We start from the raw sequence: 57671 nt of genomic DNA, 5'->3' as shown, positions 1-57671 counted from the left end.
GGGCTACGGATTCTTCGTTAAAGGGCCAGAGATCCTCCAGTGAACCACCACCACGGCCGGCGATAATGGCATCAACGCCGGGCAGTTGTTCTGCCAGTTCTAAAGCGTGGACAATCTGGGGCGCAGCTTCAGCACCCTGTACCAAGGCGGGGATAACTGTGATTTTCAGTGCTGGATAACGACGGCGGAACACAGTCAGAATATCCCGCACAGCCGCTCCGGTAGGAGAGGTGACCACCGCTACATGGCTGGGGATTCTGGGAAGAGGCTTTTTGTGCCCGGCATCGAACAGACCTTCCCGTGAGAGTCGGTTTTTCAGCTCCTCGAACGCACGCTGGAGTGCGCCGGTACCGGCTTCTTCCATGTGCTCTGCAATCAGCTGATAGTCGCCACGGCCTTCATAAAGGCTCACTTTGGCACGAATCAGCACTTGCTGGCCTTCGGCGGGCTGGAAGCGTACCCGCATATTGGAGCCACGGAACATGGCGCAGCGTACCTGAGCGCCAGCATCCTTGAGGGTAAAGTACCAATGGCCGGAGCGCGGGCGCGCTACGTTGGAGAGTTCGCCTTCCACCCAGATAGACGGAAAGGAGACCTCAAGCAGTCGCTTGGCCTGACGGTTGAGGTCGCTGACCGAGAGGACTTTACGCTCTCCCGGTGCTTGTGGTGTGTACCCAAATGGGTCGAAATGACTGGACATGAAATACCCGAATCTGCCTGGTTTCCACTCTGAAGAGGTCCCCGGAACACAAACAGACGAAGTCGTATTAAAAGCATTTTTACTGGCAAACCGGGCTATTATCCCTGAAAAAAATGAAAAATATAAGAATGGTGGGACACATTTAGGGGCGGTATAATTGAACGAATTTACCTCGCTCAGCTGTTCTTTTGGTGTTTCCCCGACGCGATCTGAACAGTTCTGGTGTATGTTCTACAGCTATTAAGTAAAACAACACTGGTTTTAATACCCAGCTTTTCCCTAACCGGACGGCAAACACAATGTTACGTATCGCTCAAGAAGCTCTCACATTCGATGATGTCCTTCTCGTACCCGGCTACTCAGAAGTTTTGCCCAAGTCGGTATCGTTGAAAACCCGCCTCACCCGCGAAATTGAATTAAACATCCCTCTGTTGTCTGCAGCCATGGATACTGTCACAGAAGCCCGACTGGCTATTGCTATGGCTCAGGAAGGCGGTATCGGAATCATTCACAAGAATATGACCCCCGAAGAACAGGCGGCTGAAGTTCGTAAAGTGAAAAAGCATGAAAGCGGAATTGTCCGTGATCCAATCACCATTGATTCCAGTGCTACTGTGCGTGAACTCATGGGCTTGCGTCAGCAATATAATATTTCCGGTGTGCCGGTTTTAGAAAATGGCAATCTGGTTGGCATTATTACCAGCCGTGATGTGCGCTTTGAAGCCGACCTTAATAAAACCGTTGCCGAATTGATGACCCCGTTTGATCGTCTGGTCACCGTTCTGGAAGGTACCAGTCAGAAAGATGTTCAAAGCCTGTTACAAAAACACCGCATTGAAAAGGTGCTGGTGGTTGATAACAACGGCAACCTGAAAGGCATGATGACGGTTAAGGATATCCAGAAATCACAGGATTATCCGAACGCCTGTAAAGATGAACGTGGCAGCCTGCGTGTAGGTGCCGCTGTGGGTACTGGCCCTGAAACCCCTGAACGTGTTGCGGCACTGGTTGATGCCGGTGTAGACGTGATTATCGTTGATACCGCACATGGCCATTCCCGTGGAGTGATTGAACGTGTGGCATGGGTGAAGAAGACCTATCCGAATGTTCAGGTGATTGGCGGTAATATCGCTACAGCTGCTGCAGCTAAAGCTCTGGCGGAAGCAGGCGTTGATGGCGTGAAGGTGGGTATTGGCCCTGGCTCTATCTGCACCACCCGTATCGTAACCGGTATTGGTGTTCCCCAGATTTCCGCAGTTTCCAATGTTGCAGAAGCCCTGAAAGGCACAGGCATTCCTGTGATTGCCGATGGCGGTATCCGCTACTCCGGTGATCTGGCCAAGGCTATTGTGGCCGGTGCCAACACTGTGATGATCGGTAGCATGCTGGCGGGTACCGACGAAGCACCCGGTGAAATCATTCTGTACCAGGGCCGCAGCTATAAGAGCTACCGTGGTATGGGTTCTCTCGGTGCCATGGCGCAAAGCTCCGGTTCCAGTGACCGTTACTTTCAGGATGCAAACGCCGGCGCTGATAAACTGGTTCCAGAAGGCATTGAAGGCCGCGTACCTTACAAAGGCCCTATTAAGGCCATCGTTCACCAGATGATGGGTGGCCTTCGCGCCTCTATGGGTTATACCGGCTCCGAGAGCATTGACATCATGCGCACCCGTCCGGAGTTTGTGCGTGTAACAAATGCCGGTATGCGTGAATCCCATGTTCATGATGTCACTATTACCAAAGAAGCACCTAACTACAGAGCCGGTTAAGAAGAGCACCCAATGAGCCAGGATATTCATTCTCAGCGTATTCTTATTCTTGATTTCGGTTCCCAGTACACGCAGTTGATTGCGCGTCGTGTGCGGGAGATCGGGATTTATTGTGAAATCCGTGCCTTTGACATGGATGAAAGTGACATCCGTGAGTTTGCACCGAAAGCCATTATTCTTTCCGGTGGCCCTGAATCTGTCACCGGTGATGACACCCCTCGCGCGCCCGGTATTGTATTTGAAATGGGCATTCCCGTGCTGGGTATTTGCTACGGCATGCAAACCATGGCCGAACAGTTGGGCGGCTCTGTGTCTACTTCAGATCTGCGCGAGTTCGGCTACGCAAGCGTAAATGTAGGCAAAGCGTCCGGCCTGCTTCACGATATTCAGGATCATGTCTGCGAAGGTGGTCAAGCCAGCCTCGATGTGTGGATGAGCCACGGCGACAAGGTGACTACTCTCCCAGAAGGTTTCATGCGCATGGCCTGGACCGACAGCTGCCCGTTCGCAGGTATGGCTGATGAATCCCGCCACTTCTACGGTGTACAGTTCCACCCGGAAGTGACCCACACCAAGCAGGGCGGCCGTATTCTGGAGCATTTCATCTGCGAAATTGCAGGCTGTGAAAAGCTGTGGACACCAGCAGGCATTATCGACGATGCCATTGCCCGTGTGCGTGAGCAGGTTGGTGATCAGACTGTGCTGCTGGGCCTGTCTGGCGGTGTGGATTCCAGCGTTGTGGCGGCACTTTTGCACAAAGCCATTGGCGATCAGCTGGTGTGTGTCTTTGTGGATAACGGCTTGCTGCGTAAGAACGAAGGCGATCAGGTGATGGCTATGTTTGCTGAGAACATGGGCGTCAAGGTGATTCGTGCTGATGCTCAGGAGAAGTTTCTGTCCCGCCTCGAAGGTGAGAATGATCCGGAACAGAAGCGCAAGATTATCGGCAATACCTTTATCGAAGTGTTTGATGAAGAATCAGGCCGTCTGGACGGTGTGAGCTTCCTCGCTCAGGGGACTATTTACCCGGATGTGATTGAGTCTGCCGCCAGCAAAACCGGAAAGGCACACGTCATCAAGTCTCATCATAATGTGGGTGGCTTGCCAGACGATATGGCTATGGAGTTGGTTGAGCCTCTCCGTGAGCTGTTTAAGGATGAAGTGCGCAAGATTGGCCTGGAGCTGGGCCTGCCCTACGACATGGTGTACCGCCATCCGTTCCCAGGCCCAGGTTTAGGTGTACGAATTCTGGGCGAAGTGCGTATGGAGTACGCAGACATCCTCCGCGAAGCTGATGCCATTTTCATTGAAGAACTGCATAAGGCTGATCTGTACCACAAAACCAGTCAGGCATTTGCTGTGTTCCTGCCCGTAAAATCTGTAGGTGTTGTGGGTGATGGTCGCCGTTACGAGTATGTGATTGCACTGCGTGCCGTAGAGACTATCGACTTTATGACCGCGCGCTGGGCCCACTTGCCTTATGAGTTTCTGGAAAAGGTGTCTGGCCGGATTATCAATGAGCTCAGTCAGGTATCCCGGGTGACTTACGATATTTCCAGCAAGCCCCCTGCTACGATTGAGTGGGAATAATTCAATGATCCATCGCCAGTGCAGCTGCATTGGCGTTTGGCATACCGGGTGGGCAGTTATAACTAAATATCCCCCCGTATCCGAAGATAAACCTTCTCGTGCCAGGATTCTCTGGGGTAGTGACGTTGGAGATGAGGCAAGAACCGCAACCGGTCTTGTATCCTCTCCCCAAGTGCCGCTGCCATGAGGAATTTGAACTCGTCACTTATTACTCCATTAATATATTTTGCCCACGTTTCTTTCAGGGCCGTAAGAATATCCAGGGAGAACAGCTCATCAATCTGACAATACAGCATATCCTCCAGCCTTACAGGTATGAAGACCAGTGTTCTGTCCATCCCCCCCTGCCATGCTCTGGCCATCTCAGCCTCTTGCTCATCAGTGATTTGGTCATCAACCAGATAACGGTGTACACCAGCCCGTCTGGCGTCCAGCAGACGACGCCAGTAGGGTGAGTCCGTACAAGTGGCTGTCTGTGGTTCAGACTTTCCATTAAGAGAGCGGAATACCGGGTGTTCTAGCAACATCTGACAGAACTTTTCATCAACCGGTATAGACAGAAAATAAAGAGTCTGAAGCAAGGCTCGCTCAGCCCGGGTCATGGGCTGAGCAATCCATTCCATAAAGACTTGTAAGTGGGGGACAAATGGCGGTGGTTCTCCCAGAGCCCGCAGCTTCTGTGTCAGCTCCTCCAGCGCCTGCCTGCGCTCCCGAACGCCAGGCAGGCGCTGCAAACGGGGCAGTAGTAAACGCCAGATAGATATATCCAGTTTACAAGGCAGAGATAACAGATTGCGCATCAGTTCAGCCGTGCTGAGGACTGGAAGAAAGCCCAAATCCAGCAGTGATGCCGGCAGAGTTGTCAATCGAAAGTCCATATTTTCTCTGCTTATGGCTTCCTTGCTAATGTGTGGGCTCACATGTTTTGATCTGTCGAGTTCCTCGATATACCACTGTGCCTTTTCCAGCCATGGGTGAAAATTATGTACCTCTTCAAGACCGACAGGTTTTGCTGGCACGAAGTTCTGCACATACACAACCGTCTGTTCACCCCCACCTTCAGGTTTCGGGAGTAACTGAAGCTGCTTATTTATCAGTTTGTGAATGTCTTCATCTCCGCTAGTCCCTGTGATCGGTAGCCACACGCTACAGGTGACAGAGGGGTCCGCATCACACAGAAACTGGAGAGCGCTGGTTCGCGTAGGTAGCGTTCTGGTGGACAGCACTCGGTCCGTACGACCAGGAACCTGAAGTGCCAGTTTGTCGATAACAGCCCTATAGGAACAGCTCAACAGATCCTGTTTCGTGCACAACCCCCGCTGCACTATCTGCAAGGGACCACCAATACAGCGATAAATTCTACTGCCTCTACTGGCATAGTTTTTTGCTAATAACTCGTGCTGAAGATCCAGCTTATATACCTTCTGCGCTTTATGGAAAGCCTCTTGCAGATCCACTTGAGGGCGGCTCAACAGTTGATGGTAAAGTACTTTAAACAGCTCGGCCGCATCTACTGCGCTATTCAGAGCTGCGATCACAGCTGTTGCCCCATGGCGCAAAAGATGTTCACAGGCATGTTGTGGATGACAGGAAAAAACACCCGTGCTACAAATGTTCAGCAACACCAGATCGGCACCTATATGCTGGATCAGGTCAAGGGGAACCCAGTCAAGCCCCAGTCCATCCCCACCAGCTCGCTTTTGATGCTTTGTGGGCAGTATATCGCACCACAAAGTCTGTTCATCAACCCCCCCTTTGCCGGCCATATGGAAGGTGCCCGGTAAGCTAAGGGACTGCAACAGCGTCTGGCGAATAGCTGGTGGAGCCTCTTGGCGTTCCGACAGCCGGTGCGGAACCAGCAGTTCTTCCTGCATCCAGTCGTACTCAAACCGCATCTCATTGGCAACGCCGGAATATTCCTCCTTGACTGTAGCGAATGGAAAGAACAGACGGGGCAGGGCATCCTGTGAACTGATCACGCGGGGTGGTGCTGCGATTTGCTCAGGGACGGGAGCGATACGTACAGAGCAGATATCCATCAGCCTGGGGCCTGTGACCAGCTGTTCTCCTACACCGATCAGCGGCAGTGCCTCCCAGGGAATCAGGGTGCTGCTGCAGTCACCACTCACCACGACTTCACTGCATTTGCCCTCTGCAATAGCAAGTTGATCTTGCACGAAAGATATAACAGGCTCAAGCACTGTGCCCAAGGGTTGTATAAGCCATGGCTCTACCAGAAAACTCTGTTGCCAGGGTGTCTTACTCCCATCAAATCTCTGGTGCCAGCGGGCAAAAGCCTCCTGTTGGCACCATGTTTGAAAACTGCCTTCCAAAGCATCCAGAACAGCTTGTTGCTGGGAGTGATTGTGAAAATACCAGACAGAAGAGAACTCCTTACTTCTGCAGTCTTTGAAAGAAAAAGGAGGTGTTCTGGAGCCTTCCTGGTTTCCCTGCAGAAAGTACAGATACTCGGTAAAAAGGAGGCCCGGTATATTTTCTGTAGTTGCGGCCAGCCAGTGTTCTGGCAGAGGCCGCATAAACACATGACACACACCACCTCGGGGCTGTTTATGCCATAGCCAGAACAGGGCCTCTTTATCACTGGAACTCATATGGATGCGCACGGCATTGTGGGGGGTATCGGGCAGTGCCAGTGCGACTTCTGGGTCACTGATGGCCAGAGATTTCATGAACCGGTTGCGATCATCGGAAGGGTCAAGAGCCAGATACCAGAGGCTCAGTTTGTGACGCAGCCAGCGGCTGGTCATGGCCCAGCTGGTTTTGAATATGGCCCTTCCACAGACTTCTTTATCCAGCAGGTCCAGGTTTTGTACAACATCTAATAACAGTGTGCACAATGCATCGCTGCCAAACCCCCGGACAATACGCTTCGGTGGGGTAGCAGGCTTGGATGTCCCTTGATCTTCTCCATCCGGGTCACCACGTGTACAGGTAAAAAGCTCAAGCAGAGACTCAGCCTGTTTTGCCAGTGACACGGGTAAAAACTTCTGTTGGGAGAAACGCAAATATTCATCACTGTTGATGGCACACGTAACATCTGTCACCAGTTCAGTCCATCCCACTTTATCATCACTGACACGTTTATCAGACTCTGTGGGTTCACAGGTTTCGGAGCTGGCAAAACGTTTTGCAGCCATTGACAGGTGGCCAGGTATATGTAGCCGATCTACACAGCGCTGACTGACGGCATCAGCGCTGGAAAAAAGCATCTGATACAGCAAACAATTCCACGTGGTAGGGTGGCAAGGCTGCTCCGGATTGGCTGATGCGCACACCTTCAGCGCGTTGGTTATATCTCTCAACCGCTTGTGGGCCACCATGAACTGCTCAATGTCAGGGTCAGGATCAGCCATAAAGCGAAACAGGGTACAGGACTCGGCAACACCCGCACTCACCAGCTGCGGCAACGACAAAACAGAGGATTCAGGTGGGGCAGGCTGGGGGCAAACAGCTTGTAGTCTGGGGTGAGTGAAGCGCAGTACCCCCATTGGTGAGAGAGGAAAACTGATGACGTACTCATCCAGCCGCTTCTGTTGGTAGCCCGCAGGAGCATGGAGGGCTGCAGCCCTCAGGGCAGCCGGTGCAGCAGTACTTTGTCCCTTTTCGGGAGAGGGCTCGCCAGGGCGGACAGTGGCAAAAGTACTAACAGGGTACTTAAAACCTAAAGCAGAATTCATCAGCTGTTCTCAGGCTCGGGCACATCTGGGGGAGTAAACTCAGGTACCTGACACCATACATTCGTGCGCTTGCAGTTATCACTCCCTATCAAAAAACGCCCATCGGGGCTGAAAAACAGGCTCAAGGTGTTATACGAAGATGGATTAACCTCGCACTCCTCCCGTTTCGTTGTAATCTGTACCTGCTTTTTGTAAGGATTTCTGGAGGCATTCCATACGACAATACCCGTGTGCCAGGAGGTTTTACTATTCTCGAGTTCAGAAGGAGGTTTCAGGGTCCACGCCACAGCCACCTGGCCGTGAATATTGAATGCAACTGATTCGGTGTGTTTACTCACAGTGTACGGGCTACTCTCTGCCCAGTTCATCGACAACACACTTTCTGGCTCCCACACGTTTTTTTTAGAGCGGCACCATACTTGCACATGGTACTCAAACCTTAGTGCCAATTTAGTGCTGTTTTTGCTAAAAACGGAGCCTACCAAAAGACGCTCATTCTGCTCTTCCGGTAATTTCCATGGTAAGTCCTGGATCCAGAGACCGTTTTTCCGACACCAGCTGAAAGCTGACCAGTTACTATCCCCACGCTTCATCCTTTGATGCTCCATCAGGCAAACGACAGTGCATGAATCGGGACTGAATCTAGCTTCAAGCAGGCGTGAAGAAATAGCTGTGTGAATTTCCTCTTCCCAGACATCAGCACTTTTCATGGACCACAGGCTTGCTTTTTTCTTTGTTAAGGTCAAAAGGAGCTGACCGCAAGAGCTCCACTGGGCAAACATGACAGGCAACTGTGCATCACACTGAGCAACTTTATGAAATAAACTATCTTGCCCCAACTCGTGAATTAACACCTTCTCCTGACACAGCCTGGCAAAGCGCTTCTGATCCAAGGTCGTGCAGAAATCTGTAGTATCGTTCTCCTCTGAACCTTGACAACAATTTGTCTTATGCCACTCAGATGTCGACAACAGTGCAGGAGGGTATTCAATCAATTCGTAGCGACCTGGTGCCACGCAAGTCAGTAGCTTTCCATGCTGTACAAAGTTTTCGCACCCCTTCAACTGCACAGAAGCCGCTTCGCGTAGTTGTATACCTACAGCACCGCATAGCAGTAAGGGAAAGTCCTCACAATTGGTACAGTAGTTCAGTGCTTTTTTTAAAGACGCATCGCATCTGTCCAGCCAGGGGGTGATGACCGAGGTAAACCTGCTCAAGGAAAATTCGTTATCAACATTTACCCCAGGGCTATTAACGTGCGGAAGCAGATAGCGTCTGATTGGGGGGGGACTTAATATATAGGAGAGGGTTATCTGATTCATTCTCCGGTTGACCAGGCTACAGCTCTTCCAGTCCTCAGGAGGTAGCCGGGGTAAAATATGGTAGTGAAACACCGAATCCGGCAAGGCGGTGAGTCCCCTCCCTGCGGAGTTAGATTGATTACCTCCTGCCCGTAAAAGCGAGGATTGACTTAACGACTTATTCCCTCCGGGCTGGGAGAGACGTTCTGAGATGCCAGTTTCCTGCATGAACAATAGCCTCCTTCTGGTTGTAACCTGCTCACTGGAGCCTGTTTGATGTTTGACCACCAGTATCTCCAGATTCTTCACTACAGTTAACTATGCAGTCACATTTGCTTGCTATTTTGCGTGTACCAGGGGCTATTGATTCAAGAGGCTCGAGGTTTGCCTTCTCGTGTTCAGTTCTCTTTGCTACTTTTATCTATTTACTCTCCTGATCGTCTAATGTCATGTCATTAGAGTATTCATAATTTCATCTTTGGTAACCAGAGATCAGTAGTATGGAGCTAGTCAGTTACTCGTTTTCCCCTTTGTCGCTGCTGGCACCGGCTGTTGCCATTGGTCTCGCGGTTATCACCCGTAAAACACTTCTCTCCCTTGGGGCTGGCATACTCGTTGGCACCCTGTTACTGAATAGCTTTTCCCCCATGAATACTCTCCAGTATTTGCTTGAGGCGCTGGTGGCTGTGTTCTGGGACAACGGACTGAATACCGGAAACGTATTTATTCTGCTGTTTCTTATCTCTCTGGGCATTATGACCAGCTTTATATCTCTGGCAGGGGGAACTCGTGCGTTCGGTGAGTGGGCGCAACGTCGTATCAAGACAGCCAGAGGTTCTCAGGTGCTAACGGTGGCGCTTGGGGTCATTATTTTTATTGATGATTATTTTAATGCACTGGCGGTGGGGAATATCTGTCGCCCTGTCACCGACCGTAATCGGGTGTCTCGAGCGAAGCTGGCTTACCTTATCGACTCCACTGCGGCCCCTGTCTGTGTGATAACACCTGTGTCCAGCTGGGGGGCTTATATTATTGCCCTTGTCGGCTCGATTCTTGCAACCCATGAGATTACTGATATCTCAGCCTTTTCAGCCTTTGTAGAAATGATTCCTATGAATTTATACGCCATTTTCGCACTGGCAATGGTGATTACTGTAGCGTCTATGGATTTAAATATCGGCCCCATGAAAATCCATGCCGAACGAGCTGTCAGGGGGGAGTTGTTTGATAGCCGTCGTGGCCAACCCATGGGGGCAACAGATATTAAAGATACCGGCAAAGGCTCGGTTGCAGATCTGGTTGTGCCTGTGGTGATTCTGGTGATATCTACCGTTACAGGTTTGATTGGGACGGGGGCTCAGACCCTGGAGTCTGCAGGGATACCTTTCTCAGTGCTGGGTGCTTTTGAAAATACGAATGTTGCAAACTCCCTGATTTTTGGTGGCGTGATCGGGCTGACAGCTGGTTTTCTTATGTTGATACGTCAGCGTGTTGCCAGCGATAGGGTTATTAACGCTCTAACCGAAGGTGTGAAGTCCATGATGGGGGCTATCTATATTCTGGTGCTGGCTTGGGTTCTGGTGGATGTGATTGGCAATCTGGAAACCGGTAAGTATCTGGCAAGTCTGGTGGGTGACACCCTGAGCAGCGTCTGGCTGCCCGCTCTGGTATTTATCATTGCAGGCATTATGGCCTTTGCCACCGGTACCAGCTGGGGCACTTTCGGCATTATGTTGCCTATCGCGGGGGATATGGCTGCGGCGACAGACTTGGCGCTGATTATGCCTATGATGGGTGCTGTTCTGGCCGGTGCCGTGTTTGGCGATCACTGTTCCCCGATTTCTGATACTACTATTCTCTCTTCCACGGGGGCTTCCTGCCACCACATTGACCATGTGCTCACTCAGCTACCTTATTGTCTTGCAGTCGCTGTGATTTGTATTGCCGGCTATCTGGTCATTGGTATGACCAATTCTGTGTTCCTTGGTGTGGCTGTGGGGGCTGCTTTGTTTGTTCTCGCGATTATGATCTTCCATCGTATATCCCTGACGCTTGAAGACACTCAGGAAGAGACCTTTGCCTGAGTCGGTTTGTAGTCCTGCTTACATCTGTCGATATTTAACTGAGTAAAGCCGGATTGAATAAAGCAGGGATGCTTAAATGAGCCTTGATGAGTTAATCACCAGATTCTCCCGAAATAACGGCATTGATAAGCCGGAGAATCAAAACGGGCGTTATTTGATTGCCATGGAAGGTGTGGATATCTCCTGCTTTGAGGACGGCAGGCGTTACTACCTTCTTGCTAACCTGGGGCCGCTTTCCGAGAACACCGGACAACGCCAGAGTGATACCCGCCTTTTACTGGATAAAAGCCTTGGGCTGATTCGAGATCAACGCAGCAGTCTGACTCTGGATGAAGCCGCAGGCGTTTATCAGCTCTACCAGCGTCTACCCACAGATGTACAGATTGAAGACTTTCAGGAAGCGATAGAAAGTTTTGGTGGCTGCTGTCTCTATTACCAAGGGCTGCTGGGGCAAAGCTCAGGCTCCCCTGGTGAAGCACCACCTTTTGGCGGAATGATGATGCCCTGATGGCTTTATTTGGAGTTATTCTGCCGTCAGATAAAGATGTTCTGGATGGTTATATCAATGGCTTGAGAGAAGCAAACAGCAGCTTCCTTACAGCCTTGATCCGTCACTCTAGCCTTTTCAAACAATTCCACTTGTTCATTTCTGAAGGCGATGTGACTACCCGTCAGGACTTTTGGGATATCTGGCTAGAACAAGAGAAACTGACCGACCGAACGGTTCGGGTTTTCCCTCTGGAATATTTGCCCGCCAGTTTCGCCAGCCAGCCGTACGGCCTGTTCTATTCCGGCGACCCTTATCTCAGTTACCTGTTTGAACTGCGCAGTGCCTTTGCAGCACATGCCTTTCCTATAGTTGGTCGTGCCCACGCTCTGAGTCAGGATATTTCTCTGGGAGCCTGGAAAAACCTGTTACTGTCTCCATCACGTTCTTACGACACCATTCTCTGTAGTAGCCAGGCTTCGTTGAATGTTGTGGATAACCTGCTTCAGGAAGGCAAGGTGCGAGCAGAAAAGAGCTTTGCTGGCTGTTTAGAGCTCTTACCTTTGGGTGTGGATTCCTGCGAAACAGCTGTTAGCACACAAGAAGCGAGGAAGGCTCTGGGATTGCCAGAGGACAGTATTATTCTTCTGTGCCTGGGCAGGCTCTCTCCTGTGGATAAAGCAGATATTCATCCACTTATTCATGCCCTTGGGGAACTCTGCGATCGTTATGGGCAGGAGGATTGTTATCTCTATATTTGCGGTCAGGCCAGTGCTGATGATGATTATGTGATGTCACTTGTTCACTTAGCGGGGCAATTGGCTGTTGAGTCTCGGGTGCTCTTTAACTTCGACCTTTCTGCAGAAGAAAAGCCCTTGGCTTTCAAAAGTGCTGATGTTTTTGTGTCGGTTTCAGATTCTGTGCAGGAAAGCTTTGGCATTGCTCCAGTTGAAGCCATGTCAGCAAATGTGCCTGTGGTGCTATCAGACTGGGATGGTTACCGGGAGCTGATAAACCATGGAGAGGAAGGAGAGCTGGTACCGACCCATTGGAGTGATGTCGATGGGTTGATTGCACCCGCAGCATTTTTCGATCCCGGTAAGGCACAGTTAGCGCAGGCGCAATCAGTGGCTGTGGATATCTCTGAACTGGCAGAGAGCTTGAATCGTCTTGTTGAGAATAAATCCCTTCGCAGTCAAATGGGAGGGAAGGGACTGCAGCGTTATCAGCTTACCTATACCCCTGAGAAAATAACCGAGGACTTTGATGACTTGGCTCAGACGTTAATGGTGGCGTCTGAGAAGGATAAGGTGGAAGCGACAGGCGTACTCCATTCTCTGCACTATGGTCGTATCTTCAAAGGCTACAGCTCGGCTTTACTCAATGATGATACGGTTCTGAAAACCTCTCTTGATGGGCGGCAGCTGTTGTCTGGTCTTTCAGCTCCCATGAGTTTGAATGCTTTGGAGATTGTTTTACCAGTGCAGTTCTTACCTGCATTACTCACCCGTTGTCTAAATGGTGAAACCGTAGGGATGGTGCGTGAAAAGCTGGAGTTAGCAAGAGCACAGGCTGATATGTTGATGTTGTGGAGTCTCAAACATGGCTTGTTGAATAACAGTGTACACGAACAAATTTCACCGAGGTTAGTTAAGCGTTACCAAAAGCGACAAAGTATTCGTGCTGCCCAGTGTCTAAAGCGGATTTTGCAACGAGTGGCGCGGGATCAACCGCAGTTAAAGGTCATGTTTGATGTTTCGGGTACAGTGGAAACTATTAAACCTTTGTCTGATAAAGGGTATGGAGGAGTTTGTCGGATTACTTTTTCTGATGGCTCCAATATTATCTATAAACCGGTGGATTTACGTGCTGAAAAGCGCCTTAGTCAAATGGTCGGTTTACTGGAGTGTTTTAATCATCGTGTGGGATACGAGGTTTTTCACATCAATCAGCACATCCTTTGTAAGGTCGACCAAAAGGGAGCCTATGGCTTTCGGCCGTTTTATTCGGGGAGTACGGTGACTCCTCAGTCAGATATGAATCGGTTAGGAATACTTTCTGCTTTTGCCTTGCTTAGTGGTTTATCTGATATTCACAGTGACAATATCATGTGTGAGGACAATGCTCTAAGGCTACTAGATACGGAAATGGTGTGTCACCCAGAGATTATGAACCGTTTGTATCGAGAAATGGTAGAAGAAAAACTTCCAGAAGCATGGCCGGAATCCAGCCTTGCACTGACTCGCATAGAGGTTCTCTGGGATGAATTATTCACTCAGGGGTGGATGCCGGAAGAGGATGATATAGAACAGGTGGTCTGGGGTTTTCGGGAAGGGTTATTACTTTTCTGTGATAAGCCGGAGGACTGGTGCCAAGGCATACAGCTGTTGTCAGAACTTCCCTGCCGTATAGACCCAGTACCCTTCAACTCAGCAACTTCTGTTATAGAACAGATGGAAGCTTATGATATTCCTTCAGCCCGTTCACTCGCTGAGTTGAAAAGTGATTTGCTTGTGCAGGCGCGCCGAATGACTCGTCACCTGGAGCTGGATAGCTCTTTGGCAAAGGAATTGGCGAAAAGTTGGCTTAAAGGGGAGCATTTGGTTCAGTTCTCTCAATCGGGAGAGGAAACCCAGGAGCAGATAGTGAGGATTGCCCAGAGTATGTCAGAACAATCCTTTGCCGTTGGGGGCTCCTGGCTATCTGCTTTGTATCGGGAATGGCTTTTAGAGAGAAGCGGCCTTAACTGAATAATCAATGAAGGCCAGGAGCAGAGGGTTTCTTGTTTACATGCTGTCGCAGCTCTGATAGCAGGTTGGAAGCCAGTGAGGCTGCCAGGGTGTCTTCGCTATCGGTAATGCTATTGAGGCAACGTTCACTTTCGCTGCTTCTGCCCAAAAGCATCAGCGCCATACCCATGAATGCCTGAACCGTTGCATTATCAGGCTCCAGTGTGAGAGCTTTCTTCTCAAGAGTGTCCAGCGCTTCCTGATGCAGATTCAGGTTCATGTAGTTCAGGGCTGTTCCAATATGGGGAAGCACGCTGTCGGGCCGGGCAAGCTCGATTGCGCCAAACAGGCTTCTGGCTTGTTTGGAATATCCACCGCTGGTTGCCATAAATCCGATGTCGGCCAGGAGTCTGAGTGTTTCTGCGCTTACCATGTTAGATATCCCTGCTCAGAATGTATTAGTTGATTTTTTGGATGATGCTTTGGCCGGTGTCTTTTATCGACTTGATAACACCACTTTCCAAGCTGTACATCATAGTGAGTTTGTTGATTTCCTGCTGGAACGAAATCAGATCTGCCATATTGCTGGGATCCAGATTCTGCATCCGAGCTTCGACCTGTTCTTCGAAAGATTTCAGCTTGGTATTGAGACGATCTGTCGTTTCCGAAAAGCTGAGGTTGTTGGTTTGTGGGCCGCCTGCAAACTGAGTCATGGTTCCATCCTTCTATTAAGCAGTTTTTAACAGTTTAGTCATCCTGACTGCCATCACGAATCAGTGACGCTTTTCTGGCATATGATGCTTAAACCATGTGAGTTCGATGACTTTGACAGCATTTTCAATTGCATCAATCAAGGCATCCGTGCTGGCAAACTCATCGGGAGACAGGCCGCTGTTCTTTTTGCTCCTCAGATTTTGGACGTTGGCATTAAGCTGATCAATCAGCTGCTGCTTGTAGGCTCCGTCCTTGTCGGTTGCCAGACGGTCTTCCGTGACTGACAGTGAAACAAACTCATTATCCGCCATTGACTCCACCTCCAATAAAGTATTTTATTCTTTCCTGACCTAGCTTGAGCGTCAGATATTCCAAGTTAATATTTTCAAGTATATATCCGTTTTTCAGCTTCGCCCCCCGCAGATACTTCTCTCCGTTATCAAGGATTACATAAGGAATACGGCCAAGGCTGACACTCTTGATCTTGAGCAGTGGTTGCATGGTGGCCAGATCGGTAGCGGGAAGGGTGGCATCAATCACCAACTCTGGGCGGTTGCGGTATTTCTCCCGGAAGTCCTGAACCACTTCTTTCAGGTAGTAGCCTTGGGAAGCATCACCCAGGCGACCTTTGAGAATGACTTTTCCCGGTGTTTCCAGCAGGCGGATTTTCTGGGCAAGGCCGCGTTCTTTGAGCATGGTGCGCAGGGCCTTGAGACGTGTAACTTGATATTCCACCTGATCAACGATGGATATCAGACCGTGCACTTCCTGCTGCAGTATCTCCCGAATTCGAGCGACCTCTTTGGGATTGGCTGCATAGCCACTGAGAACCAGAGAGCCGGGAGTTGTATCCAGTTCAATGGTCATCTGTTTGAAATCATACTGTTCCAGAACCGAGGCTGCGGTGGCTCGCATTTCATTCATAACAACGGCTTGGAAGTTGTAAGGCACTTTGGCATTGTTCAGGGCTTTTTGCAGGCTGTCTTTGACATTATTGTCCGCTACGTAGCCAGAGATGATTACCGAACCATCTGGTAACTTCTTCATTGTCACATCTGGCACATTCATCTGGGTGATGATGCTTTCTGCCTTCTGGGCGGGTGTGATGTTCTCCATTGCGGTTTTTTCTGGATCGGTCATCATCCAGAGCCAGAAGAAAGCACCAATCAAAATAGAGAAGAAGCCACTTAGTAAAGCGCCGCCGAGCATAATAGGGTGGCGGCTGCACCAGCCCAGAAAGTCAAATTCGACAGAAGTTTCACTGGCTTTCAGTAAGAGAGAGGCAAGAAAACCATGATTTTTCTTTGCAGGTTCTGGTTTGGTTTTGCTACTGACCTGAGCCTGTGGAGCGGCTTCCAACATCTCAAGTTCATCATCTTCCACCCGTTCATTGAGAACCGGAATATCACCCTCAAGCACAATCTCTTCTTCACTGGTGGCCTGGACAGGAGTAGAGGGAACCGGTGATGCAGAGGCTGATGGGCCGGATAAACTCAGTTCCGGCCAGGGTTGCCCTGCAGCGCCTACAGCAAAATAGAGGCTGCCCGCCATGACCACGGTGTGGGAGGGCAAAGAGAAGTTGTTGGGCTGGGGCTCTCCAGAGAGGTAGATGTTCTGCCCCTGAGCCAGGTTTGTTACCTGTACGCCTTCAGGGGAGACGGTCAGCTCAATATGGCGTTCAGCCAGAGTATCATCGGTTAAAACAAGGTCACACTCTTCATCCCGGCCAAGGGTCCAGGTGCCGGAATCAAGAGGTATCTCAGCTCCAACATGGGGGCCGGAAAGAATTTTTAGAACCCAGACTTCTGCCATTTCCGTTATCCGTAACGAGCGTGTGCAGCAAACACTTCTATTGCTATCGGCGAACTTCCCAAAGATGGAAGCTTCCAATTAAAAAATGTTATGTGAGGGATGTGGATATTTCCACTGGCAATAAGAGGCAGGCGGAGGGATGAGGGATAATAGAAGCCAATCCAGCGATAAATACAAGATACATCAGTTCCCTGCTCTTCAGAAAGGTGCCTGACTTCAGTCCCGTCAATCCACTTCTGAATAGCTTCTATCCGGATAGTTTCTCTTACCTCATGGAAAATTTTGCGATCGTCAACCTTGCTCATGCTTACGTCGATACCAGTTAGAACTTCAAACAGTCTTGCTTGTTATCCTGACTCATTTTGAATCTTTGTACTCCCATCATACTCCATACAAACACAGCTTTAGAGGCTCCCTGATATAACAAATACAGAGGATTATTTAGAATATGTACTCTTCAAGAACCGATGGAACAGATTCCCATGAACGGCAGACGACTCCTTCTCAAATACAAAGATATTCAAGTTGTCAAAGACAAAGATATTCAAGCAGGTATAGGCCTTATACCCCCAGTACATATGTTTCTCGACACCCAGGGCATGCTTCTCGATACCCAGATCGATACCCAGAGCATGCTTCTCGACACCCAGAGCAGGTTTCTCCACGCCCAGAGTATGCTTCTCGACGCCCAGATTATGCTTCTCAATACCTAGGGTATGTTTCTCGACACCCAGAGCAGGTTTCTCGACACCCAGAACAGGCCAGTTCTTCTGCATGTAAACATCCACTACAGATGATGGAAAAGGCTACAGCTTTACAAGCAAAAGGCCATTTAATGGAAGCTTTACCACTCTTCCAGCAAATGTATGAAAAACATTTCACCTCTTTCCATGATGAAAAAAGCGTTGGGCTGCCTCTGGGCAGACTACTCCAGACCATAGGAGGCAGCGACAACTTGAAAAAAGCTCTGGACATTTTTACCCGGCTGCGCACTCTTGCGGCCAATGGGAAGAAGGATACTCCCTGTGAGGATAAGGAGATCGAATTGGCTCTGAGCAACCTATCTAAGGTCATGGAGGAACAGGGGCAATCTGAAAGCGGTTCTGGGGCTGTACCCCCAGAGAGCGAACATCCCCTGTGAGAATAAGGAGGCCGAACTGAGTGCGACCTCCACTCTCATTGATATGGGAGAGTGGAGGCAGTTTGATGAACTGAAACTCGAAAAACTGGCAAGCCTGGTTTGAAAAAAGGCGTGCCGCTGACTCTGGAGCCGCACGCAGCAGGTAACCTAACAGGCCGGGTCAGGAATACGTTTGTGAATACTTTCGATACCTTCCAGTACTTCATCGGAAAGGATGAGTTCAATGGAGTCAATATCAGCAGACAACTGTTCCAGGGTTGTTGCCCCGATAATATTACTACTCATAAAGCTGCGGCTGTTTACATAAGCCAGAGCCATTTGAGCTGGATCCAGATTATGGGCGCGTGCCAGGTTGACATACTCTTGAGTAGCAGCCTCACACTGCGGCGTATTGTAACGCTTGAAGCGGGTAAACAGTGCCATTCGTGAGCCTTCTGGCATGGCACCATTGAGGTATTTGCCACTTAGTATACCCATCGCGAGAGGGGAGTAAGCCAGCAGGCCAATATCTTCCCGGTGAGCGACCTCTGCCAGCCCCACTTCAAAGCTACGATTGAGCAGGTTATAGGGATTTTGGATGGAAACAGGCCGAGGCCAGCCGCGTTCTCTGGCGATACGTAGAAACTCCATCGTTCCCCAGGGTGTTTCATTTGAGAGGCCGATATGGCGGATTTTTCCGGTTTTTACCAGGTCATCCAGAACCTCCAGGGTTTCCTCTATTGGGGTGAGCTGCTCGCTCTCTTGGTGAACAAAACCCCGCTGGTTGAAGTTGTTGACGTTGCGATCCGGCCAATGTAACTGATACAGATCGATGTAATCGGTCTGCAGGCGTTTGAGGCTGCCCTCCAGAGCGCTTTCGATATGGCGGCGGGTGAACCGGCGGCCACCGTCCATATAGGGATACCCGGGGCCGGCTATCTTGGTTGCAACAACGACATCATCTCTTTGTCCGCGCTGCTTCAGCCAGTTGCCTATTATTGTCTCAGTTTGGGTGTAGGTTTCGGCTTTGGGGGGGATAGGATACAGCTCGGCCGTATCGAGGAAGTTGATGCCTCGCTCTGTGGCGTAGTCGAGCTGGGCGAAAGCCTCCTGTTCGGAATTCTGCTCTCCCCAGGTCATGGTGCCGAGGCAAATCAGGCTGACACGGGTGTCTGTGCGACCAAGGTTTCGGTATTGCATTGTGTTTTATTCCGCAAGTCTGATGAACTCTCGTTCATTATGAATGCTTATTTCGGTTGGGCACAGTCAGAAGGCGGTGAATATCACGGTATTCATGGCGGGGGAGGGGTTCCCATATTGTCTGGACTCGCTATAATACCCCGCTTTCGTTTCCCGCGAATGAGTGCCCAATGTTTGCACGCCGAATCTGAATGGCTGTTTCCGATAGCCAGGTTACGGGTCGACAGGGTAGGCGAATTACGAATCATTGAGGCGATAGGAATTAAATGAAAACCTTTAGCGCTAAAGCAGAAACCGCACGGCGTGACTGGTACGTCGTTGATGCGGAAGGCAAAACTCTGGGCCGTCTGGCTACTGAGATTGCAGCCCGCCTGCGCGGCAAGCACAAGCCTGAGTACACTCCTCACGTTGACACCGGCGACTACATCGTTGTTGTAAATGCTGAGAAAGTACGTGTGACCGGTAACAAGTCTTCTGACAAGATGTACTACCGTCACTCTGAGTTCCCTGGTGGTCTGAAGTCTATGAGCTTTGACAAGCTGATTGCTCACAAGCCTGAGCGTGTTATCGAGCTGGCTGTGAAGGGCATGATGCCTCGTAATCCTCTGGGTCGCGCGATGCAGCGTAAGCTGAAAGTATACGCTGGTACTGAACATCCGCACGCTGCACAGCAGCCTCAGAAACTGGATATCTAACGGGGGATACTATGTCTGTTACTCAGAACTACGGCACTGGCCGCCGCAAGAACTCTACCGCTCGCGTATTCCTGCGTGCCGGTACTGGCAACATCAGCATTAACGGTCGTACTCTGAACGAGTACTTCGGTCGTGAAACGTCTCGCATGGTTGTTATGCAGCCTCTCGAGCTGGTTGAGATGACTGAAAAGTTTGACCTGAACATCACTGTTAAAGGTGGTGGCGCTTCTGGTCAGGCTGGCGCTATCCGTCACGGTATCACCCGTGCACTGATGGACTACGACGAGACTCTGCGTGGTGCTCTGCGCAAAGCTGGCTACGTTACTCGTGACGCTCGTATGGTTGAACGTAAGAAAGTGGGTCTGCACAAGGCGCGTAAGCGTCCTCAGTACTCCAAGCGTTAATACCTGTTTGCTTGCATCTTCGGATGCTGCGAATGGAAAATGCCCGACCTTTTGGTCGGGCATTTTTTTTGCCTCGACCTTTCTAAAGACAACATAAGTTTATGAACTGCAATTTATTTGAAAATAGAGGTCTTCAGTCTTGTAGTTTGGTAGGAAAACTGCACTCAAATCCTTGAGATGGGAAATTTGACGTGGTTTGCGCATTAACATTCCTGCGTAAAACCTATATCATTTCGGCATGTGCGTAGGGTGATAGGGTTAAACCCTGTTGCTTGTGAATAATAACGAAATTAACTAACATGCCCACCGCCAAAAGTCGGCAGGCATGCCGTACAAGCAATAACCCTGATGGGGAGAAAGCCGAATGAGTCAAGACGGCGTAAATGTGGGTCGGCGCCGCTTCCTTATAGGAGCTACATCGGTTGTCGGCGCGGCGGGAGCCGTGGGGGTCGCGACACCGTTTGTTAAGTCATGGAATCCCAGCGCAAAAGCAAAAGCCGCTGGTGCTCCTGTGGAGCTTAACATCGCCAAACTCGAAGAAGGTCAACAAGTGATCGCCGAATGGCGGGGCAAGCCCGTTTTTGTTGTACGGCGAAGCCAGGGGATGCTGGAACATATCGGTCAGGACGTAAAAAAAGTAGCAGACCCCGATTCCAACAGCTCTGAACAACCTGAATATGCCAAGAACGAATACCGCTCCAGAAAGCCTGAAATTCTGGTGCTTATTGGTATTTGTACTCATCTTGGATGCTCTCCTAAATACCTTCCGGAAGTTATTCCCATGGACTTCGATCCAACATGGAAGGGTGGCTATCACTGTCCCTGTCACGGTTCTAAGTTCGATTTGGCAGGTCGCGTTTATAAAGGCGTACCGGCACCAACCAATCTGGTTGTTCCACCCTACTCCTTCAAGAGCGATGACGTGATTGTGATCGGTGTGGATGAGGAGAATGCCTGATGGGACAGAAACTGCTTGCATGGATTGATGAGCGTTTTCCGCTCAGCTCCACCTGGGAAGCGCATCTCAGTAAGTATTATGCGCCCAAGAACTTTAATTTCTGGTACTTCTTCGGTTCGCTTGCCCTGCTGGTTCTGGTGAATCAGATTCTCACTGGTATCTGGCTCACTATGAGTTATGTGCCCAGTGCGGAAGCAGCATTTGCATCTGTTGAATACATTATGCGGGATGTGGAATACGGCTGGTTGCTGCGTTACATGCACTCCACCGGTGCGTCCGCATTCTTTGTGGTTGTTTACCTGCACATGTTCCGGGCGCTGCTGTACGGGTCTTATCGAAAGCCCCGCGAGTTGATATGGATTTTCGGCATGGCGATCTACCTCGCCCTGATGGCGGAAGCCTTTATGGGTTACCTGTTGCCTTGGGGACAGATGTCCTACTGGGGTGCACAGGTCATCATCTCCCTGTTTGGTGCGATTCCGGTGATTGGCCCGGACCTGCAACAGTGGGTGCGGGGTGACTTCCTGATTTCCGGCATTACTCTGAACCGCTTCTTTGCCCTCCATGTTATTGCGCTGCCGATTGTGATTCTTGGTCTGGTGGTGATGCACCTTGTGGCGCTGCACGAGGTGGGTTCCAACAACCCTGACGGTGTAGATATCAAGAAGTATAAAGATGAGAGCGGTAAGCCACTGGATGGTATTGGTTTTCACCCTTATTACACGGTCAAGGATATTGTCGGCGTTATCGTATTCCTGTTTGTGTTCTGCTCCGTCGTTTTCTTCTTCCCGGAAGTGAACGGCTATTTCCTGGAGCACGCAAACTTTGAACCGGCTAACAGTTTGAAGACGCCAGAGCATATTGCGCCGGTGTGGTACATGGGGGCCTTCTACTCCATCCTGCGGGCGATTCCAGACAAGTTGATGGGGGTTTTGGCTATGGGGGCCGCTATAGCCATCTTGTTTGTGTTGCCCTGGCTGGATCGGAGTCCGGTGAAGTCCTGGCGTTACAAAGGGCCCATCTTCCGTACCCTGATTATCCTCTTTGGTATTAACTTTCTTGTGCTGATCTGGCTGGGAACCAAGCCTGCTACGGAAACGTATACCCTGTTGGCGCAAATTGGTACGGTGTTCTACTTCGGCTTTTTCCTGTTGATGCCGTTCTACTCTGCCATGGAAAAAACCAAGCCAGTACCGGAGAGGGTAACCGGATAATGAAAAGAACAACAATCTTCAAAAAAGTCATTGCTGCTCTGGTTTTGGTGTTGCCTGTGAGTGTGTTTGCAGCAGGAGGCTCTGGTTATCCGCTGGATGCCATGGAGCCTAATGTTGCAGACAAGGCCTCCCTGCAGCGTGGCGCAAAGCTGTATATGAACTACTGCTACGCCTGTCATGCTACTGAGTTTCAGCGCTATGAACGAGTGGCAGATGACCTGGGTATTCCCCATGATCTGATGATGGAAAACCTGATGCCTGCCGGCGGCAAGATCGGTGATCTGATGGCGAATGGTATGGTAGCCGAGGAGTCCAAGGCGTGGTTTGGTGCAACGCCTCCTGATCTGACTCTGGTGGCCCGGGTTCGTGGTACAGACTGGCTGTATACCTACCTGCGCACTTTCTACCTTGATCCCAAGCGCCCCTGGGGTGTGAACAACAAGGTGTTCCCGGATGTGGGTATGCCCCATGTCCTGTTGGAGTTGCAGGGGGCTCAGGTGGACACCTGTGCAGTTGGGGAGCATGGTCAGCGTGATACTCTGACCGGTGAAAAGCTGTGTGGTCTGGAGCCTGATCCGTCCATAAAAGGCAGTATGACACCGCAGGAGTACGATCAGGCTATGTATGATCTGGTGAATTTCCTGGCATACAGCGCTGAACCAATGCAACTGGAGCGTCAGCGAATTGGTTGGTATGTGCTGTTATTCCTGATTATTTTCTTTATTCCTGCGTATTTGCTGAAACGGGAATACTGGAAGGACGTTCACTAACTCCTATAATCTGGTAGAATTTCACACTGGCGCGTAATCACGAGTTGATTGCGCGCGTTTTTGTTTAACAAATGACCTCAGGCGGGGGTAAATAGATGGGCGTAGTCGCCAAGCGATCCTCAATGACCTTCTTCTCCGATCCGGCGGACCATTACTGCCATCGGGTCCGTATTGTTCTGGCGGAGAAAGGTGTAGCTGTCGATATTCAGGACGTGGATCCCGACGCCTTGCCTCAGGAGCTTTCGGACATCAATCCATACAATGCTGTCCCTACTCTGGTGGACCGTGATCTGGTGCTGTATGAATCCAGCGTGATGATGGAATATCTGGATGAGCGTTTCCCTCATCCTCCTCTGCTGCCAGTGTATCCTGTTACCCGTGCGCAAAGCCGTCTGATGATGCACCGCATCCAGAAGGACTGGTGCAACCTGGCGGATATTATTCTGAACCCTGCTAGCAAAGATGCTGCTGTGACCAAGGCTCGTAAGGAGTTGCGTGAAGGTTTGGTGGGCATTTCCCCAATCTTTGCTGAGAAGCCTTTCTTCCTAAGTGACGAATTCACTCTGGTAGACTGCTGTGTTGCTCCTGTGCTGTGGCGCCTGCCGATTCTCGGAATTGAGCTGCCTAAACAGGCTAAAGATCTCCAAGCTTACATGGATCGCCTGTTTGAGCGTGAATCCTTCCTGGAAAGTCTTTCTGAAGTTGAGAAAGAAATGAGAGTCTAGCCGTAAAGTGTTCATGAACTGTGTCATTGTGGGACAGTTTGTGAAGTTTTAGGGCTAAAAGCCTTTCTTGATTTACACTGAAGGGAGTGTTTGCAGCACTCCCTTTTTTATTTGGTTTCTGGAGTTGCTCCATGAGTATGACAAGCAGCCGTCCTTACATTATTCGGGCGCTGTATGACTGGATTGTCGATAACGAATGTACCCCGTATCTTCTGGTTGATGCGTTGTGGCCGGGTGTTTTTGTGCCTCCCGGCTTTGCCGAAGATGATCAGGTTGTTCTGAATGTATCCCCCATGGCTGTTCGTGAATTGAGCCTGGATAATGAGGCTGTCTCTTTCACTGCGCGCTTTAATGGCAAGGCCTATGATGTTTATGTTCCTGTTGCGGGCGTAATGGCGATTTATGCGCGGGAGAACGGTCAGGGTATGGTGTTTGAGATGGAGCCTCGCCCAGAGGAAGAAACTCCTGCTGCGTTGTCTCCTGTTTCAGAAGCATCTGCACCAACACCTCTTAAGCCTGTTGCAGAGAAGCCGGTTCCTGAAGAGGATAAACAATCGGCCCCTAAGTCTGGTGGAGATGCGTCCGGTAAGAAGCCTAAAGGTCGTCCTTCACTGAAAGTGGTGAAGTAGTAGAGTCGATTCTCGTCAGATACAAAAAAGTCCGCATATGCGGACTTTTTTGTATCTGCTCGAAAGTGCTTATCGAATGTACTCAAACACTTTTACGATTTTCTGAACACCGTAGGATTCCCGGGCAATGTTGACAGCTTGCTGTGCCTCCTCGGGGGTTACTAGCCCCATCAGATAAACAGCACCGTTTTCTGTGATGACTTTTACACGGGATGAAGGAAAGTTGGCTGTGCCAATCATACGCGTCTTTATCTTGGAGGTGATCCAACTGTCGCTTGAGCGGGTCAAGATAGTGGTGGGGCCAGCAATTTCCAGTTCGTTATAGACTTTGCGGGCTTTTAACGTTTGATTGGCTACGCGTTCAGCTTCTGCTTTCAGCTCGGGGGTGGCGACCTGCCCTACAAGTAAGATATATGCGTTGAAACTGATCACGGCAACATGGTTATTCTTGAATTCCGGGTTGGCTTTCTGGATATTGACGCTAGTGACGGTTTCAATGCTCTGGTCGTCAATCCATGCCCCCATGGTGCGCTTCCCCGGGTTTTCCTGAATGGGCCCTTCTCTAACGGCTGAGATTGTAGTGGCGCAGCCTGTGAGCAGGCTGAGAGTCAGGGCAAAGATGGGGAATAGAATTTTCACGACTTAGCAATTCCTTTCAGTGTGTCGGGGAACATGGGGAAAAACCAGTATTCCCTGTCAGTTCGGTGTGTTATTCGGCACTTCCGAATAAGAATCCATCAATCAGGTCGCAAAGGCAGTGGATGATGAGGAGTTGGGTTTCCTGGGTGCGACTCACGGAGTTGGCTGGAACGCGAATCTCCACATCTTCAGAGTGTAGAAGGCGTGCGCAGTTGCCACCATCCTGCCCGGTAATGGCAACAACGGTCATCTCTCGGTCGTGAGCCGCCTGGATGGATTGTACGAGACTGGGGGAGCTGCCAGTAGAAGAAATAACAAGCAAGATATCGCCGGGAAGTCCGAGAGCGCGAATTTGCTTGGAGAACACTTCGTTATAGCTGTAATCACAGGCTATAGACGTCAAAGTTGATGTGTCTGTGGTGAGTGCGATAGCAGGCAGGCTGGGTCTCTCCCGCTCGAAACGGTTGAGCATTTCCGAAGAAAAGTGTTGTGTGAGTGCAGCAGATCCGCCATTACCACAAACAAGGATTTTTCCCTCATTTACCAGAGAGTGAACCATCAGTTCAGCAGCCTGGCCAATGTAGGGGGGCAGCTCCTCGGCTGCGCGGATTTGTGCATCAATACTGTCGGAGAAGTGGCTGGTTATATGATCAAGCATGTCACGGGGTCCTGGTGATCCGCTTTCGTCCGGGAAATGCGCTTCTCTCAGACAGATAAAACTACGTTAAAGAATGTGACTCAGGGGCCAAAGGCATTCCTGATCCAGTTTACTTGATTGCCGTCACGGTTCCTATCCGGATGAATCGTGATTATATCAAAGCGGCATGGCACTTTGTCGGTAAGCCGAAAGGTTTGCATGTAATGTGCAGCCGCACGATTTAAACGTGCTTGCTTTCGATGGGTTACCGACTCTTCGGCCGATCCGTAATTATCGGATTTTCTGAAGCGAACTTCTATAAAGACGAGTGTGTCTTTGTCGTTCATCACCAAATCAAGTTCACCTGCTTTGCAGGCATAGTTTCTTTCCCGCAATCTGAGCCCCTGCTTTTGTAGAAAGGCAAGGGCCTGATTTTCTGCGGCGAGGCCTGTCTGGTTGTTAACCTTCGTTTTCCAGAACATTCTGGCTGCGCTCCGGATGCATGCTGACTTCCTTGCTCAGGGCAACAGGGCGGCCGTTGCGGAAGTATTGCCAGCTTAGTTCGCGCTTCACCTCTCGGCTGGGCGGAATGGTGAGAATGCCGGTGGCACCAAAGAGCTCGGCACCTTCTGATTTGCTCATTTGTTCCAGACGAGGGTAAATGCGCCAAGTGTCTGAGCCGAGAGCGTAAAGTGGGGCCAGCTGACTTTTGCTGGTTTTCCATGTGTTCTGAATGGAACGCTTCAGGGGAGAGCTGCGGCTGACAAACCAGGGCATGAGTGGGATGCGCACGTCGTTCAAATCGCGATCCTGTACTACATCTTGCTGGCCGCTGTACATGGTGGACACTGTGTAAACCGGAAGATTGTATGCGAAATAGAAGTCTAGAGCCGGTTTGAGCTGGCGCCCCTGGGTGGGAGAGCCTGCCATAAAAATCATATCGGCATCGTTTCTGCGACGGGGGGTGTAATCCAGTCGTTCGCCGATCAGTCGGGTCAGGTTGTTGGCTCGCTTGAAGCTGGCATTCACCAGAAGCGCTTCGCTGGCAGAGGTGTTGTAGTCACCCGTGTTGTTAAATGTGTAATGGCTGAGAACCTGCCCGCCTAGTTCTTCCCAGGTGCTGGAGAAGCTGTCGGCAACACGTTTTCCCCAGCTGGTGTCCGGAGTCATGATGATCGGGTTGCGGTAACCATCCTCCCAGGCTCGCTCAGCCGCCTGGATGGCTTCACTCTCTGAGGCAAGGCCAAATTGGTAAACCGGGTTTGTTTCAGGTTGCTCGCCGACCTGATTCAGTACAAGCCATGGTACGGTGACATTACTGTCTTTCAGGTTTTGGCTGGCTACACTGCGGCGCAGTGGGCCGATGATCATTTCCGCACCTTCTTCCTGAGCCTGCTGGGCCAGAATAGATGATGCTTTACTGTTGGCGGTGTCGTATAGAACAATTTCTGGAAGTGTACGGGAGTATTTTGGGTTACTTTGACTGTTGTGCAGACTTTGGTAGTAACTCGCCATAAACCCATCTCGTACAGCCTGGCCTGCGCTGGCTTGAGGGCCGGATAAGGGAAGAAGCAGAGCTATGCGTCTGGGTTCATAAGGAGAGGTATGTTGCAGGGTCGTTATTGCTGCCGGCATGTTAAGCTGGGCGGGTGTGCCGCTCCAGCGTTGCTCCCATTGCTTGAGTTCGACCAGCTGGGCATTGAGCTCGCTTGGGCTGCGGTAAATCAGAGCCAGTTCCAGCCATGGCTGTAGAGTGCGGTTCGTGTTGTTCTTTAGCAGGGCGCTGATATCTTCGTTTTCTTCCTGCAAAATGCCTTTCCAGAGTTGTTTGAATAGCTCTGGTGTTGGCTCCACCACTGGGTTGCTGGCAGCAAGCCCCCAGTTCTTAATGGCATCGCTATAGCGGCCTTCAATATCAGCAAGCTGTGCCTTTATGGTGTCAAACTCGTACTGCAATGGGGGTGTCAGCGCGCTGCGGTTGATGGTGTTCAACCACCTTTGAACATCTTCCGTTATATTGTTTTTCAGTTGGATGCGGGCACTGATGAGCCGGAACTGGTTTTGCTGTTGAAAAGTGAGGCTCAGAGTATCAATCAGTTGCAGCATGTCCGCTGCTCTGGCAGTGTCGCTGACTTTGAAATGGTCGGCAGCCTGTAAATAAAGCTGACTTTGCAGCGGCTCTTTAGCGCGAGCAGCCTGTGTAAGTATGTCGTTGATATCCGGAATGCCAGAAGTGGCTGCTGTGGACTGCTGTGCCTTGGGTCTGCTATCAACCGTGGGAGCGGATGAGCAGGCGGTGAGGATGGTTACGGGCAGCGCCAGTAGTAATATCCTGGCCCAGGATTGCAGATTCACGATGTGGGAAGCCCTTCTGGCAGTGAAATTTGAAAGATCTGATTCTAACTGAGACATGTCCGTGTCTCCAGATGATCTGGCCTCTAGTGGGTGGTTTTATTGTTGCGCTGACCCCAGTGCATAGCTGAGTAGATGATATGAGTGAAAATTCGGGTGCTGGCATCCTTTATATAGTGGCCACGCCGATTGGTAATCTGGGGGATCTTTCTCCGAGAGCCAAAGATGTTTTGATGTCTGTGGATGTGATTGCTGCAGAAGATACTCGTCATACAAGCCGGTTGCTGAGTCACTTTGGTATCAAACGTCCATTGCTGGCCTGTCATGACTACAACGAGCGTGGTCGGAGTGAGCAAATTGTACAGCGCTTACAGGATGGGGAGTCTGTTGCACTGGTATCGGATGCGGGAACGCCTCTGATTTCTGACCCTGGTTACCATTTGGTCAATGCAGTGCGTGAGGCAGGTTTGAAAGTTGTGCCTGTGCCGGGAGCCTGCGCCATGGTGGCGGCTTTGAGTGTATCCGGTTTGCCTTCGGATCGTTTCTTCTTTGAGGGTTTTCTTCCGGCAAAAGGTTCCGGGCGCCGAAAGCGTATGGCAGAGCTGGTGGATTTTGCTCACACCTGGATTGTGTATGAGTCTCCTCATCGTATTGTTGATATGCTCGATGATATGGCGCAGGAGTTGGGTGTCGACAGGCATGTTGTGCTTGCCCGTGAGCTGACCAAAACCTTTGAAACGGTTCTGTCCGGAACTGTGGTCGAGTTACAGGATATTCTGGCGAATGATGAAAATCAGCGACGTGGTGAGTTTGTGGTACTGGTGCGCGGTGCTGAGAAGCCTGAACTGGGTAGTGGTGACATTCCCGAAGAGGTGTTGCGTACTCTCTCTGTTCTGGTGGAGGAACTGCCTATGAAGCAGGCCAGTCAGATCGCCGCCAAACTCACCGGTGTGAAATCTAAGGTTCTCTATAAGGCGGGTCTGGCGATGAAAGACGCCTGACTGGGCGCGTAACATAAATAGTCGAAATACGGGTTGAGGTGGTAGGCGCCTTCCGGTATTGTTCGGCGTCCGCAAGATGGCCGGGCAGTCGCTGGTTGTTTGTTGTCGCAAGACGACAGATGGCTGGAGGAAAGTCCGGGCTCCACAGGGCAGGGTGCCAGGTAACGCCTGGGGGGCGAAAGCCTACGGAAAGTGCCGCAGAAAGTAGACCGCCTAAGTTACCACTTTCTTTTTAGAGAGGGGCTAACCGGTAAGGGTGAAAGGGTGCGGTAAGAGCGCACCGCATGGCTGGCAACAGCTCATGGCAGGGTAAACCCCACTCGGAGCAAGACCAAATAGGGATTCATTGGCGTGGCCCACGCTGAATCCGGGTAGGTCGCTTGAGGTGTGTGGCGACATGCATCCCAGATGAATGACTGTCAGGGCTTCTTTGAAGCTTTACAGAACCCGGCTTACAGGCCATCTTGCGGAATCTCTTCTTTTTTCGTCAGTTGTTTGGCTGATTTCCTTCTTTTTTGTTGTTTCTTTACCACATTTGCTGGTGTCTCATTATTCTTCTTTCAGCATTTGAGAATTAAGTAGATTCTCACTATGTTCTGGCAGGCTTTTCTTTTTGTTGGATTTTCTTCTTTTGTTCCACTTTTTAACACTCTTCACAACCTGTTGATTTTATTGGTTTTTCCTTAAAATTCCTACTGGGTGGCAGGGTTTTGCGTATTTTTATAGTGTGGTACAGTGGGGTAAAGTGGATAATTGTGGAAAAAACTGGGAAGCTGAATCCGAAAGGTGGAGGTTCTTGTGTTTCGTGGTGTAAATGCTCTGAACATGGATGTCAAAGGGCGGTTGGCTGTACCGACACGCTACCGCTCCGTGTTGTCTGAGCGATGCAATGGGCATCTCGTTGCCACGATTGACACAGAAGAGACCTGCCTTCTGATTTATCCGGTTGATGAATGGGATGCCATTCAGGCCAAGATTGAAGCTCTTCCCAGTTTTCATCCAATGACCCGCAGAATTCAGCGTTTACTGATCGGTCATGCCACTGATCTGGAAATGGATGGAAATGGCCGTGTGCTGATTCCTCCCCTGTTGAGAGAGTACGCCGGTTTAAAGAAAAAAACGGTACTGCTCGGCCAGGGGAAAAAGTTCGAACTCTGGGATGAGGAGTGCTGGAATGAGCGGCGTGATGCCTATCTTCAGGAATCTGGAGATGGCGACACACCGGAAGAATTACAGACGCTTTCATTGTAAATGCGTCGTCGCGCTTATGTGACATAACAGCTGTAACGCAGCGACGTTGAAGAGTTTATGGGCAAGAAATTTCAGCACAAAACCGTACTTCTTGATGAAGCGGTCGACTGTCTGGTGACTGATGCCAACGGTCATTATATCGACGGAACCTTTGGCCGTGGCGGCCATAGTCGTTTGATTCTGTCCCAGCTGGCAGATAACGGACGACTAACGGGTATTGATAAAGATCCGGTTGCCGTGGGTGTGGCCAGGGAGCTGGAAAGTGAAGATCCGCGTTTTCGCATCTGTCACGGCTCTTTTGCACAGATTAAAGCGTTTGCTGATATTGAAGGTGCAGGTGGTGAGAAGGTAGACGGCATCCTTTTGGATCTCGGTGTTTCCTCTCCCCAGCTGGACGATGCAGGTCGTGGGTTTAGTTTCCAGAATGATGGCCCACTGGACATGCGTATGGACACCACTCGTGGCCTGAGCGCCGCTGAGTGGCTGGCGGTAGCCAGCGAAGATGAAATCACCGATGTGATCAAACGCTTTGGTGAAGAAAAATTCGGGCGGCGCATGGCGAAGGGGATTCTTGAAGCCCGGGAGCAGGCGCCAATTACCGGCACGGCTCAGCTGGCAAAAATTATCGCTGATGCTAACCCGGTCTGGCCCAAGAAAATTCATCCGGCCACCAAGGCATTTCAGGGAATCCGGATCTTTATCAACAGTGAACTGGATGATCTGGAGCGGTTGATGGAAGACAGTCTGGAATTGCTGAAGCCCGGCGGACGGCTGGTGATTATCAGCTTCCACTCTTTGGAAGACCGGATGGTAAAGCGTTTTATTCGCCGTCATGAGAAGGGCGATGACGTGCCCAGCTGGGTACCGCTCACAGAAGAACAATTGAATCGTCGTATGAAAAGCATTGGCAAGGCCAGAAAGGCCGGCCCGCAGGAAGTTGACGGTAACCCCCGTGCACGCAGTGCGGTGATGCGGGTAGCGGAACGTTTGGCGTGATTGAGAGTCGGTTTCTGGATTCTACGCCTCTACAGGTTTTGTGGAGGCAGATACCATGGATGACAGTGGTTCTGTTTGTGATTGTGGTGATTTCGGCGTTTGGGCTGACCTATGTGTCACACCTGAATCGTCAGGCCTTTAATCAGCTGCAAACAGAACTGATGCGTAAAAATGCTCTTCAGGAACGATGGGGGCAGCTACTGTTGCAGCATAGTACGGAAAGTGCCCACAGTCGCGTGGAGGAGCGGGCACGAGAAGAACTCAACATGGAGGTGCCCGGTAAAAAACGGGTCATTCTGGTAACACCGTGAACAAAAGCAAAGGAACGGCTCCTTTCAAGGGGCGTTATCGCACTGTTCAGGTTTTCATTCTGCTGGCGATGGTTGTCGTCACCGGCAGGGTAGCTATGTTGCATGTATTCAATCGTCCCTTTCTGCAAAATGAAGGGGATAAAAGAACGGTACGAGAGGAAAGAATTCCTGCACATCGTGGTTTGATTCTGGACCGCAATGGCAGCCCGCTGGCAGTGAGTACGGCGGTTGTCACCATTACTGCGAACCCTCGGCTTTTGAATGAAGAGAAGTCGAAGGCACGCTGGAATGATCTGGCTGACGCGCTGGATATTCCCTTTTCCGATCTGGCACACCGGCTGGAGCGGGAAAAGCATAAGGGCTTTATTTACCTGAAGCGGCAGATGCGGCCGGCTGATGCCAAAAAAGTTTTGAAACTCCGGATTTCTGGTGTCTACGGAAAACCGGAGTATCGTCGTTTTTACCCGGCGGGTGAAGTGACGTCCCAGCTGGTTGGTCTTACGGATATTGATGATAAGGGGCAGGAAGGCATTGAGCTGGCTCTTGATGAATGGCTGGCCGGCAGTCCCGGTGTTGTACGTGTTATAAAAGACCGCAAAGGGCGGGTGATTCGAGAGACTAATGTACTGAAAAGTGCGGAAGCTGGTAAAGAGGTCAAACTGAGTATCGACTTGCGACTGCAGTATCTGGCGTATCGTGAGTTACTGAAAACATTTCAGGAGAGTAAGGCCAAGTCCGCATCTCTGGTGATGCTGGATGTGAAAACCGGTGAGGTGCTGGCTATGGCTAATCAGCCAGCTTTTAACCCGAACAACCGCAGTGAAATGAATATCGCGGGTATTCGTAACCGGGCGATTACCGATCAGTTTGAACCGGGCTCTGTTGTGAAGCCTTTTGGTGTAGCTGCCGCTCTTGAGAGTGGACATTTTTCCAATACGAGCATCATAGACACCTCGCCGGGGTGGATGCGCGTAGGGCGTGATGTGGTTCGGGACCACAGAAACTATGGTGAGCTGAGCCTGGCGGGTATTCTGGAAAAATCTAGCAACATGGGTATGACCAAACTCACCATGGATATTGGCCCGGAAGCGTTGGTTTCCGTGTTCCAGAAAGTAGGCTTTGGTCAGTCAACCGGCGTTGTATTTCCCGGTGAAAGTACCGGAGTTTTACCTGTGCGGAACAGGTGGCGTCCTATTGAAGCGGCCACACTGTCTTTCGGCTATGGGCTGACGGTGACCACGCTACAGCTGGCTCAGGCTTATATGGTGCTGGCAAACGACGGAAAGGCTATGCCCGTCAGCCTGATTAAGCGGGATATTCCTGCAGAGAGTCATCAGGTTATTCCGCCAATTGTTGCGGAAAATGTGCTGGATATGATGAAGAGCGTAACCAGTAACACCGGTACTGCCCACAGAGCTCGAATTGATGGCTATGAAGTGGCCGGTAAAACCGGTACGGCGCAAAAACTGGTAGGTGGCAAATACTCCAGTTCCAGCCATATTGCTCTGTTTGCAGGTGTTGTACCTGTGAACAATCCCCGTATTGCGATGGTCATCATGGTGGATGGTCCAAGTGCGGGACAATATTACGGTGGCTTAATATCAGCTCCTGTGTTTTCACGGGTGGCCGGTGAGGCTATGCGGGTTTTGGGGGTTCCTCCCGACTCTGCGGATCAGCATCAAATGGTGGCAGGCACAGCCAGTCAATCCAGGAATAAAGGTTAATGACAGACTCTACGAAGGACGATCGTCTGACTCTCAATCGCTTACTCAAATGGCTCGGTGCTGAGTTGTGTGCAAGCGATATCACGTTGTCGGGGATTGTAACCGACAGCCGCCGTGTCAGCCGTGGCGATCTCTTCCTTGCACTGCCCGGTTTCGCAGTGGATGGCCGGGATTATATCGAAGCAGCTGTGCAGGCTGGTGCTGCGGCTGTGCTTATGGAACCTTTTGTCTCTGCCCAGGGGCGAAAGTTGCCTCAGGTTGATGTACCACTGATTTGTGTGGCAGACCTCAAAGACAGATCAGGAGAGCTGGTTGATTTTGCCTTGGGGTGCCCTTCCCAGAAGGTGAAGGTGATTGGTGTGACAGGCACTAATGGCAAATCGTCCACTGTTCACTTTCTCGGATCACTGCTGGATCGTCTGAGCGATGGCTGCGGGATTATGGGGACCTTGGGCAAAGGCCGCGTGGGGCAGCTTGATGAGACGGGTAATACCACATCTGATATGCTGACCAGCCACCGCTTTGCTGCCGAGTTGCGCGATGCCAGCATAGGCTGGATGGCTATGGAAGTCTCTTCTCACGGTTTGGATCAAGGGCGTATCGATGGCCTGAACATCGATACGGCCATATTCACCAATCTCACCCGTGAACATTTGGATTATCACGGCAATATGGAATCTTATGCGGATGCCAAAGGTTTGTTGTTTACTCGCCCTGGACTGAAATATGCCATCTTCAACAGTGATGACGAATGGGTGGCCTATGTAGCCGACAAGGTCCATCCATCTGCTCAAAGCCTGACTTTCTCCCTGACCAAGACTTCAGCTGACGTTTATCTCCAGGGTATCCAGTTGCTGCCTGACGGTATGCGAGCGCGCATCTTTACGCCATGGGGGGAAGGTGAGCTGAATACGCCGCTGCTGGGTCGCTTCAACCTTAGCAACCTGTTAGGTGTAATTTGTGCGCTGGGTTGCCACGGTGTTGCTCTGGCGGATGTGCTGGAAGCCGTGCCTTCCATAGAAAGTGTGCCTGGCCGCCTTGAGCGCTACGGCAGCGCTCATCAGCCCAGTGTCGTGATTGATTATGCCCATACATCTGATGCTCTGGACAGTGTTCTCGGGGCGTTGCGTGAACATGGCAGTCAACGCATTACTTGTGTATTCGGCTGTGGTGGTGATCGCGATAAAGGCAAGCGCACACTGATGGCTCAGGCCGCCTGTGCTGGTGCTGATCGTGTGTATTTAACCAGTGATAACCCCCGCTCTGAAGAGCCTGCCAGCATTATCAGAGATGCGCTGGCCGGTTTGGGGGGTGAGCAACGCAAGCGGGTGACGGTTGTCGTTGATCGTGCCGAGGCTATTCGTCAGGCCATTGGTACTTCCGGGCCAGGAGACGTTGTTCTGGTCAGCGGAAAGGGACATGAGTCATATCAGGAAATCAAAGGTGTTCGTTATCCATTCAGTGACCTTGAACAGGTGACTATGGCTTTGTCCGGGAGAGTGGCATGATCGCAGCAGAAAACCTCAGTAGTTTGACCAGCGCTTTGTCAGGAAAACTGGTGGGCGATGATGCTCCTGTGACCAGTATCAGCATCGATACGCGTACACTTGAGCCCGGGCAGCTGTTTGTGGCGATTAAGGGCCCGAACTTTGACGGTCACAACTATGTGCAGGCTGCGCTGGATAAGGGGGCTGCAGGGGTACTGGTAAGCCGCCCTGTCGACAGCTTTCCCCATATTCTTGTGGATGATACAGAAGAAGCTTTAACTCAAACGGGTATCCTGAACCGTAAGGCTTTTAAGGGTACTGTATTTGGTGTAACCGGCAGCAGTGGTAAAACGTCTGTAAAAGAAATGCTGGCTGCCATATTCAGTCAGGTTGCTCCTACCCTTTCTACCAATGGCAATTTCAATAATGCCTATGGTGTGCCGCTGACTCTGGCGCGTCTGACGTCAGAGCATCAATTTGCTGTGATCGAAATGGGCACCAACAGCCCGGGTGAGATTGAGCATTTGACCAATATCGTACAGCCCCATATTTCTATCGTGAACAATGCCAGCTGCTCCCATGTGGCAGGCCTCGGTGGTTTGATGGGCGTTGTTCAGGAGAAGGGTGCTATTTTCGACCAGCTGCCCAAAGATGGCTGCGCGGTAGTGAATCTTGATGATGAGCATCACCCCATCTGGCTTGAGCGTATCAGGCAAAACGCGGGTTGCCGGATTATGACTTTCAGCCACGCCAGTCAGGAAGCAAATGCCTGGGCTGGCGATGTGGTCACAGAAGAGAACGGCATGCACTTCACCCTCCATCTGGAGGAAAAAGAAACGCCGGTGCACCTGCAGTTCTGGGGGCGTCACCAGGTTACTAATGCCTGCGCTGCGGCAACGATTGCAAAGGCTGCAGGGCTGGATATCGAAACCATTGCTGCGGGGTTGGGGCAGGCACACCCGTACGCTCGCCGAGGTCAGCGGTTCCGCACTCATCATGGAGCCATGGTGATTGATCAAAGTTATAACGCTAACTCAGATTCCACCAGAGCTGCTATTGATGAGCTGGCGGAATGTGATGGCTACCGCATTCTTGTTATGGGTGATCTCTCCGCAGAGCACTATCTGGATGAGGAAGACGGCATTCGTATGCACCGGGAGCTGGGTGAGTATGCTCTGAATGCGGGAATCGATCGCGTACTGACCAGCGGAACTATATCTGCCCATGCTCACACCGGCTTCCAGAAAGACGGCGAACATTTTGCGGATAAGAGTGATCTTATCACATGGCTGCAAACCCACTTGAAGCAGGGGGTTGTGGCTTTGGTAAAAGGCGCCAACGCCTCAGGGATGAATAAAGTTGTTTCTGCCTGTTTATCTGAGAATCATGAAGCGCCCAGTGTGGCGACAACCACGGAGGGTGCTTAATGCTGCACTGGCTGGCTGACTATTTAAGCGTTTACTACAGCGGATTTGGTGTATTCAAATACCTGACACTGCGGGCGATTCTCAGTGTGCTGACGGCACTGGCGTTTTCCCTGTGGTTTGGCCCCATCATGATCCGTAAGCTGAGCTTTTACCAGATTGGCCAGGCTGTGCGTGACGATGGTCCACAATCTCACTTGAGCAAAGCTGGCACGCCAACTATGGGTGGTGCGCTGATTCTGGCGGCCATTGCCATCAGCACACTTTTGTGGGCGAATCTGAGCAACCCTTATGTGTGGATTGTTCTTGGTGTGACTCTGTCGTTTGGTGCTGTGGGCTGGGTAGACGACTACCGCAAGGTGGTTGAGAAAAACTCCCGTGGTTTACCTGCGAAGTGGAAGTACTTCTGGCAATCGGTGTTCGGTCTGGGAGCGGCTGTCGCCCTGTACATGATGGCGAAAACACCGATGGAAACGGCTCTGATTGTTCCTTTCTTCAAGAATGTCGCCATTCCTCTGGGTATCTTCTTTGTAGTTCTGACTTACTTCGTGATTGTCGGAACCAGTAATGCCGTGAACCTGACCGATGGTCTGGATGGTCTGGCGATCATGCCTACAGTTATGGTGGCAGCGGCTCTGGGTATCTTCGCTTACCTGACCGGTCACTTTGAGTTTGCCAGATATCTGAATATTCCTTTCGTGCGCGGAGCCGGTGAGCTGGTTGTGTTCACTGCGGCACTGGTTGGGGCTGGTCTTGGCTTTTTGTGGTTTAACACCTATCCCGCTCAGGTCTTTATGGGGGATGTGGGTGCTCTTGCACTGGGTGCGGCTTTAGGTGTGATCGCCGTTATTGTTCGTCAGGAAATTGTGCTGTTCATTATGGGCGGTGTTTTTGTGATGGAAACGGTTTCGGTGATTTTGCAGGTTGGCTCCTACAAGCTGACCGGCCGTCGTATTTTCCGCATGGCACCGATTCACCATCATTTTGAATTGAAGGGCTGGCCTGAGCCACGGGTCATTGTTCGTTTTTGGATTATCAGCCTGATCCTTGTGTTGATTGGTCTGGCAACCTTGAAATTGCGTTGACTGAGGAAGAGTGAGTGACTAAGCAGCTGATTGGCAGCGATAGACAAAGGATTGTCGTCGGTCTTGGTAAGACCGGACTGGCCTGCGCGCGCTGGCTTTATCGATCGGGCTCGCTCTTCCGCGTTGTAGATTCCCGGGAAGAACCACCAGGATTGGTGGACTTCCAAAGAGAGTGCCCTGGTATTGAAGTGGTGTGTGGTCCCTTTGATGCAGATATGCTCTCTCAAGCTGACGAGTTAATCGTCAGTCCCGGCCTCTCTCTGAAGGAACCTGCCATTGCCGCTGCACTTGCCAGCGGCGTTGCTGTATCTGGGGATATTGAGCTGTTCTGCCGTGCACTGGCTGAAAAACAGTCTCTAACTCCGGTGGTTGCCATTACTGGCTCCAATGGAAAAAGCACTGTCACCACCCTTGCAGGGCAAATGGCAGAGCGTGCCGGTTGGAAAGTGGGCGTTGGCGGCAACATAGGCACCCCTGTGCTGGAGCTGTTAGAGCAGGGTGAGAAGAATATTTATGTGCTGGAACTGTCCAGTTTCCAGTTGGAAACAACACATTCCCTGCGGGCCGTTGCGACTGTGCTGAATGTAACGCCAGACCATATGGACCGTTACGATTCTCTGGCGGCCTACCATCAGGCAAAGCATCGGATCTATCGCGGCTGCACCCATGCCATCAGTAACCGTGATGACGCTTTGAGTGCGCCACTTGTGAATGAGAGTGTTGTGCAGTTGTCGTTCGGTTCAGGGCGGCCTCCCGGTTTGAATGATTTCGGAACAATTTCGGAAGGTGGAAAAATCTGGCTTGTGCAGGGACTCAAGCGTTTGCTGCGAACCTCTGAGCTAAAAGTACGAGGCACTCACAACCATGCTAACGCACTGGCTGCGCTGGCGCTGGGTTTCAGTGTGGGACTTCCCATGGAGGCCATGGTAGAAGCTCTGCGTGAATTTACTGGCCTGCCCCACCGTTGCGAATGGATTGCTGACCACGATGGCGTGAGCTGGTTTAACGACTCCAAAGCGACAAATTCAGGCGCAGCTATTGCAGCCATAGAAGGTTTGGGAGCCGACCTTGCTGGTGATGTTGTATTGATTGCCGGTGGCGATGGCAAGGGTGCTGATTTTGCAGATCTGAAGCCTGCTGTTGAAAACTATGTACGTGAATTGATTGTGTTTGGCCGTGATGGTGGGAAACTTGCTGAAGCCGTCAGTGGGCAGGCTAATATTTCTCAGGCGAAAGATCTGAAAGATGCGGTTAAGCAGGCCAGCACGCTTGCCAGGAATGGAGACGCTGTGCTTCTGGCGCCTGCCTGTGCAAGCTTCGATATGTTCGCGAGCTATGAACACCGGGGTGACGAGTTCCGCAAGCAGGTGGAGGTGTACCATGGCTAGTGCTCCTGCTTCTGATCTCTACGTGAAACTCAGCAACGCCAGACATCCCATTGATATCAAACTGCTGGCAGTTGTGGCCTGCTGCATGGCAATAGGGCTGGTTATGGTGGGCTCTGCGTCCAGCAGTATTGCCACAGCAAACTATGGTGATCCTTTCTACTTCCTGATTCGCCAGACCATTTTTATGACCATCGGCGTGATTGTGCTGGCTGGGACGACGCTGGTTCCAATTGAAACGTGGAGGAAAATGGGCTTTGTTCCTCTGATCGTTTCGGTATTGCTTTTAGTAACGGTATTACTAATCGGGCGGGAAATTAACGGCAGTAAGCGCTGGTTGCCCCTTGGAATATTTAACCTCCAGCCCTCGGAGGTTGTGAAGGTCGCCATGGTGATTTTCATGGCATTCTACCTGTCTAAATGGGGGGATAAGGTCTGTGGGCCGAGCTGGATCGAGTTCTTCAAGCCGATTGCGTGCTTGGGCGTAGTGCTTATTTTTCTGTTAATTCAGCCTGATTTCGGCTCCTCCGTTGTAATAGCATCTTCTCTGATGGGGATGATCTTTCTGGCCGGAGCCCGCATTGGTAAGTTTTTTGTGCTGCTTGTGGCTGGTGGGATCGGAGCAGGCTATCTGATTTATGACGCACCTTACCGCCTTAAACGTCTGAATAGCTTTACTGATCCTTGGGCTGATCAATTTGGCTCGGGTTATCAGCTCACTCAATCCTTGATAGGTTTTGGCCGTGGTGGCTGGTCTGGAGAGGGTTTGGGTCATGGCATCCAGAAGCTGTTTTTCCTGCCGGAAGCCCATACGGACTTTATCTTCTCTGTCATCGCTGAAGAGCTGGGGTTAGTTGGTGGCGTTTGCCTGATCGCCTTGCTGTTCTTTGTTTCCTGGCGTGGTCTGCGCATTGGTCATCTTGCCGACAGGGCCGGGCAGAAACTTGGCGCCTATATGGCCTACGGCATTGGTCTGCTGTTTGGTGCGCAGGTGTTTATTAATATCGGTGTGAGCAGCGGTTTGCTGCCGACCAAGGGGCTGGCGCTTCCTTTTGTAAGCTATGGCGGAAGTAGCCTGATTATGAACTGCATGGCCGTCGGGCTGCTAATGAGAATTGATTTTGAGCGGCGCACTCTGGGCGCAGTGAAGGCAGTAAAGAAAAAACGGGGAGGAAGCAGCCATGAGTGACACACCTCTCTTTATCGTAATGGCTGGCGGAACCGGCGGGCATATCTTCCCAGCACTGGCTGTGGCCGATGAATTGCGCAGCAAAGGGTACCAGATACACTGGCTGGGTACCCGTGATGGTATGGAAGCGGATCTGGTTCCCAAACACGGTTACGACATTACCTTCATGCCTGTGAAAGGGGTGAGGGGTAATGGCATCAGGGCGCTGCTGCAGGCTCCTTTCCGTGTGGCGCTATCTCTCTGGCACGCTCTGCGAGTTATGCGACAGAAGAAGGCTGTTGGTGTACTGGGAATGGGTGGCTTTGTGTCTGGCCCTGGCAGCGTGGCGGCCTGGATGCTGCGCAAACCTCTGGTTCTCCACGAGCAGAATGCCATTCTTGGTTTGACCAATCGTATTGCCAGCATATTCGCTACCCGTCGTCTGGAAGCTTTTCCTAAAGCTTTTCCAGAAGGTGCAGGCGCACAGTGTACGGGGAACCCTGTACGCCCAATGATTGTGCCTGCCTCCAAAGATGTAAAAGATAATCACCCTATGCGCCTGCTGGTTCTTGGTGGCAGCCGTGGTGCCGTGGCCATTAATGAATGTGTACCAAAAGCCCTTGCGCGGATGGAGGAAAATGCTCCGGACGTGTGGCACCAGACCGGTGCAAACAACCTTGATGCAACCCGCGCAATATACAAAGACTTAGGTGTGGAAGGGCGCGTTGATCCCTTTATCGATGACATGGCGGCAGCCTATTCCTGGGCCGATGTTGTGTTGTGCCGCTCCGGTGCTCTCACTGTGGCTGAGCTGGCTAATGCAGGAAAACCCGCCATTCTCGTGCCTTATCCATGGCACAAGGATCAGCAGCAGTTGCGCAATGGCCGTTATCTGGTGGATAACAATGCCGCTATTTTGATGGAACAAAAAAATATGTCTGAGCAGGTGCTGGCTGAACAGTTAGCCCAGTTGTCGGATAACCCTGAGATGCTCAAGGTTATGGCGAAGCAGGCCAAAGCTTGTGCTCACCCGGATGCAACCATAAAGGTTGCTGAGGTTTGTCAGGAGGTGGCTGGTGTCTGAGCGCCATCAATCTATAGACCAACAACAGGATAAAAATAAAATGTCTGGACAGCAGGTTCCTGTTTTCGCTGTTCCCGAAATGCGCCGTATTAGCCAGATCCACTTTATTGGTATTGGTGGTTCCGGCATGTGCGGCATTGCAGAAGTGCTCTGCAATCAGGGGTATAAGATTTCCGGTTCTGATATTCGTGCTTCAAAGGTGACTGAGCGATTAGCGTCGTTTGGTGCCCAGATCCATATTGGTCACGATAGCAGTAATATTGATGGGGCTGATGTCGTGGTTGTGTCCAGTGCCGTTAAGGCTGATAACCCCGAGCTGGTTACTGCCCGTAATCATCGTATTCCCGTTGTTCCTCGTGCAGAGATGCTGGCAGAGTTGATGCGCTACCGCCATGGCATAGCGGTGGCTGGCACCCATGGCAAAACGACTACAACCAGTTTGCTGGCATCCGTACTGGGGCAGGGTGGCCTTGATCCGACATTTATTATTGGTGGTCGTCTGAACTCTGCTGGTACCAATGCCCGCCTGGGGGCAAGCCGCTATCTGGTGGCGGAGGCTGACGAAAGTGATGCCTCTTTTCTGCATCTGCAGCCTATGGTGTCCATTGTTACGAATATTGATGCGGACCATATGTCCACCTACGAAGGTGACTTTAGCAAGCTCAAGCAAACCTTCTTGGATTTTCTCCATAATTTGCCCTTTTATGGGCTGGCTGTCGTTTGCATTGATGATCCCGTGGTTCGTGAACTGCTGCCGCAAATTAAACGACAAGTCATAACCTATGGTTTTTCAGAAGATGCTGATTATCGTGCTTTAGATATGTGTCAGGAAGCTATGAATAATAGCTACAGGCTGGTGCGCAAAGGGTGCGATGATGTTTATGTCACTCTCGGTATTCCCGGGGAACACAATATTCTGAATTCACTGGCCACTTATGCTGTTGCTGCCGAAGAAGGTATGAGTGATGCGGATATTTGTGCGGGTCTATCCGGATTTGAAGGGGTAGGGCGACGCTTTCAGGTTTATGGGAACTACCAGACAGGTGTCGGTGAAGTTATGTTTGTGGATGACTATGGCCATCACCCACGGGAAGTTGCAGCCACAATTGCGGCTATTCGCAAGGGTTGGCCGGATAAACGACTTGTTATGATTTACCAGCCTCACAGATACTCTCGCACTCGTGATTTGTACGAGGATTTTGTTGATGTTCTCTCTCAGGTTGATGTGTTGCTGCTGATGGATGTCTACCCGGCGGGTGAGCCTGAGATTCCCGGTGCCGACACTCGTAGCCTGTGTCGCAGTATTCGACAGCGTGGGCGTCTGGATCCGATCTTCGTTCCTCGAGGGGAATCAGTCGACAATGTGCTGGCTGATGTATTAAATGACGGCGACCTGCTGATTACTCAGGGCGCTGGCGATATTGGTGGTCTTGCTGGTGATCTGGCAGAAAAAGAGCTGGTTTTGAAAAGTGAGTGATGTGAATAAGGGAGTGACTGATAAGTCCCGGACAGAAAAGGATGTTGCAGGTGCTACTGAAACGGCGCAGGCCTTTGGCCGTGTTGCTGTATTGTGTGGTGGCCTGTCACCTGAGCGGCAAGTGTCGCTTAAGTCCGGCAATCGCATTTTTACTGCACTCAAAGAGCGCGGCATTGATGCTGTTTTGGTGGATGCTGGAAACGATCTGGTTGACCAGTTGCGCAGCATTAAGCCTGAGCGTGTTTTTCTGGCTCTTCATGGCGGTGACGGAGAAGACGGTACTGTGCAGGGGTTGCTGGACTTTCTTCATATCCCTTACACCGGCAGTGGTGTGAAGGCTTCGGCCCTGGCGATGGATAAGTGTCGCAGTAAACTGATCTGGAAAAGCCTTGATTTACCAACACCTGAGTTTGTGATGGTGAGCGATCTTGCTGAACTGGGCGCGGTGAAGCTACCTCTCCCCTGCTTCGTGAAGCCTAATGGGGAAGGCTCAAGCATCTGCACCTTTCCTGCCTATACACGACAAGAGCTGACGGAAGCGGTTGAAAAGGTTCTGGAGCATGCCGATCAGGCTATGATTGAGCAGCTTATTGCCGGTCCTGAATTCACAGTGGCCATTTTGAATGGACAGGCGCTGCCTGTTATACGCCTTGAGACGGATAATACATTTTACGATTACGAGGCCAAGTATCTTTCCAATGACACCCGTTATCATTTGCCAAGCGGGCTGACGGAAGAGAAAGAGAAGGAATTGCAGGTTCTTGCAGTGAAAGCTTTTGAAAGCCTGGGGTGCGATGGCTGGGGACGTGTCGATGTGATGCAGGATGACCAGGGTAACTTCTGGCTTTTAGAAGTGAACACTATCCCCGGGATGACAGATCACAGCCTTGTTCCCATGGCTGCCTGTGCAGTTGGTTATCAGTTTGAAGATCTGGTGCTTGAACTGTTGCGCCTCAGTGGCAAGGAGGAGAAGTCATGGATGCCCGACGATATCTCCAACACAACCACAGAGACGAGTTAAAAGCAGACTCCAGAGCGAATAAGCGCAACAAGACTCCCCGCAAGCCGTTGACCCGCAGGGAACAGGAAGAGAGAAAACAAGCGCTTTTACTCTGGAGTCGCAGAGTGATAACTGCATTGAAACTGCTGTTTGCGGGTGTGGTACTTGGTGGGTTGATGTGGTCATTGCCCAAATTCTGGGCCTGGCTGGATCGCCCCATTGCTCATGTAGGGATTGGTGGCACATTCCACTATCTCCGTCAGGAAGAAGTGCAAAGCAAGCTGGAGCCGTTTCTGCACAGCCGTTTTTTTGTACTGGATCTGCACAGAATGCAGCGAACGCTGGAAAGTGATGCCTGGATTAGTAATGTTCGGGTGCGTAAATTCTGGCCTGATCGTTTGGAAGTCAGTCTGGAAGAGGAAGTGCCTGTTGCGCGTTGGCTCTCGAGCGAGTTGTTGAACGCCGATGGCAAGATCCTCACCCCACGGCCAGGAATGATTTTTGATGACCTGCCAGTGCTGGGTGGGCCAAAAGGCCGTGAAAGAGAGATTATGCAACAGTATATGACCTTAAGTTTGCAATTCCGGCCATTGAGTTTAAAGGTTGAGGCTGTGAATCTGACCCCAACGGGAAGCTGGAGCTTCAGGGTTGGTGGTGTGAATGTTCAGTTGGGCGGTGATGAATTGATCGAGCGCATGCAGCGATTCTCACGGCTCTACTATAGCAAGTTAAAATCTAGCTGGGAGGAAGTGAAAAGTGTTGATCTTCGTTACCAGGATGGTATTGCGGTGGCATGGCTCGATGATAACAGGACAACAGGTAGGTTAGCGAATGACTGATTCTGGGAATGGAAAGATGGTTGTAGGCCTGGATATCGGCACATCTAAGGTTGTCGCTCTTGTGGGAGAAATTACCGAGCGTGGCACCATTGAGGTGGTTGGTATCGGCTCACACCCTTCCCGCGGATTACGAAAGGGGGTTGTCGTCAATATTGAGTCAACAGTGCAGTCTATTCAGCGCGCGGTGGAAGAAGCCGAACTGATGGCCGGTTGCCAGATTGATTCTGTGTATGTGGGTATTGCTGGTAACCACATCCGCAGCTTGAACTCCCATGGGATTGTGGCGATTCGTGAGCGTGAAGTCTCCACCGCTGATATGGAGCGGGTGATTGATGCCGCCCAGGCGGTGGCTATTCCTGCGGATCAGAAGATACTCCACATCCTTCCTCAGGAGTACGTGATTGATACTCAGGAAGGCGTAAAAGAGCCTCTGGGAATGTCCGGTGTGCGCCTGGAATCCAAGGTGCACCTGGTAACTTGTGCGGTTAATGCCGTACAGAATATTGAAAAGTGCATTCGCCGCTGCAACCTGAATGTCGATGATGTCATCCTCGAGCAGCTGGCCTCCAGTTACTCAGTTCTTACTGATGATGAAAAAGAACTGGGCGTATGCATTGTGGATATTGGTGGTGGTACTACAGATATAGCTATCTTTACTGAAGGGGCTATTCGTCACACCGCCGTGATCCCTATTGCCGGTGATCAGGTGACTAACGACATTGCCATGGCATTGCGTACACCTTATCAGCATGCCGAAGATATCAAAATCAAGTACGCCTGCGCTCTGGCAGAGATGACCAACGCAGACGAAACCATCAAAGTGCCCAGTGTTGGGGATCGTGCACCCCGGGATTTGTCCCGTCAGGCACTGGCCGAGGTTGTTGAACCGCGTTACGACGAGCTGCTCACCCTGATTCAGGCGGAGTTGCGTCGCAGTGGTTTTGAAGAGCTGGTGGCCGCAGGTATTGTGCTTACCGGCGGAACCTCAAAGATGGAAGGTGTGATTGAACTGGCGGAGTCAATTTTCCATATGCCGGTTCGTCTGGGGGTTCCCCATGATATTGAGGGGCTCTCTGATGTGGTGCGTAACCCTATTTATGCGACAAGCGTCGGCCTGTTGCAGTATGCGCAGCAAAATATGGAAGAAGGTGTTCCCAGTGCACCATCTTCTCAGGGAAGACCGCAGAAACAGGAAAGTTTTATGAGCCGCCTTAAGCAGTGGGTTCAGGGAAACTTTTGATTGTTAATCGGGAATTAATACAAGAAGATGGATACTGAGAGAAAGGAGAGTTTCATGTTCGAGCTGGAAGACAGTATTCCGCAAAATGCGGTAATCAAAGTGATCGGTGTTGGTGGCGGTGGTGGTAATGCTGTCAACCACATGCTGAACAGCCAGGTGGAAGGTGTAGATTTCATCGTGGCGAACACAGACGCACAGGCACTCAAAAACCTGAATGCCCGTACTTTGCTGCAGCTGGGTACAGGCATCACCAAGGGGTTGGGTGCTGGTGCCAACCCGGAAGTGGGCCGTCAGGCTGCTCTGGAAGACCGTGAGCGCATTGCAGAAGTGCTGACCGGTGCAGATATGGTGTTCATCACCGCAGGTATGGGTGGTGGTACCGGTACGGGTGCTGCACCTGTTGTTGCCCAGGTTGCCAAGGAAATGGACATTCTGACCGTTGCGGTTGTGACCCGTCCGTTCCCCTTCGAGGGTCGCAAGCGTATGTCTGTGGCAAAAGAAGGCTTGAAGGAACTGTCTGAGCATGTTGACTCTCTGATCACCATACCTAACGAGAAGCTGCTGGAAGCTCTCGGAAAGAAGGCCAGTCTGCTATCTGCCTTCAGCGCGGCAAACGATGTACTGCTGGGTGCAGTACAGGGTATTGCTGATCTGATTATCCGTCCGGGTATGATTAACGTGGACTTTGCTGATGTTCGTACCGTTATGTCCGAGATGGGTATGGCCATGATGGGTACCGGCTTTGCTGTGGGTGAAACCCGTGCGGCTGAAGCGGCTGAAGCAGCTATCCGCAGCCCGCTGCTGGAAGATATCGACCTGCAGGGTGCCCGTGGTGTTCTGGTTAACATTACTGCGGGGCTGGACTTCGCAATCGGTGAGTTCCAGGAAGTGGGTGATACTGTAAACCAGTACGCATCTGACAACGCGACAGTGGTAATCGGTACTGTTATTGATCCAGAGATGACTGACGAATTGCGTGTAACCGTTGTTGCTACCGGCCTGAACTCCGCTGGCGATGAGCCAAAGGTCGTTGTGGATAACTCCCATAAGCCAAAGCCTGAAGCGACAACTGGTGAAGTGGACTACCGTGCTCTTGACCGTCCTACAACTATCCGTCGCAACCAGCAGGCGGCAGTTGGAAGCGATGCAGCTTCTGTTGAGCCTCAGGTATCTGATTCTCCGGACTATCTGGATATTCCGGCGTTTCTACGTCGTCAGGCGGATTAATTTCCGCTTGGCGATAGCCACCGGATAGTGTTCCGGGGCATAATAGGATAAGTAATTTCAAAAGAACAGCGTGAAACAATACGAAGCACTTTGTTCATAAGGGTTACTTTGCTAAACTGCACGTTTATTGCAAGATTTCAGGCTGGGCAAGATGTCTTGCAGCTTGGCTGAATCGCCAGCGTGACTGGCACAAAGCAAGATATATAAGGCTCTACGGCTGCATTATGATCAGACAGCGCACACTAAAAAATATCATTCGGGCAACTGGTGTAGGCTTACATTCCGGTGAGAAAGTTTATCTCACCCTGAGACCTGCTCCCGTTGATACAGGGATTGTTTTCTGTAGAACGGATCTCGATCCTGTTGTTCAGATTCCTGCACGAGCAGTGAATGTTGGGCAGACAACTCTCTGCACCTCCCTTGAGAAAGATGGCGTGCGTGTAGATACTGTTGAGCACCTTCTGTCTGCCATGGCCGGCTTGGGTATTGATAATGCCTATGTAGACGTGACCGCTCACGAAGTGCCCATTATGGACGGTAGCGCCGGTCCTTTTGTGTTTCTTCTGCAGTCTGCCGGTATCGAAGAACAGAACGCTGCCAAGCGTTTCATTCGTATCAAAAAGAAAGTCACCGTTGAGGAGGAGGGCAAATCTGCCACTTTCGTTCCTTTCGACGGCTTCAAGGTGAGCTTCTCCATTGAGTTCGATCACCCTGTTTTCCACGGGCTGACCCAGCAGGCCAGCATCGACTTCTCCAGTACCTCCTTTGTTAAAGAAGTCAGCCGTGCCCGTACCTTCGGTTTTATGAAAGATATCGAATTCCTGCGCTCCCAGAATCTAGCCTTGGGTGGCAGTGTGGAAAACGCTATTGTTGTGGATGACTACCGCATTCTGAATGAAGATGGCCTGCGCTACGAAGACGAATTTGTTAAACACAAGATGCTGGATGCTATCGGCGACCTGTATTTATTGGGCAATAGCCTGATTGGTGAGTTCATCGGTGAAAAGTCCGGTCACTCCACCAACAACAAGCTGCTGCGTGCCCTGATTGCGGACGAGTCTGCCTGGGAAGTGGTTACCTTTGATGATGCTTCCACTGCGCCGATTTCATACGCACGCCCAACAGCTGTTATTGCCTGATACCGTAATAACGTCTGCACTCGAGCGCTCCTTGCTTTTTAAGGCCATCATTTTGATGGCCTTTTTTGTATGTAAAATTCAAGAGGTTTTGCATGTGGCAAGATAGGGCATTGTTGCGAGAGTGTTCGTGGCAATGCTAGAGTGTGCCGCAATCTGGATATTTTCTGGTACTATTCAGGCACTTGGTCAAGCGCTTGCTTAAAACCATAGATTCCAAGTTTATCGGCCTTGTGAAAGACTGCCTATAAGCTTGAATAAATATTAAATATTCCCTTTTGGAAACACACGGATTGATCCGGAATGGATAATCTTTGAGGTAATTTCAGGCTGACAATGAAAGTAATCGTTGTTCGATCCCCCCACGGAAAAAGTCGCACCTTCTGGATGGATGGTGTCAGGCTGTTCTGGGGTATCGGTTTGTCAGCCGCAGCTCTTATTCTTGCAGGTTTTCTTCTCGCTTGGTATTTCATGAATCTTAATAGCTCTGGCGCACTCACCAGTCAAGATCTGCAAGACTGGCAAAGCGCTCTTAATGAGCAGCGCAAAGATATCGAGAAACTAAAAGGTGAGTCTACGGTCGAACTGGACGTTATGGCTGTTCAGCTGGCCAGGTTGCAAGGACAGCTTATGCGTCTTGATGCTCTTGGTGGACGCCTTGTTTCCATGGCAGATTTAGCCCAGGACGAATTTGACTTTGGTTCAGAGCCCGCTCTGGGTGGGCCAGATGACACTCTTGAAGCAGGTCAGGCCTATTTGCCTCCTGGCTTTTCGGAGCAGATTGATGATTTGGCTTCCCGTATTGATACACGTGCGGAACAGTTGGAAGTCCTGGAATCATTACTGCTCGGTCGCAACTTGCAGGATGACGTCTATATTGCTGGTCGGCCAGTAAAAAAGGGCTGGATATCTTCCAGTTTTGGACGCAGAACAGATCCCTTTACTGGCCGTCCTGCCTGGCATAAGGGTGTTGATATTGCCGGTAAAGAGGGCACGGAAGTGATAGCGGTAGGCTCCGGTATAGTCACCTGGGCAGGTCGGCGTAGCGGGTATGGCAACCTTGTGGAAATTAATCACGGAAATGGCTACGTCACCCGTTATGCACATAATAAAGAAATATTGGTAAAAGTTGGTGACATTGTCACTAAGGGACAGGCGTTAAGCCTAATGGGGAGTACGGGGCGCTCAACCGGCCCCCATGTACATTTTGAAGTGCTGGTAAATAACAGGCAGGTGAATCCTGCTCGCTATATCTACAGAACCAGCCGCGGTTAGCTTTGGTAGAACCGGCTTTTATAAAGAATTTGGATACTTCGGGCACTTGATCAAATTATGTTGTCATCACTCGTAAAAAAAATTGTAGGAAGTAAGAACGACCGCCAGCTCAAGAAGATGGGTAAACGGGTCAAACAAATCGCTGAACTGGAAAGCGGTCTGCAGGCCCTGAGCGATGATGAACTGAAAGCCCGCAGCGTTGCGTTGAAAGAGCGCGCGCAGGGCGGTGAATCTCTGGATAGTCTTCTGGCTGAAGCATTCGCGGTCTGTCGAGAGGCCAGCCAGCGGGTGATGGGTATGCGTCACTTCGACGTACAGATGATCGGTGCCATGACTCTTCACGAAGGCCGTATTGCTGAGATGCGCACCGGTGAAGGTAAAACCCTGATGGCGACCCTGGCCGTTTATCTGAACGGCCTGTCTGGCAAAGGTGTTCACGTTGTTACCGTGAACGAATACCTGGCCAGCCGTGATGCCGCCTGGATGCAGCCTCTGTACGAATTCCTTGGTCTTTCTGTTGGTGTTATTGTTCCCCAGCAGTCTCCGGAAGATAAGCGCGCTGCTTATCAATCTGATATTACCTACGGTACCAATAACGAGTTCGGCTTCGACTACCTGCGTGACAATATGGCCTTCCGGAAAGAAGACAAGTTCCAGCGTGACCTGAACTTTGCGGTAGTCGATGAGGTGGATTCCATCCTGATTGACGAAGCCCGTACGCCACTGATTATCTCCGGCCCTGCAGAAGACAGCTCCGAACTGTACCGTACCATGAACAAGCTGGCTCCCCGCCTGGAGCGCCAGTTCGAAGAAAGCGAAGAAGGTGTCGAAGACACTGGCCACTACATCATTGATGAAAAGACTCGTCAGGTTGAACTGACCGAAATTGGACACCAGTTCATTGAGGATGTACTGACTCAGGAAGGTCATCTGCCAGAAGGTGAAAGCCTGTACGCTTCCCAGAACCTGAACCTGCTGCACCACGCGCAGGCGGCTCTGAAAGCTCACACCCTGTTCCAGAAAAACGTGGAATACATCGTGAGCGGTCAGGAAATCATGCTGGTTGACGAACACACTGGCCGTACCATGCCTGGTCGTCGTCTGTCTGAAGGCCTGCATCAGGCACTGGAAGCAAAGGAAGGCCTGCCCATTCAGGCGGAGAGTCAGACTCTGGCATCCACCACCTTCCAGAATTACTTCCGTCTGTACGACAACCTTTCCGGTATGACCGGTACTGCCGATACTGAAGCGTTTGAATTCCGTCAGATCTATGGCCTGGATGTTGTTGTTATCCCAACTCACAAGCCTATGGTTCGTAAGGATATGAACGACCTCGTTTATCTTACTATTGAAGAAAAATTCGAGGCGATCATTCAGGATATCCGTGAAACTGTTGCAGCCGATCGCCCTGTTCTGGTGGGTACTGCATCCATCGACTCTTCTGAGATTCTTTCTGCGGCCTTGAAAAAGGCTGGTATCGAACATCAGGTTCTGAACGCCAAGTTCCACGAGAAAGAAGCCGAAATTATTGCTCAGGCAGGTCGTCCCGGAGCTATAACTATCGCCACGAACATGGCGGGTCGTGGTACCGACATCAGCCTCGGTGGTAACTGGGAAGCGGAAGCGGCCAAGCTCGAGAACCCAACCGAAGAACAGCTGGAAAACCTGCGTTCCGAGTGGAAGCAGACCCATGATGCGGTTCTGGATGCCGGTGGCTTGCACATCATCGGTACAGAGCGCCATGAATCCCGCCGTATCGACAACCAGCTGCGTGGCCGTGCCGGCCGCCAGGGCGATGCGGGTTCCTCCCGTTTCTATCTGTCTCTGGAAGATAACCTGATGCGTATCTTTGCCTCTGACCGGGTGAAGAACTTTATGAAAGCACTGGGTATGGAGAAGGGGGAAGCCATTGAGCACCGTATGGTGACCAACGCTATCGAAAAAGCCCAGCGCAAGGTGGAAGGCCGTAACTTCGATATTCGTAAGAACCTGCTGGAATACGATGATGTCGCCAACGATCAGCGTAAGGTAGTTTACTCCCAGCGTGATGATCTGCTGGCCGCAGAGGATGTGAGCGAAAGCGTAAACAACATCCGGGCGGAAGTTGTAAACAGCCTGATCGACGAGTTTATTCCGCCTCAGAGTCTGGAAGAGCAATGGGATATTGCTGGCCTTGAGAAGCGCATTGCTGCTGAGCTGAACGAACAGCTGCCGGTTAAGCAGTGGCTGGACACTGAAGACTCACTGGACGAAGACGGTCTGCGTGAGCGCATCCTCGAGAAGGTAGGCGAGTCCTACGAGAACAAGAAGGAAATGGCAGGTGCAGAAGCCCTGCAGGCCTTCGAAAAGCATATCCTGCTACGTATTCTGGATGACAAGTGGAAAGAGCACCTGGCCACTATGGATCATCTGCGTCAGGGTATTCACCTGCGTGGCTACGCGGCCAAGAACCCTAAGCAGGAATACAAGCGCGAAGCGTTTGAGCTGTTCTCCCAGATGCTGACAGACATTAAGCATGAAGTTGTACGGGTTCTGTCCCACGTACAGGTTCAGCAGGATGATCAGACTGAAGAGATGGAGCGTCAACGTCGTGAAGAGCTGGCTCGACGTATGCAGTTTGAACATCAGCAAGCCCAGGCTATAGGTGATGAAGGTGCACAGGCCTCTGCAGAGCCTCAGGCACCGGTTGTTCGTGATGGGCGTAAGGTTGGTCGTAACGAACCCTGCCCCTGTGGCTCCGGCAAGAAGTTCAAGCAGTGCTGCGGTAAGATCGTTTAACACGCGACACTGCTTTTAGTTTTCCAAAGAGCCTTTTATTCCTGACGGAATAAGAGGCTTTTTGCTTTTAAGCGTTTAATAAGAGTTTAAGAACAACATAAAAAACTGGCTCAGGCCGGGGGGAAGTATGGCAACTGGAGCTGCTCCATCAGGGACTCTGTTTCCCGTTAAAGGTTTTCAACTGGGCACTGCAAAAGCTGGTATTCGTTATCCGGATCGTCGTGATCTTGTGGTCATGCACTGGCCCGAATCTGCCAGTGTAGCGGGCGTATTTACCCAGAATGCTTTCTGCGCGGCTCCTGTGCATCTCTGCCGTGAACGTATTCCCCAGTCCCCTTGTGCACTGCTGGTGAATACCGGTTTTGCTAACGCCGGTACTGGTGAGCAGGGTATGGCGGATGCCAGACGGACAACAGCTGTTCTGGCAGAAACTCTGGGTTGCGATTCGAACAAGGTCTTGTCTTTCTCTACCGGTGTGATCGGCGAGCTTATGCCTGTTGAGCGTCTGGAAGCGGGTATCTCGGGTTGTGTGGAGAGCCTCTCTGAAGAGGGGTGGTGGCAGGCAGCTGAAGGCATTATGACCACTGATACCCGCCCCAAGGGCTTTTCCCGTCAGTTTACCTTTGAAGGTGAAACCTACACAGTAACTGGCATCGCTAAAGGCTCAGGCATGATCCATCCCAATATGGCAACCATGCTGACCTATGTTGCAACAGATGCCGCAGTTGACCGTAAGTTGCTGCAAGAGCTGCAAACAGAGATAGCTGATCAATCTTTTAACCGCATTACGGTTGATGGTGATACTTCTACAAACGACTCCAGCCTTCTGATTGCCACAGGGCAGGTAGGCAACTCGGTTGTGGACAGCCGTGAACATCCGCTGTTTGCACCACTGGCAGAGGTAATAAAGAGCGTCTCTCAGGATCTTGCCAAATCACTGGTGATGGATGGTGAGGGTGCAACCCGCTTTGTCACCGTGCTGGTTGAGGGAGCGGAAACTGTTGAGCAGGCCCATACGGTTGCTAACACGGTTGCCCTGTCGCCTCTGGTGAAAACGGCGCTGTTTGCCTGCGATCCAAACTGGGGGCGCATTCTTGCCGCTGCCGGACGTGCTCCTGTGGACAATCTGGATGTAAGCAGGATCACTATCCACCTTGATGACGTCTTGATTGCTGAGCAGGGTGGCGTTGCGTCCAGCTATCGGGAAGAGGACGGGCAGGCTGTGATGAATCAGGAGGCTTATACCATCCGTATTGGCATTGGTCTGGGCTCTGCATCCACTCAGGTCTGGACATCTGATCTTTCCCACGAATACGTTACTATTAACGCTGACTACCGAACCTGATCAGATTCAACAGAGCTGTATGAAAAGAATCCACGTTGCCGCCGCAGTTATTCATGATAAAAGCAATAACGTCCTTATCGCTCGTCGCCCTCTGGATAAACACATGGGTGGCTTGTGGGAGTTTCCCGGTGGCAAAGTGGAGCCGGATGAAGTGGTGACTGACGCACTGTGTCGGGAGCTTGATGAAGAGGTGGGTATTCAGCCAACGGCGTTTAAACCACTTATCCGTATTCGTCACGACTACCCGGATAAATCCGTTCTTCTGGATGTATGGACAGTGACCGCGTTCACTGGCAAGCCCCACGGTAAAGAAGGGCAACCGGTAAAGTGGGTGTCTCAGGAGGAACTGTCGTCCTATGAGTTTCCAGCCGCTAATCAGCCGATTATCACAGCAGCCTGCCTTCCAGAACGGTATCTTGTGACTGGGCAGTTTGCCGATAAGAGTGAGTTGGTCAGCAAAATCAAGGCAGCCTTTGAGAAAGGTATTTCTCTGGTGCAGTTCCGTGCTCCCTGGCTGTCGGAACAGGCATACAGAGACTGTCTGAATGAGATCATACCGCTGTTTTCTGAAGGTCAGCAACTGATAGCCAAGGGTGATCTGGCACTACTGGAAGAAGAAGGCATTGCCGGTTTGCATCTGACTTCCGGGCAGCTGAAAGAGCTGCACAGCCAACAGTTTCAATACTCGGGAAGTAAGTGGCTGGCTGCCTCCTGCCATGATGAAGAGCAGATCAAAATAGCAGAAGAGATCAGAGCCAGCTTTGTTACAGTGTCACCCGTTGCTCCTACATCGACTCATCCTGATGCCTCTCCCCTTGGATGGGAAAAAATAGAAGAGCTGATCGAGAGAGCCAGGGTTCCTGTTTATTGTCTGGGAGGTATGGGTGAGGAACATCTTCCCCGGGCTCAAGGTTGTGGCGCGCAGGGCATTGCAGCCATAGGCTGCTGGTGGTAACTCCCAGGTTTTTTATTGCAAAGTGTCGTTCAGACTCTCCGACATTACATCATCATACTGGGGAGTACCTGCAATTTTGTGCTCTTCAGCAGCCCAGGCGCCCAAATCAATCATTTTGCAGCGCTCACAGCAGAATGGGCGGTATGTGTTTTCCGGCTTCCACTCCACGGGCTTCTGGCACTGGGGGCACTTAACTGTGGTTGTCATGGTTTTATCCAATAAAAAGGCTGAAACAAGAAAGGGCCTGAAAGTCAGGCCCTTTGGAAAGATGGTGTTTACTGCTGAGTGGGTGGCTCCGGTGCAACAGGTTCACCGTCATCACCCAACCAGCCGAAGGTCATGGTGTTGAGAACAGAGGGGCCACCTGTCTGTTCCTCTTCTTCCTCCTCAACCGCCTGTTGAGGCTTAGGCGTGTTATCACCAAACAGGCCAAAAGTCACCGTATTCAGGATAGTTGGGTCAACATCACTGTAAACACGGTGGCCGATAAAGTTGCCTTCCGCATCCAGCAGCTTGCTCTTGGGGAAGTTGGTTTGCAGAACCAGCAATGCATCGTCTGCAGGCTGATTCAGGCCAAGATGCTGGTAGCCTTCCACCATAATGCCCAGTGCTTCTTCTACAGAAGGGGTGCCCTGCAGGTGCTCTACAATGTAACGGCCACGGTTGATGGCAGCCACATAGGCTTTGCGCTTCATATAGTAGTCAGCAGCATGCAGTTCATAGCGGGCCAGGCGGTTACGCAGGTAAATCATGCGCTGGCGGGCATCGGGCGCGTAGCGACTGTCCGGGAAGCGGCGCAGCAGCTCTGAAAACTGGTTGAAAGACTGGCGAGCCTGGCCTGGGTCACGGCGGGATAAATCGACCGGAACATAGCGTTCAACCAGGCCAAGATCGGCGGTGTTAGAAGCCAGACCACGCATATAGTAGGCGTAATCGACGTTTGGATTCTGTGGGTGCAGACGAATAAAACGTTCTGCAGAGGCGCGGGCCGCTTCCGGCTCCATGCTCTTGTAGTAAGCGAAGATAAGATCCAGCTGGGCCTGCTCGGCAAAAGGGCCAAACGGATAGCGGGATTCCAGAGCACGCAGGGAATCTACGGCACCAGAGTAGTTGCTGTTTTCCAGCTGCTCGCTGGCCTTCTGATAAAGCTGGGCTTCCGTCAGATTCTCGGGAACCTTGACATCATTGCTGGAACAAGCTGCCAACAGTGCAGTAAAGGCCAGTACAAGTATATGTTTTGCTGCTCGCATCGATTATCCCTGAAATGCCTTGCCGGTATTTTCCGTCCGCTCCGGAGCCAGACATGCTGTGGTACACTACGTATCCAGCCTATTTAATCACAGCACGGGGCGAACCCCAAGCTATCGCGCTGATATTGAATTAACAATAGCGGCTATTTTTGCTGGACTCCGATTTTCTTTATGTATCGCTACGGGATGTATAGCTCTATTTTATGGCTGAACAGATAACCCTTGAAGCTTTTGTCCCCGAAGAACTGGGAGGCAAGCGCCTGGATCAGATTGCTTCCAAAGTGTTTTCTGATTACTCACGCTCCTGTTTGCAGGACTGGATTCGCTCCGGTTCCCTGACAGTCGATGGCAAAACCCTGCGCCCCAAAGACAAACTGTTTGGCGGTGAGCAACTCTCTCTGAACGCCGAGATCGAAGACGACCGTCGTTGGGAGCCGGAAGATATTCCTCTGGATGTTGTCTATGAAGACGACGATATCATTGTTATTAACAAACCCCGCAATCTGGTTGTGCACCCCGCTGCCGGTAACTGGAGCGGTACTCTGCTGAACGGTTTGCTGTTCCGCAATCCGGAGCTGGCCTCCGTGCCCCGTGCTGGTATTGTTCATCGACTGGATAAAGACACCACCGGCTTGATGGTGGTTGCGAAAACCCTGCAGGCGCAGACTGACCTGGTTGAACAGCTCCAGCAGCGCACCGTAAGCCGTGAATACGAAGCGGTTGTGTTTGGCGTGATGAGTGCCGGTGGCCTTGTGGATGAGCCCATTGGACGCCACCCCACTAACCGTTTGAAAATGTCTGTGGTTGTTGGCGGCAAGCACTCAGTGACCCACTATCGGGTTCTGGAGCGTTACCGTGGTCATACCCACGTTCGTCTGCAGCTGGAAACGGGCCGTACGCACCAGATTCGTGTGCATATGAGCCACCTGCGCTATCCGCTGGTGGGTGATTCCCTTTATGCTGGCCCGCCCCGTTTTCCCAAAGGTGCGACCACCGAGCTGGTCACTGCACTGAAAGACTTTGATCGTCAGGCACTTCATGCCCGCCGCCTTGGTCTGGTGCATCCGGTCTCAGGTGAGTACATGGAGTGGGAATCCGAGTTGCCGGAAGATTTTCTCACCCTGCTCGACGTACTTGAGCAGGACGCACAAGTCGGAATGGAATAATGAACACTCTCTCCAATGAAAGCCGTTACATTCAACCTGACTGGAATGCTCCGGCCAATGTGCAGGCATTTGTGTCGACACGCCCGGCCAGTCCAGTGGGGCCATCTATGGCCGATCAGCACCAGCCTGATTTTCTGCAGCGACGTAAGGAATGGTTATCATCCTGGGGAGAGGAGCTGGTCAAGCAGTGGGGCTGGAGTGCACAACCCTGCTGGGCCAAACAGGTGCATGGTGTGGATATTATTCCCGCCAGCTCACCATTTGGTACTGAAGCCGATGCAGTTTGGACGGATGAAGTGAGTCGCCCCTGCACTGTTCTCACAGCAGACTGTTTACCAGTGCTGTTCTGTAACCGCTCCGGTACCCGTGTGGCCGCTTCCCATGCCGGGTGGCGCGGCCTTGCGGCGGGTGTTTTGGAAAGCACTGTGGAACAGTTTGATGAGGCTGGTGAAGAGCTGATAGCCTGGTTCGGCCCGGCAATTGGTCCGAAGTGTTTTGAGGTGGGCAGTGAAGTGCGTGAGGCTTTCATAAAGGCTCTTCCCGAAGCGGAAGAGGCGTTTGTGATTGGTGAAAAAGATCGCTGGTTTGGTGATCTCTACCTGCTTGCACGACAGCGGTTAGCTCGTTTGGGAATTACAGAAATTTCTGGTGGTGATCGTTGCACAGGTCTGGAAGAAAAAGTTTTTCATTCCTATCGTCGCGATGGTGCAGCCAGTGGACGAATGGTGTCGGCTATCTGGTTAACAAGCTAATGTCTGCGATAATCAGCAGGAAAAAAAGGGGGAATGCCTCCTCCGCTGGTTGCATTATGAAGGACTAACAGGAAGGTTAGGCATACAG

Annotated in this window: 53 protein-coding genes and 1 other RNA gene (1 of these 54 cut by a window edge); 38 read left to right on the top strand and 16 right to left on the bottom strand. The window is 51.2% G+C overall.

From position 1 onward, the window contains the following. Positions 1 to 700, bottom strand: partial view of an exodeoxyribonuclease VII large subunit gene (gene xseA, locus E1189_RS20180; protein WP_155162930.1) — the 5' portion only. 671 nt of this gene lie to the left of the window's left edge; 700 of the gene's 1371 nt are visible here — the first part of the coding sequence; the start codon lies at positions 698 to 700; its stop codon lies off the left edge, out of view. Between xseA and E1189_RS20175 the strand changes: the two genes are divergently transcribed. The 3 genes from E1189_RS20175 to guaA all read left to right on the top strand — a co-directional run bounded on the left by E1189_RS20175 (position 699) and on the right by guaA (position 4059). Continuing rightward, positions 699 to 857, top strand: a complete 159-nt coding sequence (locus E1189_RS20175; protein ID WP_155162928.1) for a hypothetical protein — start codon at positions 699 to 701, stop codon at positions 855 to 857. The genes xseA and E1189_RS20175 overlap by 2 nt on opposite strands. A 142-nt stretch (positions 858 to 999) precedes the next feature. After that, positions 1000 to 2469, top strand: a complete 1470-nt coding sequence (guaB, locus tag E1189_RS20170; RefSeq protein WP_155162926.1) for an IMP dehydrogenase — start codon at positions 1000 to 1002, stop codon at positions 2467 to 2469. 12 nt (positions 2470 to 2481) lie between these two features. Further along, positions 2482 to 4059 carry a glutamine-hydrolyzing GMP synthase gene (gene guaA / locus E1189_RS20165; RefSeq protein WP_155162924.1) on the top strand — a complete coding sequence of 526 codons (1578 nt, stop codon included), beginning with the start codon at positions 2482 to 2484 and terminating at the stop codon, positions 4057 to 4059. Positions 4060 to 4121: 62 nt separating this feature from the next. Here the strand turns inward: guaA and E1189_RS20160 are convergent, their stop codons facing one another. Continuing rightward, positions 4122 to 7757: a CHAT domain-containing protein gene (locus tag E1189_RS20160; RefSeq protein ID WP_155162922.1), complete on the bottom strand. Its 3636-nt coding sequence runs from the start codon at positions 7755 to 7757 to the stop codon at positions 4122 to 4124. Beyond that, positions 7757 to 9286, bottom strand: coding sequence for an F-box protein (locus E1189_RS20155; RefSeq protein WP_155162920.1), 1530 nt, complete (start codon positions 9284 to 9286; stop codon positions 7757 to 7759). The genes E1189_RS20160 and E1189_RS20155 overlap by 1 nt, the downstream gene beginning before the upstream one ends. A gap of 272 nt (positions 9287 to 9558) precedes the next feature. On the opposite strand from E1189_RS20155, the gene E1189_RS20150 reads away from it, so the two are divergent. The 3 genes from E1189_RS20150 to E1189_RS20140 all read left to right on the top strand — a co-directional run bounded on the left by E1189_RS20150 (position 9559) and on the right by E1189_RS20140 (position 14379). Then, the gene (locus E1189_RS20150; RefSeq protein WP_155162918.1) at positions 9559 to 11142 is read left to right on the top strand and encodes a Na+/H+ antiporter NhaC family protein; all 1584 of its coding nucleotides are present in this window, start codon (positions 9559 to 9561) and stop codon (positions 11140 to 11142) included. 76 nt (positions 11143 to 11218) lie between these two features. Next, a complete protein-coding gene (locus tag E1189_RS20145; RefSeq protein WP_155162916.1) occupies positions 11219 to 11650 on the top strand; it encodes a type III secretion system chaperone family protein in 432 nt (143 codons plus the stop codon). After that, positions 11650 to 14379 (top strand): glycosyltransferase, encoded by a 2730-nt coding sequence (locus E1189_RS20140; RefSeq protein WP_155162914.1) that lies wholly within the window; start codon positions 11650 to 11652, stop codon positions 14377 to 14379. Before E1189_RS20145 ends, E1189_RS20140 begins: the two co-directional genes overlap by 1 nt. A gap of 4 nt (positions 14380 to 14383) precedes the next feature. On the opposite strand, the gene E1189_RS20135 is transcribed toward E1189_RS20140, so the two are convergent. The 6 genes from E1189_RS20135 to E1189_RS20110 all read right to left on the bottom strand — a co-directional run bounded on the left by E1189_RS20135 (position 14384) and on the right by E1189_RS20110 (position 17660). Beyond that, on the bottom strand, positions 14384 to 14791 hold the full coding sequence (locus tag E1189_RS20135) for a tetratricopeptide repeat protein (protein ID WP_155162912.1): 408 nt from the start codon (positions 14789 to 14791) through the stop codon (positions 14384 to 14386). A gap of 25 nt (positions 14792 to 14816) precedes the next feature. Further along, positions 14817 to 15071 carry an EscF/YscF/HrpA family type III secretion system needle major subunit gene (locus E1189_RS20130; protein ID WP_155162910.1) on the bottom strand — a complete coding sequence of 85 codons (255 nt, stop codon included), beginning with the start codon at positions 15069 to 15071 and terminating at the stop codon, positions 14817 to 14819. Positions 15072 to 15131: 60 nt separating this feature from the next. After that, positions 15132 to 15383 carry an EscE/YscE/SsaE family type III secretion system needle protein co-chaperone gene (locus tag E1189_RS20125; protein WP_155162907.1) on the bottom strand — a complete coding sequence of 84 codons (252 nt, stop codon included), beginning with the start codon at positions 15381 to 15383 and terminating at the stop codon, positions 15132 to 15134. Continuing rightward, complete coding sequence (gene sctD, locus E1189_RS20120) at positions 15373 to 16884, bottom strand: type III secretion system inner membrane ring subunit SctD (protein ID WP_155162905.1); 1512 nt, start codon at positions 16882 to 16884, stop codon at positions 15373 to 15375. The genes E1189_RS20125 and sctD overlap by 11 nt, the downstream gene beginning before the upstream one ends. A gap of 5 nt (positions 16885 to 16889) precedes the next feature. After that, positions 16890 to 17189, bottom strand: coding sequence for a helix-turn-helix domain-containing protein (locus E1189_RS20115; RefSeq protein ID WP_155162903.1), 300 nt, complete (start codon positions 17187 to 17189; stop codon positions 16890 to 16892). Positions 17190 to 17321: 132 nt separating this feature from the next. Then, the gene (locus E1189_RS20110; protein ID WP_155162901.1) at positions 17322 to 17660 is read right to left on the bottom strand and encodes a hypothetical protein; all 339 of its coding nucleotides are present in this window, start codon (positions 17658 to 17660) and stop codon (positions 17322 to 17324) included. 59 nt (positions 17661 to 17719) lie between these two features. Here E1189_RS20110 and E1189_RS20105 point away from each other — a divergent pair, with 59 nt between their 5' ends. Next, positions 17720 to 18025 carry a hypothetical protein gene (locus E1189_RS20105; protein ID WP_196221534.1) on the top strand — a complete coding sequence of 102 codons (306 nt, stop codon included), beginning with the start codon at positions 17720 to 17722 and terminating at the stop codon, positions 18023 to 18025. Between the two features lie 147 nt (positions 18026 to 18172). Here E1189_RS20105 and E1189_RS20100 read toward each other — a convergent pair whose 3' ends face one another. Continuing rightward, positions 18173 to 19204: an NADP(H)-dependent aldo-keto reductase gene (locus E1189_RS20100; RefSeq protein WP_155162897.1), complete on the bottom strand. Its 1032-nt coding sequence runs from the start codon at positions 19202 to 19204 to the stop codon at positions 18173 to 18175. A gap of 266 nt (positions 19205 to 19470) precedes the next feature. Between E1189_RS20100 and rplM the strand changes: the two genes are divergently transcribed. From rplM to E1189_RS20065, 7 genes are all read left to right on the top strand, one after another. Next, positions 19471 to 19899 (top strand): 50S ribosomal protein L13, encoded by a 429-nt coding sequence (gene rplM / locus E1189_RS20095; RefSeq protein ID WP_155162895.1) that lies wholly within the window; start codon positions 19471 to 19473, stop codon positions 19897 to 19899. A gap of 11 nt (positions 19900 to 19910) precedes the next feature. Beyond that, the gene (gene rpsI / locus E1189_RS20090) at positions 19911 to 20303 is read left to right on the top strand and encodes a 30S ribosomal protein S9 (RefSeq protein WP_155162894.1); all 393 of its coding nucleotides are present in this window, start codon (positions 19911 to 19913) and stop codon (positions 20301 to 20303) included. A gap of 364 nt (positions 20304 to 20667) precedes the next feature. Continuing rightward, positions 20668 to 21261 carry a ubiquinol-cytochrome c reductase iron-sulfur subunit gene (gene petA / locus E1189_RS20085; protein ID WP_155162892.1) on the top strand — a complete coding sequence of 198 codons (594 nt, stop codon included), beginning with the start codon at positions 20668 to 20670 and terminating at the stop codon, positions 21259 to 21261. Continuing rightward, the gene (locus tag E1189_RS20080) at positions 21261 to 22475 is read left to right on the top strand and encodes a cytochrome b (protein ID WP_155162890.1); all 1215 of its coding nucleotides are present in this window, start codon (positions 21261 to 21263) and stop codon (positions 22473 to 22475) included. The genes petA and E1189_RS20080 overlap by 1 nt, the downstream gene beginning before the upstream one ends. Beyond that, positions 22475 to 23245, top strand: a complete 771-nt coding sequence (locus E1189_RS20075) for a cytochrome c1 (RefSeq protein ID WP_155162887.1) — start codon at positions 22475 to 22477, stop codon at positions 23243 to 23245. Before E1189_RS20080 ends, E1189_RS20075 begins: the two co-directional genes overlap by 1 nt. Before the next feature lie 95 nt (positions 23246 to 23340). Beyond that, a complete protein-coding gene (gene sspA, locus E1189_RS20070; RefSeq protein ID WP_155162886.1) occupies positions 23341 to 23970 on the top strand; it encodes a stringent starvation protein SspA in 630 nt (209 codons plus the stop codon). Positions 23971 to 24101: 131 nt separating this feature from the next. Continuing rightward, positions 24102 to 24599, top strand: coding sequence for a ClpXP protease specificity-enhancing factor (locus E1189_RS20065; protein ID WP_230460551.1), 498 nt, complete (start codon positions 24102 to 24104; stop codon positions 24597 to 24599). Positions 24600 to 24668: 69 nt separating this feature from the next. On the opposite strand, the gene E1189_RS20060 is transcribed toward E1189_RS20065, so the two are convergent. The 4 genes from E1189_RS20060 to E1189_RS20045 form a co-directional block, all read right to left on the bottom strand. Continuing rightward, positions 24669 to 25238 (bottom strand): BON domain-containing protein, encoded by a 570-nt coding sequence (locus E1189_RS20060; protein WP_329602141.1) that lies wholly within the window; start codon positions 25236 to 25238, stop codon positions 24669 to 24671. A 70-nt stretch (positions 25239 to 25308) separates the two neighbouring features. Continuing rightward, positions 25309 to 25896: a phosphoheptose isomerase gene (locus E1189_RS20055; protein ID WP_155162884.1), complete on the bottom strand. Its 588-nt coding sequence runs from the start codon at positions 25894 to 25896 to the stop codon at positions 25309 to 25311. 80 nt (positions 25897 to 25976) lie between these two features. Beyond that, positions 25977 to 26357 carry a YraN family protein gene (locus E1189_RS20050; RefSeq protein WP_155162882.1) on the bottom strand — a complete coding sequence of 127 codons (381 nt, stop codon included), beginning with the start codon at positions 26355 to 26357 and terminating at the stop codon, positions 25977 to 25979. Next, positions 26335 to 28287 carry a penicillin-binding protein activator gene (locus tag E1189_RS20045; protein WP_155162880.1) on the bottom strand — a complete coding sequence of 651 codons (1953 nt, stop codon included), beginning with the start codon at positions 28285 to 28287 and terminating at the stop codon, positions 26335 to 26337. Before E1189_RS20045 ends, E1189_RS20050 begins: the two co-directional genes overlap by 23 nt. Before the next feature lie 80 nt (positions 28288 to 28367). Between E1189_RS20045 and rsmI the strand changes: the two genes are divergently transcribed. The 22 genes from rsmI to E1189_RS19935 all read left to right on the top strand — a co-directional run bounded on the left by rsmI (position 28368) and on the right by E1189_RS19935 (position 54415). Continuing rightward, entirely contained in the window at positions 28368 to 29228 is an 861-nt protein-coding gene (gene rsmI / locus E1189_RS20040) for a 16S rRNA (cytidine(1402)-2'-O)-methyltransferase (RefSeq protein ID WP_155162878.1), read from the top strand. A gap of 72 nt (positions 29229 to 29300) precedes the next feature. Further along, positions 29301 to 29699: RNase P RNA component class A (rnpB, locus tag E1189_RS20035), an RNA gene on the top strand. Between the two features lie 327 nt (positions 29700 to 30026). After that, on the top strand, positions 30027 to 30479 hold the full coding sequence (gene mraZ / locus E1189_RS20030) for a division/cell wall cluster transcriptional repressor MraZ (protein ID WP_329602140.1): 453 nt from the start codon (positions 30027 to 30029) through the stop codon (positions 30477 to 30479). A gap of 57 nt (positions 30480 to 30536) precedes the next feature. Then, the gene (rsmH, locus tag E1189_RS20025; protein WP_155162876.1) at positions 30537 to 31475 is read left to right on the top strand and encodes a 16S rRNA (cytosine(1402)-N(4))-methyltransferase RsmH; all 939 of its coding nucleotides are present in this window, start codon (positions 30537 to 30539) and stop codon (positions 31473 to 31475) included. A 59-nt stretch (positions 31476 to 31534) separates the two neighbouring features. Then, positions 31535 to 31786, top strand: a complete 252-nt coding sequence (ftsL, locus tag E1189_RS20020; RefSeq protein WP_155162874.1) for a cell division protein FtsL — start codon at positions 31535 to 31537, stop codon at positions 31784 to 31786. Continuing rightward, on the top strand, positions 31783 to 33510 hold the full coding sequence (locus E1189_RS20015; RefSeq protein ID WP_329602138.1) for a peptidoglycan D,D-transpeptidase FtsI family protein: 1728 nt from the start codon (positions 31783 to 31785) through the stop codon (positions 33508 to 33510). The genes ftsL and E1189_RS20015 overlap by 4 nt, the downstream gene beginning before the upstream one ends. After that, positions 33510 to 35018, top strand: a complete 1509-nt coding sequence (locus E1189_RS20010; protein ID WP_155162872.1) for a UDP-N-acetylmuramoyl-L-alanyl-D-glutamate--2,6-diaminopimelate ligase — start codon at positions 33510 to 33512, stop codon at positions 35016 to 35018. Before E1189_RS20015 ends, E1189_RS20010 begins: the two co-directional genes overlap by 1 nt. Then, entirely contained in the window at positions 35015 to 36424 is a 1410-nt protein-coding gene (locus E1189_RS20005; protein ID WP_155162869.1) for a UDP-N-acetylmuramoyl-tripeptide--D-alanyl-D-alanine ligase, read from the top strand. The genes E1189_RS20010 and E1189_RS20005 overlap by 4 nt, the downstream gene beginning before the upstream one ends. Beyond that, positions 36424 to 37506 (top strand): phospho-N-acetylmuramoyl-pentapeptide-transferase, encoded by a 1083-nt coding sequence (gene mraY, locus E1189_RS20000; RefSeq protein WP_155162867.1) that lies wholly within the window; start codon positions 36424 to 36426, stop codon positions 37504 to 37506. The genes E1189_RS20005 and mraY overlap by 1 nt, the downstream gene beginning before the upstream one ends. A gap of 14 nt (positions 37507 to 37520) precedes the next feature. Continuing rightward, positions 37521 to 38894: a UDP-N-acetylmuramoyl-L-alanine--D-glutamate ligase gene (gene murD / locus E1189_RS19995; protein WP_329602137.1), complete on the top strand. Its 1374-nt coding sequence runs from the start codon at positions 37521 to 37523 to the stop codon at positions 38892 to 38894. Next, positions 38887 to 40080 (top strand): putative lipid II flippase FtsW, encoded by a 1194-nt coding sequence (gene ftsW, locus E1189_RS19990; protein ID WP_155162865.1) that lies wholly within the window; start codon positions 38887 to 38889, stop codon positions 40078 to 40080. The genes murD and ftsW overlap by 8 nt, the downstream gene beginning before the upstream one ends. After that, positions 40073 to 41143, top strand: coding sequence for an undecaprenyldiphospho-muramoylpentapeptide beta-N-acetylglucosaminyltransferase (gene murG, locus E1189_RS19985; protein ID WP_155162863.1), 1071 nt, complete (start codon positions 40073 to 40075; stop codon positions 41141 to 41143). Before ftsW ends, murG begins: the two co-directional genes overlap by 8 nt. 40 nt (positions 41144 to 41183) lie before the next feature. Next, complete coding sequence (gene murC, locus E1189_RS19980) at positions 41184 to 42620, top strand: UDP-N-acetylmuramate--L-alanine ligase (RefSeq protein WP_155162861.1); 1437 nt, start codon at positions 41184 to 41186, stop codon at positions 42618 to 42620. Further along, positions 42613 to 43641: a D-alanine--D-alanine ligase gene (locus E1189_RS19975; RefSeq protein WP_329602136.1), complete on the top strand. Its 1029-nt coding sequence runs from the start codon at positions 42613 to 42615 to the stop codon at positions 43639 to 43641. The genes murC and E1189_RS19975 overlap by 8 nt, the downstream gene beginning before the upstream one ends. Beyond that, the gene (locus E1189_RS19970) at positions 43596 to 44459 is read left to right on the top strand and encodes a cell division protein FtsQ/DivIB (RefSeq protein ID WP_155162859.1); all 864 of its coding nucleotides are present in this window, start codon (positions 43596 to 43598) and stop codon (positions 44457 to 44459) included. Before E1189_RS19975 ends, E1189_RS19970 begins: the two co-directional genes overlap by 46 nt. Next, a complete protein-coding gene (gene ftsA, locus E1189_RS19965) occupies positions 44452 to 45699 on the top strand; it encodes a cell division protein FtsA (RefSeq protein ID WP_155162856.1) in 1248 nt (415 codons plus the stop codon). The genes E1189_RS19970 and ftsA overlap by 8 nt, the downstream gene beginning before the upstream one ends. 54 nt (positions 45700 to 45753) lie before the next feature. Continuing rightward, complete coding sequence (gene ftsZ, locus E1189_RS19960; protein ID WP_155162854.1) at positions 45754 to 46926, top strand: cell division protein FtsZ; 1173 nt, start codon at positions 45754 to 45756, stop codon at positions 46924 to 46926. Between the two features lie 224 nt (positions 46927 to 47150). Then, entirely contained in the window at positions 47151 to 48065 is a 915-nt protein-coding gene (gene lpxC, locus E1189_RS19955; protein ID WP_155162852.1) for a UDP-3-O-acyl-N-acetylglucosamine deacetylase, read from the top strand. Between the two features lie 333 nt (positions 48066 to 48398). Beyond that, positions 48399 to 49337 (top strand): M23 family metallopeptidase, encoded by a 939-nt coding sequence (locus E1189_RS19950; protein WP_155162850.1) that lies wholly within the window; start codon positions 48399 to 48401, stop codon positions 49335 to 49337. Between the two features lie 57 nt (positions 49338 to 49394). Continuing rightward, positions 49395 to 52115 (top strand): preprotein translocase subunit SecA, encoded by a 2721-nt coding sequence (gene secA, locus E1189_RS19945; protein ID WP_155162847.1) that lies wholly within the window; start codon positions 49395 to 49397, stop codon positions 52113 to 52115. Between the two features lie 127 nt (positions 52116 to 52242). Then, positions 52243 to 53460 carry a bifunctional glutamate N-acetyltransferase/amino-acid acetyltransferase ArgJ gene (gene argJ, locus E1189_RS19940; protein ID WP_155162845.1) on the top strand — a complete coding sequence of 406 codons (1218 nt, stop codon included), beginning with the start codon at positions 52243 to 52245 and terminating at the stop codon, positions 53458 to 53460. A 19-nt stretch (positions 53461 to 53479) separates the two neighbouring features. Further along, a complete protein-coding gene (locus tag E1189_RS19935; RefSeq protein ID WP_155162843.1) occupies positions 53480 to 54415 on the top strand; it encodes a Nudix family hydrolase in 936 nt (311 codons plus the stop codon). Positions 54416 to 54427: 12 nt separating this feature from the next. On the opposite strand, the gene yacG is transcribed toward E1189_RS19935, so the two are convergent. Continuing rightward, positions 54428 to 54622, bottom strand: coding sequence for a DNA gyrase inhibitor YacG (gene yacG, locus E1189_RS19930; protein WP_155162841.1), 195 nt, complete (start codon positions 54620 to 54622; stop codon positions 54428 to 54430). A gap of 68 nt (positions 54623 to 54690) precedes the next feature. Further along, positions 54691 to 55665, bottom strand: coding sequence for an outer membrane protein assembly factor BamD (locus E1189_RS19925; RefSeq protein ID WP_155162839.1), 975 nt, complete (start codon positions 55663 to 55665; stop codon positions 54691 to 54693). Between the two features lie 203 nt (positions 55666 to 55868). On the opposite strand from E1189_RS19925, the gene rluD reads away from it, so the two are divergent. Continuing rightward, positions 55869 to 56831, top strand: coding sequence for a 23S rRNA pseudouridine(1911/1915/1917) synthase RluD (gene rluD, locus E1189_RS19920; protein ID WP_155162838.1), 963 nt, complete (start codon positions 55869 to 55871; stop codon positions 56829 to 56831). Continuing rightward, positions 56831 to 57583 carry a peptidoglycan editing factor PgeF gene (pgeF, locus tag E1189_RS19915; protein WP_155162836.1) on the top strand — a complete coding sequence of 251 codons (753 nt, stop codon included), beginning with the start codon at positions 56831 to 56833 and terminating at the stop codon, positions 57581 to 57583. Before rluD ends, pgeF begins: the two co-directional genes overlap by 1 nt. Positions 57584 to 57671 lie beyond the last annotated feature (88 nt).

This window comes from Parendozoicomonas verongulae, assembly GCF_009711465.1.
Lineage (GTDB): Bacteria > Pseudomonadota > Gammaproteobacteria > Pseudomonadales > Endozoicomonadaceae > Sansalvadorimonas > Sansalvadorimonas verongulae.
Note: the sequence above shows the minus strand (reverse complement) of the source record. Positions and strands in the feature narration are given on the sequence as shown.

Coding starts and splice junctions, on each gene's coding strand:
- E1189_RS20175 (WP_155162928.1), top strand. CDS start 699: ATGAAATACCCGAATCTGCCTGGTTTCCACTCTGAAGAGGTCCCCGGA.
- guaB (WP_155162926.1), top strand. CDS start 1,000: ATGTTACGTATCGCTCAAGAAGCTCTCACATTCGATGATGTCCTTCTC.
- guaA (WP_155162924.1), top strand. CDS start 2,482: ATGAGCCAGGATATTCATTCTCAGCGTATTCTTATTCTTGATTTCGGT.
- E1189_RS20160 (WP_155162922.1), bottom strand. CDS start 7,757: ATGAATTCTGCTTTAGGTTTTAAGTACCCTGTTAGTACTTTTGCCACT.
- E1189_RS20155 (WP_155162920.1), bottom strand. CDS start 9,286: ATGCAGGAAACTGGCATCTCAGAACGTCTCTCCCAGCCCGGAGGGAAT.
- E1189_RS20150 (WP_155162918.1), top strand. CDS start 9,559: ATGGAGCTAGTCAGTTACTCGTTTTCCCCTTTGTCGCTGCTGGCACCG.
- E1189_RS20145 (WP_155162916.1), top strand. CDS start 11,219: ATGAGCCTTGATGAGTTAATCACCAGATTCTCCCGAAATAACGGCATT.
- E1189_RS20140 (WP_155162914.1), top strand. CDS start 11,650: ATGGCTTTATTTGGAGTTATTCTGCCGTCAGATAAAGATGTTCTGGAT.
- E1189_RS20135 (WP_155162912.1), bottom strand. CDS start 14,791: ATGGTAAGCGCAGAAACACTCAGACTCCTGGCCGACATCGGATTTATG.
- E1189_RS20130 (WP_155162910.1), bottom strand. CDS start 15,071: ATGACTCAGTTTGCAGGCGGCCCACAAACCAACAACCTCAGCTTTTCG.
- E1189_RS20125 (WP_155162907.1), bottom strand. CDS start 15,383: ATGGCGGATAATGAGTTTGTTTCACTGTCAGTCACGGAAGACCGTCTG.
- sctD (WP_155162905.1), bottom strand. CDS start 16,884: ATGGCAGAAGTCTGGGTTCTAAAAATTCTTTCCGGCCCCCATGTTGGA.
- E1189_RS20115 (WP_155162903.1), bottom strand. CDS start 17,189: ATGAGCAAGGTTGACGATCGCAAAATTTTCCATGAGGTAAGAGAAACT.
- E1189_RS20110 (WP_155162901.1), bottom strand. CDS start 17,660: ATGCAGAAGAACTGGCCTGTTCTGGGTGTCGAGAAACCTGCTCTGGGT.
- E1189_RS20105 (WP_196221534.1), top strand. CDS start 17,720: ATGGAAGCTTTACCACTCTTCCAGCAAATGTATGAAAAACATTTCACC.
- E1189_RS20100 (WP_155162897.1), bottom strand. CDS start 19,204: ATGCAATACCGAAACCTTGGTCGCACAGACACCCGTGTCAGCCTGATT.
- rplM (WP_155162895.1), top strand. CDS start 19,471: ATGAAAACCTTTAGCGCTAAAGCAGAAACCGCACGGCGTGACTGGTAC.
- rpsI (WP_155162894.1), top strand. CDS start 19,911: ATGTCTGTTACTCAGAACTACGGCACTGGCCGCCGCAAGAACTCTACC.
- petA (WP_155162892.1), top strand. CDS start 20,668: ATGAGTCAAGACGGCGTAAATGTGGGTCGGCGCCGCTTCCTTATAGGA.
- E1189_RS20080 (WP_155162890.1), top strand. CDS start 21,261: ATGGGACAGAAACTGCTTGCATGGATTGATGAGCGTTTTCCGCTCAGC.
- E1189_RS20075 (WP_155162887.1), top strand. CDS start 22,475: ATGAAAAGAACAACAATCTTCAAAAAAGTCATTGCTGCTCTGGTTTTG.
- sspA (WP_155162886.1), top strand. CDS start 23,341: ATGGGCGTAGTCGCCAAGCGATCCTCAATGACCTTCTTCTCCGATCCG.
- E1189_RS20065 (WP_230460551.1), top strand. CDS start 24,102: ATGAGTATGACAAGCAGCCGTCCTTACATTATTCGGGCGCTGTATGAC.
- E1189_RS20055 (WP_155162884.1), bottom strand. CDS start 25,896: ATGCTTGATCATATAACCAGCCACTTCTCCGACAGTATTGATGCACAA.
- E1189_RS20050 (WP_155162882.1), bottom strand. CDS start 26,357: ATGTTCTGGAAAACGAAGGTTAACAACCAGACAGGCCTCGCCGCAGAA.
- E1189_RS20045 (WP_155162880.1), bottom strand. CDS start 28,287: ATGTCTCAGTTAGAATCAGATCTTTCAAATTTCACTGCCAGAAGGGCT.
- rsmI (WP_155162878.1), top strand. CDS start 28,368: ATGAGTGAAAATTCGGGTGCTGGCATCCTTTATATAGTGGCCACGCCG.
- rsmH (WP_155162876.1), top strand. CDS start 30,537: ATGGGCAAGAAATTTCAGCACAAAACCGTACTTCTTGATGAAGCGGTC.
- ftsL (WP_155162874.1), top strand. CDS start 31,535: ATGACAGTGGTTCTGTTTGTGATTGTGGTGATTTCGGCGTTTGGGCTG.
- E1189_RS20010 (WP_155162872.1), top strand. CDS start 33,510: ATGACAGACTCTACGAAGGACGATCGTCTGACTCTCAATCGCTTACTC.
- E1189_RS20005 (WP_155162869.1), top strand. CDS start 35,015: ATGATCGCAGCAGAAAACCTCAGTAGTTTGACCAGCGCTTTGTCAGGA.
- mraY (WP_155162867.1), top strand. CDS start 36,424: ATGCTGCACTGGCTGGCTGACTATTTAAGCGTTTACTACAGCGGATTT.
- ftsW (WP_155162865.1), top strand. CDS start 38,887: ATGGCTAGTGCTCCTGCTTCTGATCTCTACGTGAAACTCAGCAACGCC.
- murG (WP_155162863.1), top strand. CDS start 40,073: ATGAGTGACACACCTCTCTTTATCGTAATGGCTGGCGGAACCGGCGGG.
- murC (WP_155162861.1), top strand. CDS start 41,184: ATGTCTGGACAGCAGGTTCCTGTTTTCGCTGTTCCCGAAATGCGCCGT.
- E1189_RS19970 (WP_155162859.1), top strand. CDS start 43,596: ATGGATGCCCGACGATATCTCCAACACAACCACAGAGACGAGTTAAAA.
- ftsA (WP_155162856.1), top strand. CDS start 44,452: ATGACTGATTCTGGGAATGGAAAGATGGTTGTAGGCCTGGATATCGGC.
- ftsZ (WP_155162854.1), top strand. CDS start 45,754: ATGTTCGAGCTGGAAGACAGTATTCCGCAAAATGCGGTAATCAAAGTG.
- lpxC (WP_155162852.1), top strand. CDS start 47,151: ATGATCAGACAGCGCACACTAAAAAATATCATTCGGGCAACTGGTGTA.
- E1189_RS19950 (WP_155162850.1), top strand. CDS start 48,399: ATGAAAGTAATCGTTGTTCGATCCCCCCACGGAAAAAGTCGCACCTTC.
- secA (WP_155162847.1), top strand. CDS start 49,395: ATGTTGTCATCACTCGTAAAAAAAATTGTAGGAAGTAAGAACGACCGC.
- argJ (WP_155162845.1), top strand. CDS start 52,243: ATGGCAACTGGAGCTGCTCCATCAGGGACTCTGTTTCCCGTTAAAGGT.
- E1189_RS19935 (WP_155162843.1), top strand. CDS start 53,480: ATGAAAAGAATCCACGTTGCCGCCGCAGTTATTCATGATAAAAGCAAT.
- yacG (WP_155162841.1), bottom strand. CDS start 54,622: ATGACAACCACAGTTAAGTGCCCCCAGTGCCAGAAGCCCGTGGAGTGG.
- E1189_RS19925 (WP_155162839.1), bottom strand. CDS start 55,665: ATGCGAGCAGCAAAACATATACTTGTACTGGCCTTTACTGCACTGTTG.
- rluD (WP_155162838.1), top strand. CDS start 55,869: ATGGCTGAACAGATAACCCTTGAAGCTTTTGTCCCCGAAGAACTGGGA.
- pgeF (WP_155162836.1), top strand. CDS start 56,831: ATGAACACTCTCTCCAATGAAAGCCGTTACATTCAACCTGACTGGAAT.